Below are 55,407 nucleotides of genomic sequence, written 5' to 3'. Positions count from 1 at the left end.
ATTGGCCTTGAAGGTTCCCATCAGGGTCAGGAACTCGCCCACGAAGCCCGAGGTGCCGGGAAGGCCCACATTCGCCATCGTGAAGAACAGGAAGACCAGGGCATAGACCGGCATCCGGTTGACCAGGCCGCCATAGGCGTCGATTTCCCGCGTGTGCATCCGGTCGTAGATCACGCCCACCAGCAGGAACAGCGCGCCCGAGATGAAGCCGTGCGACACCATCTGGAAGATCGCCCCGTCCAGGCCCTGCTGGTTCGCGGCGAACACCCCCATCGTGACGAAGCCCATGTGGGCAACCGACGAATAGGCGATCAGCTTCTTCATGTCGGATTGCACCAGAGCCACCAGCGAGGTGTAGACGATGGCGATGGCCGACATCCAGAAGACCAGCGGCTGCAGCATGTCGCTGGCCACCGGGAACATCGGCAGGCTGAAGCGCAGGAAGCCGTATCCGCCCATCTTCAGCAGCACCGCCGCCAGCACGACCGACCCCGCGGTCGGGGCCTGGACGTGCGCGTCCGGCAGCCAGGTATGAACCGGCCACATCGGCATCTTGACCGCGAAGCTGGCGAAGAAGGCCAGGAACAGCAGCGTCTGCATTCCGCCGACCACCGTGAAGCCCAGGACGCGCATCGTCTCGGACGGGAAGTCGAAGGCCAGAAGTTGCGCGATGTCGGTCGTTCCGGCGGTGCGCGCCATGGCGATCATCGCCACCAGCATCAGGACGGATCCGAGGAAGGTGTAAAGGAAGAACTTGAAGGTCGCGTAGATGCGGTTCGCGCCCCCCCAGATGCCGATGATCAGGAACATCGGGATCAGGCCGGCCTCGAAGAACAGATAGAACAGGATCAGGTCAAGCGCCGTGAAGACGCCGATCATCAGGCCTTCCAGGACCAGGAAGGCGATCATGTATTCCTTGACGCGGGTCTTCACGTCCCAGGTGGACAGGATCGTCAGCGGCATCAGGAAGGTCGTCAGCATCACGAACAGGACCGAGATGCCGTCCACGCCCATCTTGTAGCGCAGGCCCATGATCCAGGGATGATCCTCGACGAACTGGAAGCCGGTATTGGTCGGGTCGAAGCCCGCCAGCACGAACAGCGAGATCAGGAAGGTGGCCGTGGTGGCGATCAGCGCCAGCCACTTGGCATTGCGCTGCGCGGCCTCGTCCTCGCCCCGCAGGAACAGGGCCAGGATCCCCGCTGCCACGATCGGCAGGAAGGTGATGATCGAAAGAAGGTTCGTCATGTCAGTGCGCGCCCCGCATCATCACCCAGATCAGCAAGCCCACGATGCCTACGACCATCGCAAAGGCATAATGGAACACATAGCCCGACTGCACGCGACCGGCGAAGCGCGTCAGGCGCGGGATGATTCCCATGGCCACCCCGTTGATGGCGCCGTCGATAACCGCTCCGTCGCCGCCCGTCCACAGCTTGCGGCCGATCCACAAGGCGGGCCGGACGAAGACGAAGTGATAGATCTCGTCGAAATACCACTTGTTCAGCAGAAACTGGTACAAGGCGGGCTGCTGCGCGGCCAGTTTCGCCGGCGCATTCGGATAGCGGATATACATCAGCCAGGACAGGCCCAGCCCGATCAGCATCGCCACAAAGGGCGACAGCTTCACCCAAGTCGGGACATAGTGCGCGTCATGCATGACGTGGTTGTCGGACCGCATGAAGATCGCGCCCTGCTCGTATCCTGCAAGGGCCTCGTGGCCGTCCGCTGCAGTCTCCTCGGCCGGGTCGCTGGCGGCACCGGCGGCGGCATGGGTCGCGGCACCGGCGGGTTCCCCATGCGGCGCCTCGGCCACGGCGCCGTCAAGCGCCTCGCCATGGCCGCCCTCGGCCTGCTCATGCGCCGCTTCGGGTAGGCCAAAGAAGCGCTGCACGTCGTCGCCGAAGAAGCTGCCGTACCAGATCATGCCCGCGAAGATCGAACCCAAAGCCAGGACAGCCAGAGGCGCAGTCATCACCGGGGGGCTTTCATGGGCATGGTGATGCGCGTGCATCGGGTCGTGATGACCGTGGTCATCGTGGCCGTGCAGGCCATGTCCATGGGCGGCGGGAACGGGCTGGACTTCTTCCTCGGCCTTGATCTCGGCATCCCAGACCTTTTGCGGGCGCGGCGCACCCCAGAAGGTCAGGAACATCAGCCGCCAGGAATAGAAGCTGGTCATCAGCGCCGCGATCACCAGCAGCCAGAAGGCATAGCCCACGCCGGATGCATAGGCGCTTTCGATCACGGCGTCCTTGGACAGGAAACCCGCAAAGCCGATATGGGTCAACGGGATGCCCACGCCGGTGATGGCCAGCGTGCCGATCAGCATGGCCGCGAAGGTATAGGGCACCTTCTTGCGCAGCCCGCCATAGTTCCGCATGTCCTGTTCATGGTGCATCGCGTGGATCACGGAACCCGCGCCCAGGAACAGCATCGCCTTGAAGAAGGCATGCGTGAACAGGTGGAACATCGCCACCGAATAGACGCCCACGCCCGCCGCCACGAACATATAGCCCAGCTGCGAACAGGTCGAATAGGCGATCACGCGCTTGATGTCGTTCTGCACCAGACCCACCGTCGCCGCGAAGAACGCGGTCGAGGCGCCGATGATCGTGATGAACATCTTGGTTTCGGGCGCGAACTCGAACAGCGGCGACATGCGGCAGACCAGGAACACGCCGGCCGTCACCATGGTCGCGGCGTGGATCAGCGCGGACACCGGGGTCGGGCCTTCCATGGCATCGGGCAGCCAGGTGTGCAGGAACAGCTGCGCCGACTTGCCCATCGCGCCCACGAACAGCAGGAAGGCCAGCAGGTTCGCCGCGTTCCATTCAGTCCACAGGAAGCGCATCTGCACATTCGCCAGTTCCGCCACCTGGGCGAAGATCGCGTCGAACTGGATGGAACCCGTCATCCACCACAGGCCGAAGATGCCCAGCAGGAAGCCGAAGTCGCCCACGCGGTTGACGATGAAGGCCTTGATGGCGGCGGCGTTGGCTGACGGCTTGCGGTAATAGAAGCCGATCAGCAGGTAGGATGCGACGCCCACGCCTTCCCAGCCGAAGAACATCTGCAGCAGGTTGTCCGCCGTCACCAGCATCAGCATGGCGAAGGTGAAGAAGGACAGATAGGCGAAGAAGCGCGCCTTGTAGTGTTCGTGATGCGTCCAGTTGTCGTCATGGGCCATGTAGCCCATCGAATACAGGTGAACGAGCGCCGAGACCGTCGTCACCACGATCAGCATGATGGCCGTCAGGCGGTCCAGGCGGATCGCCCATTCGGCGCTGAAATCGCCCGAGACGATCCAGTCCATGACCGGAATGTGCTGGGTCTCGCCGTTGAAGCCCAGAAAGACGATCCAGGAAAACAGGGCGCAGACGAACAGCACGCCCGTGGTCAGCAACTGCGCGGCCTTTTCGCCGATGATGCGCCAGCCGAAACCGCCGATCAGGGCGGCAACCAGGGGCGCGAACAGGATGAATTGCACCATGACCGCTTACCCCTTCATCACGTTGACATCGTCCACCGCGATCGAGCCGCGGTTGCGGAAGAAGACCACCAGGATCGCCAGGCCGATGGCGGCCTCGGCGGCGGCGACGGTCAGGATGAACATGGTGAAGACCTGCCCCGCAAGATCGCCCAGATGGGCCGAGAAGGCCACGAAGTTGATGTTGACCGACAGCAGGATCAGTTCGATCGACATCAGGATGACGATGACGTTCTTGCGGTTCACGAAGATGCCGAAGATCCCGGCGACGAACAGGATCGCCCCCACGACAAGGTAATGTGTCAAGCCTATCATCGTCTTTCGTCCCTTCGGGTCGTTACCCGTTCAATGTCTGTCGGCCAGGCAAGGGGGGCTTATAGCCCCTGCCCCGGCTTCACGTCGCGCAGTTCCATGGCCTTGGCCGGATCGCGATACATCTGTTCCAGCACGTCCTGGCGCTTGATGTCGCGCCGATGACGCATGGTCAGGGTGATCGCGCCGATCATCGCGACCAGCAGGATCAGCCCCGAAATCTGGAACGGCAGCAGATAGCGGTCATAAAGAATGCTGCCGATAGCATTGGTGTTCATCGCCTGGTCCAGGACGGGCGCGGCACGCAGGTCCGTGGCCTGGCTGGCAATTTCCCAACCTCCGAAGGCAATGACCAGCAGTGCCAGCAGGACAAGACCGATCAGCCCGGCCAGCGGCAGATAGCCCGCCAGTTCCCCGCGAAGCTGCGCGAAATCGACATCAAGCATCATCACGACGAACAGGAACAGCACCGCGACCGCGCCGACATAGACGATCACCAGAAGCATCGCCACGAATTCGGCGCCCTGCAGAACGAACAGACCGGCCGAGGCGATGAAGGCTAGGATCAGCCACAGCACCGAATGCACCGGGTTCCTAGACAGGACCACCATGAAGCCCGCCGTGCAGACCGAGATTGCGAACAGATAAAAGGCGAAGGTGATCATTCGGCCTGTTTCCCTTCATGTTCGGTGAATACGCCCTGGGCGATTTCCAGCGCCTTCTGCATGGCCGGGATGCCGCCGAACATGCCCATCTGATAGATGACCTCGGCCACCTCGCGCGCGGTCGCACCCGCCTCGATGGCGTGGCGGATGGTCAGGCGCAACTGCGGCTCGGCATGGGCGCCCTGGACGGTCAGCGCGGCAAGGGTCACCAGCAGCCGGGTCTTGGCGTCCAGCCCGTCGCGGTTGAAGGTGCGCCCGAACCACATTTCCAGCATGTCCGCCGGCATGGTCGGGATCATCTTCTCGAACGCGCGGGGATCGAAGGTTTCCAGGGCAGGATTGAATGCGCGGGCCATTTCCTGGCCCGACTGCATCATCTGCTGGAACAGCTTGGTGAAAGCGTCGCTCATCTGTAGGGCGCGTCGATGGACAGGTTGCGGGCGATCTCGGCCTCCCAGCGGGCGCCGTTGTCCAGAAGCTTCTGCTTGTCGTAGAACAGCTCCTCGCGCGTCTCGGTCGCGAATTCGAAGTTCGGGCCTTCCACGATGGCATCGACCGGGCAGGCTTCCTGGCAGAAGCCGCAATAGATGCACTTCGTCATGTCGATGTCATAGCGCGTGGTCCGGCGCGAGCCATCCTCGCGCGGTTCGGCGTCGATGGTGATCGCCTGGGCGGGGCAGATCGCCTCGCACAGCTTGCAGGCGATGCAGCGTTCCTCGCCGTTGGGGTAGCGGCGCAGCGCGTGTTCGCCCCGGAAGCGCGGCGACAGCGGCCCCTTCTCGTGCGGATAGTTGATGGTCGCCTTGGGCGCGAAGAAGTACTTCACGCCAAGGCCGAACCCTTTCAGGAAATCGACCAGCAGGAAATACTTGGTCGCGCGGGCGATGTCGAAAGCCATCAGAATTCTTCCCCTTGCTTGGGCGCGGCGAAGCGGTCGAATGCCGCCACATAGGCGCGGACCCTGGCGCCGTCACGGGACTGTTCGGCACTGTCCAGATTGTTGGCCAGGAAATGCGCGAACTCGACCTTGTCGGTTTCGGACGCATTGGCCAGTATTTCGGCGATCTTGTTGGAATAAGCCATGTCTTATGCCCCTGCCCAGCGTGCCCAGAACGATCCGAAGACCTCGAAGCGCGCAAGGAAGGCGACCAGGACGACCCAGCCCAGCGACAGGGGCAGGAACACCTTCCAGCCGATCCGCATCAACTGGTCATAGCGGTACCGCGGCACGATGGCCTTCACCATGGCGAACATCCAGAACCAGAAGACCATCTTCAGGAACATCCACAGCGCGCCGTCCGAGATGCCTGGAATGGGCGACAGCCAGCCCCCGAAGAACAGCAGGCTGATCAGCGCGCACATCAGCCAGATCGCGATGTATTCGCCCGCCATGAACAGCAGATAGGGCGTGGACGAGTATTCGACCATGAAGCCCGCGACCAGTTCGGATTCCGCCTCGGCCAGGTCGAAGGGCGGGCGGTTCGTTTCGGCCAGGGCCGACACGAAGAACAGCACCAGCATCGGCAGATGCGGCAGCCAGTACCACGACAGCAGCCCTGCACCGGCCTGCGCCTCGACGATGGCGGTGATGTTCATCGACCCGGTCGAGATGATGACCCCGATGATGATCAGGCCCAGGCTGACCTCATACGAGATCATCTGCGCCGCTGCCCGCAGCGAGGACAGGAACGGATATTTCGAGTTCGAGGCCCAGCCGCCCATGATCACGCCGTAAACCTCGAGCGAGGAGACGGCGAAGATGAACAGGATGCCCACGTTGATGTCGGCCATCACCCAGCCGGGCGCGAAGGGGATCGCCACGAAGGCCAGCAGGGCCAGGGTCATCGACAGGAAGGGCGCCAGGAAGAAGACGAACTTGTCCGCGCCCGCAGGAATGACGATTTCCTTCAGCACGTATTTCAGCGCGTCGGCGAAGGTTTGCAGCAGCCCCCAGGGGCCGACCACGTTCGGTCCGCGCCGCATCTGCACGGCGGCCCAGATCTTGCGGTCACCATAGACCATGAAGATCAGCGACAGCATGACAAAGGCGATCACCGCCAGACCCTGCGCCAGCATCAGGATCGTCATGCCCAGAGAGGATGCCCAGAATTCAGCCATGCCCGTCCCTATCCCGTTACGCGGCGGGAATGCCGCGTTCCTTGCATTCGCGCAAGGTGTCTTCCGTTTCCATCACACGCAAACCCATCGGCCTTTGATCCGACAGCGTGAACGCGGCCCCGATCGTCAGCTTGCCATCCCGCGTGTCCTGCAGCGTGCGCACATGGCGGCCATATGCCTCGCCATTCCGCTTGGCCCAACCGGCCAGTGCGCAGGTGGCATACGAGAAGGCGATATCGGCGTCCACCCCCTTGCGCAGATTTGCCGTCACCTCGACAAGATCGCCGGACCCCTTCGGATCCAGGGACGCCACACGGACGCCCAGGAAATCCTCGGGGTCAAGTTCGGTGCCCTCGACCCAGCTTGGCAGTGCGGGCTGGGTCCGGGCCGCGAATTCCTCGAGCGCCTTTTCCTGCGCGGTCTGCCGCGGCGGCAGGTCTGCGGCAACCATCCCGCCCAGGTCCAGATCCAGGTTCGCGTTCAGCGCCATCAGATCGGCCTCGGTCACGGCGAAGGCGTCCTGCCCTTCCGGGCTGTCGAGCGCCATGGTCGTGACCTTGCCATCGGGTTCCAGGATCAGGATCTCGCCCGACTTGGTCGAGATGCGGGCCAGCGTCAGCGGTGCCTTGCCCGGCGCGGCGCCAGGGGTCGCGACCCTTGCCGTCATCGTGGCGGGCTTGGCCGGAGGGCGTTCGCCGCCGGCATCGCCTGCGCAGCCGGACAGGATCGCAGCCCCGGCAAGGGCTGCGACCGCGAACCGTGGCTGGCAGGACGCTGGCCGCATGGTGGTCACTCGGCCGCCATGGCGGGCGATTGCCTGCGGGCCGCCGCCATCCGCGACAACTCTCCCATCAGGGGCGAGGACCGGGCGATCGGATTCGTCAGATAGAAATCCGTGATCGCATAGCGGAACGTGGCCTTGCCCAGATCCAGCCGATCAAGCGGGCGCCATTCGTTTTCCGGCACCTGGTCGATCATCGCCAGATGCGGCACGGCCTGCACCAACGCGCGACGCAGTTGCGTCAGGCTGTCCCAAGGCAGCGCCTGTCCCAATTCGGCGGACAGTGCGCGCAGGATCGCCCAGTTCTCCTTGGCCTCGCCAGGCGCAAAGTTCGCGCGAAGGGCCAGTTGCGGACGCCCCTCGGTGTTCACGAACAGGCCGTTTTCTTCCGTATAGCAGGCGGCGGGCAGGATGATATCGGCCCGATGCGCGCCGCGATCCCCGTGGCTGCCCTGATAGATCACGAAGGCACCCGGCGCGACATCCACCTCGTCCGCGCCGAGGTTGTAGATCACCTCGGCCCCGTCGATGGCCGCAGCCAGCCCGCCCTCGGTTACGGCGCTCACATCCATGGCGCCAACACGCGAAGCCGCGCTGTGCAGGATCATCAGCTTGCAGTCGTCCAGTTCGCAGATGCGCATGGCATTGGCCAGCACGGCTTCCCCATCCGCCTCGCGCAGGGCACCCTGGCCCACGATCACGATGCCCGGCGTGCCTGCGGTGGACTTGAGGTCGTCCTTGACCAGATGGGTCAGCGCGGCACGATCATTGCCGTGGTGGTGATAGTCATAGGTCAGATCGACCGGATCGCCGATCAGCGCGACCTGCGCGCCATGCGCCCAGGCCTTGCGGATGCGGGCGTTCAGGACGGGCGCTTCGTCACGCGGGTTGGTGCCGATCAGCAGGATGCGCTTCGCGCTGTCGATGTCGGCGATCGTCGCGTTGCCGACATAGGCGCCCCGGTTGCCCGCAGGCAGCCGCGCGCCATCGGTGCGGCATTCGACATTGCCGCCCAGACCCTGGACCAGTTGCTTCAGGCTGAACGCGGCCTCGACCGGGGCCAGATCGCCCACCAGACCGGCGACCTTGCGGCCCTTCATCGCAGCGGCCGCCGCCGACAGAGCCTCGGCCCAGGTGGCCGGGCGCAGCTTGCCGTTCTCGCGGATATAGGGCTTGTCCAGCCGCTGGCGGCGCAGCCCGTCCCAGACATAGCGGGTCTTGTCGCTGATCCACTCCTCGTTCACGTCGTCATGGTTGCGCGGCAGGATGCGCATGACCTCGCGCCCCTTCACGTCGATGCGGATGTTGCTGCCAAGCGCATCCATCACGTCGACGCTTTCGGTCTTGCGCAACTCCCAGGGCCGCGCACGGAAAGCATAGGGACGGCTGACCAAAGCGCCCACCGGGCACAGATCGACGATGTTGCCCTGCAGGTTGGAGGCCAGCGTCTCGTTCAGATAGCTGGTGATCTCGCTGTCCTCGCCGCGGCCCGTCTGGCCCATCTGGCTGATGCCCGCGACCTCGGTCGTGAAGCGCACGCAGCGGGTGCAGCTGATGCAGCGGGTCATGTGGGTTTCGACCAGCGGACCCAGGTTCAGTTCCTCGGCCGCGCGCTTGGGTTCGCGATAGCGGCTGAAGTCCACGCCGTAAGCCATTGCCTGGTCTTGCAGATCGCATTCGCCGCCCTGGTCGCAGATCGGGCAGTCCAGCGGATGGTTGATCAGCAGGAACTCCATCACGCCCTCGCGGGCCTTCTTGACCATGGGGCTGTTGGTGCGGATTTCCGACGGCGCGCCATCGGGGCCGGGGCGCAGATCCTTGACCTGCATGGCGCACGACGCGGCAGGCTTGGGCGGACCGCCCACCACCTCGACCAGGCACATCCGACAGTTGCCGGCAATCGACAGCCGTTCGTGATAGCAAAAGCGCGGGATCTCAATCCCCGCCATCTCGCAGGCCTGGATCAGGGTCAGGTTGGGATCGACCGCGATCTCAACATCGTCAATCTTGATTGTCCGCAAGTCGGCCATCGGTTTCTTCCTTACCTGGCAACCAGAAGCGATCCGGCGATCGTCTTCCGTTCTATCTCTTGCTGCCCCAGACGGCAGAACGTGTCGGGCTGGCCGTTCACCACCCCATTGGCGACCATATAGCGGTCGGCCTCGGCATAGATGCGACGACGCTCGTCCCTGCTGTCAAGGAAGGCGTCGATCTGCGATTCGCTGTAGCCCTGGTCCAGCGCATAACGCTTGAGCTTGCGGGCCTCGGAAAAGGCCCGGACCAGGCGCGCGTCAAGGGTCGGGCAGCCCTTGCGCAGAACGTCGGCCACACGCGCCTGAACCAGGCTGTCGTTGATATGGCGTTCCTGCGACAAGGGCGGCAGGGCGGCGGCAGGGCCCGTCAGGGCGGCAAGCGTGGCGATTGAAGCGAAGGCGGTGCGGATCATGGCAGGCGTCCTTGGTTGGTTGCGTCTTCCGACATAACCACCGGCGTGGACTTTCGCCCGACACGACCCCGCGACAGGGGCGTGATATGCCGCCCCTGCCCTCATTCCGCGGCCATCGCCCCCATGCGTCCGGTGCGCTTGGCCTTGATGCGGTCCTCGATCTCCTCGCGGAAATTGCGGATCAGGCCCTGGATCGGCCAAGCGGCGGCGTCGCCCAGGGCGCAGATGGTGTGGCCTTCGACCTGCTTGGTCACGTCGAACAGCATGTCGATTTCCTCGACCTCGGCATCGCCGCGCACCAGACGCTCCATCACGCGCATCATCCAGCCGGTGCCCTCGCGGCAGGGTGTGCACTGGCCGCAGCTTTCATGCTTGAAGAACTTGGACAGCCGCCAGATCGCCTTGATGATGTCGGTCTGCTGGTCCATCACGATCATGCAGGCGGTGCCGAAGGACGACCGCAGTTCCCGCATTCCGTCGTAATCCATGATGGCGTTTTCACACTGTTCCGCCGTCAGCACCGGACAAGAGGCGCCGCCGGGGATCACCGCCTTGAGGTTCTTCCAGCCGCCGCGGATGCCGCCGCCATGCTTCTCGATCAGCTCCTTCATGGGGATCGACATGGCTTCCTCGACCACGCAGGGCGTGTTGACATGCCCGGTCAGGCCGAACAGCTTGACGCCTGCGTTGTTCGGGCGGCCAAAGCCCGCAAACCATTCCGGGCCGCGCCGCAGCACCGTCGGGACCACCGCGATGGATTCCACGTTGTTCACGGTCGTCGGGCAGCCGTACAGACCCGCGCCCGCCGGGAAAGGCGGCTTCATGCGGGGCATGCCCTTCTTGCCTTCCAGGCTTTCCAGCAAGGCCGTTTCCTCGCCGCAGATATAGGCCCCGCCGCCGTGATGGAGGTAGATGTCGAAGTCCCAGCCGGATCCGGCGGCATTCGCGCCCAGCAGCCCTGCGTCATAGCATTCGTCGATCGCGGCCTGCAGGGCTTCCTTTTCGCGGATGAACTCGCCCCGGATATAGATATAGGCCGCATGCGCGCCCATGGCGAAGCTGGCGATCAGCGCGCCTTCGATCAGCGTATGCGGATCGTGGCGCATGATCTCGCGGTCCTTGCAGGTCGCGGGTTCGGATTCGTCGGCGTTGATGACCAGATAGGACGGGCGGCCGTCCGATTCCTTGGGCATGAAGGACCACTTGAGGCCGGTCGGAAAGCCCGCGCCCCCCCGGCCGCGCAGCCCGGATGCCTTCACCTGTTCCACGATCTTGTCGCGGCCACGGGCAAGGATCTCGGCCGTGCCGTCCCAGTGGCCGCGCTTGCGTGCGCCCGCCAGGCTACGGTCGCCCATCCCGTAGAGGTTGGTAAAAATGCGATCCTGATCTTTCAGCATCCTGTTCTCAATCCTCTCATCCGGGCGTCAGGACTTCCTGCGCCGCCAGATACGCCAGGTCACGATCAGCGACCAGACAAAAGCTCCGATGGCGGCCAGATCCGCCAGATAGGCCCATTTCCCGGCCCAGTCGTAATAACTGCCAAGCGCCTGGACCAGCAGCCACAGGCCCATGGCGCCGGCGATCACAAGGGCCGCCAGCCGCATCTCGCCCGCATCACGATCCTGCCCTGTTCCGCGCATCGCCTTCCCCGTGGCCTATCGGTCCGTCGTCTCGTCCTTCTGTTCCGCTTCCTCGATCCCCCGGATACCGGCGGGATTGCGGTCCGAAACGGGACGCGCGGCAGATGCAGCCTGCGCCTCCTGCTCGGTTATGCCGGTCGCATCCGCAGGCACGCCTTCCGAAGGGCGCGGTTCGGCTTCCGGCGCGCTATCCACGCCGGTCCGGTCGTCCACGGCGGCTTTGGGGTTGCGCAGCCATTTGGTCAGGATCGGCACCTCGGTCCCGTCGATCCGCTTGACCGTCTCGCCGATGTCGCGCGCCAGGGCGGCGCTTGCGTTCAGCGGGTCGCCCTGCCCCTTCAGGTCGGCAAGCGCGATCGGACCACCCAGAGGCTCGGACGAATAGCGGCCGTTCTGCGGGCCGGGCAGCGGCACCTGACCGGCCGAGAAGGCGTCGATCAGTTCTTCCAGCTTCGCGGGCGTCAGATCCTCGTAATAATCCTTGCCGATCTGGGCCATGGGCGCATTGGTGCAGGCACCCAGGCACTCGACCTCTTCCCAGCTGAACCGGCCATCGGCGGACAAGGTATGCGGTGTCGGCGCGATCTTGCGCTTGCAGACCTCGATCAGATCCTCGGCCCCGCAGATCATGCAGGTCGTGGTGCCGCAAATCTGGATATTCGCAATGCTGCCAACAGGCTGCAGCTGGAACATGAAGTAGAATGTAGCCACTTCAAGCGCCCTGATATAGGGCATCCCCAGCAGTTCGGCGCAGTATTCGATGGCAGGCCGCGACAGCCAGCCTTCCTGTTCCTGCGCGCGCCACAAAACCGGGATGATCGCCGATTGCTGGCGGCCTTCCGGGTATTTGGTCATCTGGGCATAGGCCCATTCCAGGTTGGCGGGCGTGAATGCGAAGCTGTCCGGCTGAACCGGCGAAAGACGGCGGAGCATCAGCGGTCAACCTCTCCGAACACGATATCAAGGGTGGCGATCAGGGCGGGCACGTCGGCCAGAAGATGGCCCTTGGCCAGGAAGTCCATGGCCTGAAGATGCCCAAAGCCCGGCGCGCGCAGCTTGGCGCGATAGGGTTTGTTGGTCCCGTCGCTGACCAGATAAACGCCGAATTCGCCCTTGGGGGCCTCGACCGCGGCATAAGCCTCGCCTGCGGGAACGCGGAAGCCTTCGGTGTAAAGCTTGAAATGGTGGATCAGGCTTTCCATGTCGCGCTTCATCTCTCCGCGCCGAGGCGGGGTCAGCTTGCCGCGCGCCAGCACGTCGCCCACGGGTTCTGCCCGCAGCTTCTGAATGGCCTGCTTCATGATGCTGGTCGATTCCCGCATTTCCTGCATGCGGATCAGATAGCGGTCATAGCTGTCGCCATTCCGGCCGACCGGGATCTTGAAGTCGAATTCGTCATAGCATTCATAGGGCTGAGAGCGACGCAGGTCCCATGCCAAGCCCGAACCGCGCGCCATGACCCCGGAAAAGCCCCAGTCCAGCGCGTCCTGTTCGGTGGCAATGCCGATGCCGACCAGACGCTGCTTGAAGATCCGGTTCTCGGTCAGAAGCGTATCCAGGTCGTCCAGAAGCTTGGGGAAACGGTCGCACCAAGCGTCGAGGTCGTCGATCAGATCCGGCGGCAGGTCCTGGTGAACGCCGCCCGGACGGAAATAGTTGGCGTGCAGGCGCGACCCGCTGGCGCGTTCATAGAAGATCATCAGATCCTCGCGCGCCTCGAAGCCCCACAAGGGCGGCGTCAGGGCGCCCACGTCCATCGCCCCCGTGGTCACGCCCAGAAGGTGGTTCAGGATCCGCCCGATTTCGGCATACAGGACCCGGATCAGGCTGGCGCGGCGCGGCACGACCGTGCCGGTCAGACGCTCGATCACCAGGCACCAGGCATGTTCCTGGTTCATGGGCGAGACATAGTCCAGCCGGTCGAAATAGGGCAGGTTCTGCAGGTAAGTCCTGCTTTCCATCAGCTTTTCGGTGCCGCGATGCAGCAGGCCGATATGCGGGTCGGCGCGTTCGACGACCTCGCCATCCAGTTCCAGCACCATGCGCAGCACGCCATGCGCCGCCGGGTGCTGGGGACCGAAGTTGATGTTGAAGTTGCGGATCTTCTGTTCGCCGACCAGGGTGTCGGCGGAACCATCGTCGTACTGGTTGGTGCGGATATCGCCGTCCATGGCCTTACCCCTTGGTCTTTTCGTCGCCGGGCAGCACGTATTTTGCGCCCTCCCACGGCGAAAGGAAGTCGAACTGGCGGTATTCCTGCGTCAGGCGCACGGGCTCATAGATCACCCGCTTCTCGGACTCGTCATAGCGAACCTCGACATAGCCGGTGGTCGGGAAGTCCTTGCGCAGGGGGAAGCCGCTGAAGCCGTAATCGGTCAGGATGCGGCGCAGGTCCGGGTGGCCCGAGAACAGGATCCCGAACATGTCGAAGGTTTCGCGTTCCAGCCAGTTGGCGCAGGGGTGGATGCGCGTGATCGACGGCACGACTTCATCCTCGCGGATGGCGACCTTCACGCGGATCCGCTGGTTCTGGTACATGGACAGCAGGTGCCACACCATGTCGAACCGCTGCACCCGTTCGGGATGATCAACGGCGGTGATGTCGATCAGGGTCGAGAAACGGCAGCTGCTGTCGCTGCGCAGAAACTCGATCAGGTCCACGATGCTGGACAGCGTCGAGGTCACGGTCAGCTCGCCGAAGGCGACGGTCGCATCCAGAACCTGGTCCCCGCAGCGCAGGCGAAGATGGTCGGCAAGCTGTTCCAGCGCGTCGATGTCGGGATAGACGGCCATGACTTACCTCACCAGCGTGCCGGTGCGCCGGATCCGGCGCTGGAGTTGCAGGATGCCATAAAGCAGCGCCTCGGCCGTCGGCGGGCAGCCGGGGACATAGATGTCCACGGGCACGATCCGGTCCACGCCGCGCACCACCGAATAGCTGTAATGGTAATAGCCGCCGCCGTTGGCGCAGCTTCCCATGCTGATGACATAGCGCGGCTCGGGCATCTGGTCATAGACCTTGCGGACCGCCGGGGCCATCTTGTTGGTCACGGTGCCCGCGACGATCATCAGGTCCGACTGGCGCGGGGACGCGCGCGGCGCCGTGCCGAAGCGTTCCACGTCATAGCGCGGCATCGAGGTATGCATCATCTCGACCGCGCAGCAGGCCAGACCGAAGGTCATCCAGTGCAGCGAGCCGTTGCGCGCCCAGTTGATGACGTCTTCGGTCTTGGTCAGCAGGAAACCCTTGTCCTGCAATTCCTGGTTCAGCGCGGCGGTCGCGACCTCACGGTCGGGACCGGCGGTATTCATTCCGGTCATCACGCCCATTCAAGCGCACCTTTCTTCCATTCATAGGCAAAGCCCACGGTCAACACGGCCAGGAACACCATCATCGACCAGAAGGCCACGTCCGACAGGCCCGCGAAGCTGACCGCCCAGGGGAACAGGAAGGCCACTTCGAGGTCGAAGATGATGAACAGGATCGACACCAGATAGAAGCGCACGTCGAACTTCATCCGCGCGTCGTCGAAGGCGTTGAAGCCGCATTCATAGGCGCTGACCTTTTCCGGGTCCGGGTTGCGCACGGCGACGACAACGGCCGCAAGGATCAGGATCAGTGCCAGCGCCGAGGCCATTCCCGCGAAAACGAGGATCGGCAGATAGTCCTGGAGCAAGGTTTCCACGGGCAAGTTTCCCTTGTCGGCCGCGGAAAAGCTGTGGCTGCCCGCGACGGGTTAGCTAGGCGTCCGTTTAGACCTGTGGGCCAGCGGGGTCAACGGGCGGCAAACCCTGCCTCAGGTGCAATTCGCGGCGCTTCAACATTGGCTGCAAGGCGATACGGAAAGTCGCTTCCCGGTCGCCTGTCGCTCAGATGGTTCCCGGCGGCCCCGGTTTCAAGACGTCCAATGACAGCCACGGGGACGTGATCCATCAAAAAAGGCAGCCCCGAAAGGCTGCCTTCTGTCGCAGGATGAGACCGAAGGATTACATCCCCGCAGCCTGGCAATCGGCCAGCGTGATGACCTCCATGTTGATCGTGCCCGAGAACTGGTCGGCGTCCTGGTTGCCTTCCAGCCCGGTCGTCGCGGTGGCCGTGTTGTCGGAAGCCGTCGCAGCCATGGCCGGGTCGGGCGAGTCGTTGTCCTGGTTGCCTTCGTTGCCCGTGGTCGGCTGTGCGCCGTCCATGGTGCCGGCATCCGTGTCGGGGGTGGCTCCAGCCACCGAATCGTTGTCCGCATTGCCGGAATTGCCGGCGTCGCCGCCCGGCTCGGTCGCGCTGGTGGCCTGATCGTCCGAACCCATGGCCAGGGTCCGGCAATGTTCGGCAACGGCAGCCATGTCGGCTTCGCTGATTTCCTGCGTCCCCACCATCGTCTGCGCAAAGGCGGTGGAGCCAAAGCCAAGGGCGGCCGCGATCGCCAGCGGCGCGGTAAGCGATTTGATAGACATACCTTCCTCCGTTACGTTCAAAAAGGGTGCATTGGCGAACCAACCTCTTGACGAACAACTTGTTCCGTTCGCGCCCCTACACGACATCGTTGACGACCTGGCCAGAACCCGGATGACGCACCGGGCATTTCGGTTCTTCGGGCGCGTCTCGGACCAAGCGCCCATGGCTTGCCGGCCGGACTTGCCAAACCTTCTCCAACAAACAGCCTCGGGGACGTAGCCCGTGGATGCGCCGGAGCAGATGATGGAAGATCCCAGCCTTGCGGAAAACGCCCTGGACGATCTTGGCGGGCAGCTGGATCGCCGCAGGGCGGAATTCGACGAGCTGAATGCGCGCCACGGCACCTTGATGGAACGCCACGAGACCGCCGAACGGCAGTTGAAGACATTCGCCAACCAGCAGGAACAGGAACAGGCGGAAAGACAGGAACTGTCGATCGCCCTGAACGATCCCACTGTGGCGTCGCTGCGCATGGTGGACCTGATCGGCAGGGTTCAGGAAGCCTCTGCCCTCTCGCAGGAAGAAAAGGCAAGGGCGGACAGGCTTTCCGCCGCACTGGCCAAGGCCGTAGAGACATGCGACAGCCTGGAGGCCCAGTCGAGCAGACTTTCGGCGGAACGCGCGCGTCTTGCGGCCGACTTGACGGCGGCACGGCAGGCTGAACAGAAGCTGCGTTCCGAACGTGACGGCCTTGCAGCGGATTGCCAGCGGCTGACGGCCGAGCGCGACCAGGCCCGCGCCGAGGCAAGCCAGTGCGAGGCTGCGTTCCTGGCAAGCACGTCGTGGCGGGTGACGGCGCCGCTTCGGTTCGTATCGCGGCTGGTCCGGCGCGGCAGGCAGGCATCCTGATCTTCGACCCGCGCATGGCGACCATGCGTTGCACTGGACCGGCGAAGCGGTTATTTCTGGCCGAACCGCGACCGAAAGGACATGCCTTGCGCGATCTTCGGATTCCCGACCAGCGACACCCGGAAAAGGCCCATCGGCCCGATCAGGAACAGCCCAAGAAGCCTGCCTGGATCCGCGTGAAGGCGCCGACCTCGGAAGGCTACAAGCGCACGCGCGACATCATGAAGGACAACCGCCTGTCCACCGTCTGCGAGGAAGCGGGCTGCCCGAACGTGGGGGAATGCTGGTCGCAGGGCCACGCCACCATGATGATCATGGGCGAAATCTGCACGCGCGGCTGCACCTTCTGCAACGTCGCCACCGGCAAGCCGAACGCGCTTGACGTGTTCGAACCGGGCCGGGTGGCCCATGCCGTGCAGAAGCTGGGGCTGAAGCATGTGGTCATCACCAGCGTGGATCGCGACGATCTGGACGACGGCGGGGCGGACCACTTCGCCCAGACGATCCGCGCCATCCGCCACCGCAGCCCCGATTCCACGATCGAGGTGCTGGTGCCCGACTTCCTGAAGTCGAAACCGGGATCAGTGGAAATCGTGGTCGAGGCGCGTCCGGACGTCTTCAACCACAACCTGGAAACCGTTCCCGCGCTTTACCCCACCGTCCGCCCCGGCGCGCGCTATTTCCATTCGCTGCGGCTGTTGCAGAAGGTCAAGGAACTGGACCCGGCGATGTTCACCAAGTCGGGCATCATGGTCGGCCTGGGCGAGGATCGCGGCAGCGTGCTGCAGGTCATGGACGACATGCGCGCGGCCGACATCGACTTCATGACCATCGGCCAGTACCTGCAACCCACGCCCAAGCACCACCGCGTTGACCGCTTCGTCACCCCCGAGGAATTCGCGGGCTATGAAAAGGCGGCCTATGGCAAGGGCTTCCTGATGGTCTCGGCCACGCCGCTGACGCGGTCGTCCTATCACGCGGGCGACGATTTTGCGCGGCTGCGCGACGCCCGCCTGCGGAAACTGGGCCGCGCGTGACCCCCCTTGCAAAGACGCCTGCCCCGCGCTAGGGCAGGCACAGAAGGCCCGAGTGACGGAATGGTAGACGTAGCGGATTCAAAATCCGCCGCCGCAAGGCATGTCGGTTCGAGTCCGACCTCGGGTACCAGCCTTTCCTGAAAATCAAGGTGGGAAGGGCCGCAAGATGCGGCCCCTGGTGCTTCAATGCGCCTTTCTGCGCAGTCGCGCATTCCGCGCCCACATGTTCAATCCCTCGACAATGGCCGAGAAGGCCATCGCGGCATAGATATAGCCTTTCGGGACATGGACGCCGAAGCCTTCGGCGATCAGCGTCGTGCCGATCAGCAGCAGGAAGGACAGCGCCAGCATCACGATGGTCGGGTTCTTGCCGATGAAGGTCGCCAGCGGATTGGCGGCCAGCAGCATCACGGTCACGGCGGTGACGACGGCCACGACCATGATCTCGACATGGGGGGTCATGCCGACGGCGGTGATGATGCTGTCGATGGAAAACACCAGATCCAGGATCAGGATCTGCACGATGGCGCTGCCGAAACCGATGGCTGCCGTGCCGACGATGGTGTCCTCGTGATCGACGGGATCGACGTGGTGGTGGATTTCCTTTGTGGCCTTCCAGACCAGGAACAGGCCGCCCAGGATCAGGATGATGTCCTTCCAGGAAAGCTCGTTGCCCAGGATGGTGACCACCGGCTGCGTCAGTTGCACGATCCAGGCAATCGTCGCCAGAAGGCCAAGCCGCATGATCAGCGCCAGCCCGATCCCGATCTTGCGGGCACGTTCGCGCTGATGTTCCGGCAACTTGTTCGACAGGATCGAGATGAACAGCAGGTTGTCGATCCCCAGCACCACCTCCATCACCACAAGGGTTCCCAGCGCCACCCAGGCTTCGGGTTGCTGTGTAAGGGCGATGATGTCCTGCATGGGGATTTCCTGATGTGAAGACGATGGATGGCAAAGCCGAAATGGAAGGTTCGGTTCCATCCCCTGCCCTGCGGCGACGCCTTTGCGGCCTTGCAGCCATCGCTGTCAAGCCATGCGGACAAGGGCTTGGAAGCGGCCTGTCCTATCCCGCCATCACCCGTTCCGCCGCCTGGACGAGGATCCCGGCCAGATCGTCGAACCAGCCGCCTGCCGGGGTCGTGGCACGGCGAAGCAGCAACACTTCTCGGCAGGGCTGGGGATCGGGAAAGGCCACTGTCACAAGGCCGGGGGCAGCGGCGCATTCCTGATGGGCGGCCAGCCGGGGTAGGAATGTCAGCCCCATTCCCTGCGCGGCAAGACGGCAGAGGGTGGGCAGCGATGCAGCCCCCAGATCCAGCCGCGCGCTGCGGCGGCCCAGACCGCACACCTCCAGCGCCTGGTCACCAAGGCAATGGCCTTCGTCCAGAAGCAGCAACTGGCCGGGATCCAGATCGCGCGGCTCGGGACAGAGCGTGCCCAGACGGGCGATGCGGTCCTGGCTGCCCGCCAGCAGGAACGGGTCGGTGAACAGCGGAACGGCAGCGAGTTCGTCGGAATCCGGTGGCGTCGCCACGACCGCCGCATCCAGTCGCCCCTGGGACAATTCCTCGATCAGCCGGTCTGTCTGGGCTTCCCGCAGATGCAGGTCGCGGCCGATGTCGCGGGCGCGCAGGATCGGCAGCGCCTCGGGCAGCAGATACGGCGCCACGGTCGGGATCATGCCCAGCATCAGCCGCCCGCCCCGCCCCGGCTGGCGCATCGCCTGGTCCAGCCCGGCCATTGCCGCCATGACGCGCCGTGCATGAAGCTCCAGCGCCCGGCCCTGGGGGGTCAGCACCACCCCCGAAGGCGTCCGTTCCACGACGGGGTTGCCGACCTCATCCTCCAGCGCGCGGATCTGCATGGATAATGCGGGCTGGGTGACATGCATCATTTCGGCCGCGCGGGTGAAATGCCCCTGTTCGGCCAAAGCCAGGAAGTACCGCAACTGGCGCAAGGTAAGGTTCATCAGCGGTCCTTATGGATGTGATCGCCAGATCCGATTTCCCTTTATTTCAAGGTGATGCCAAAAGCAACCAAATCCACTTCAAGGAGCCGCAGCATGAGCCAGGATACCCTTCGCCCCAGGATGACCACCACCGCAGGCGCGCCGATCGCCTCGAACCAGCATACCGAAACTGCGGGCGATCGTGGTCCGGTGCTGATGCAGGACTATCAGCTTCTGGAAAAGCTGGCCCACCAGAACCGCGAGCGGATCCCGGAACGCGTCGTCCATGCCAAGGGCTGGGGGGCCTTTGGCACCTTCACCGTGACCCATGACATCACGCAATACAGCTGCGCCTCGATCTTCGGGGCGGTCGGCAAGACCACCCCGATGCTGGCGCGCTTTTCCACCGTGGCGGGCGAAATGGGCGCGGCCGACCACGAACGCGACGTGCGCGGCTTTGCGCTGAAATTCTATACCGACGAAGGCAACTGGGATCTGGTGGGCAACAACACGCCCGTCTTCTTCGTGCGCGACCCGCTGAAGTTCCCGGACTTCATCCACACCCAGAAGCGCCATCCCCGCACCAACCTGCGCAGCGCCACGGCGATGTGGGATTTCTGGGGCCAGGTGCCCGAATCGCTGCACCAGGTCACCATCCTGATGTCCGACCGCGGGTTGCCGCAGGATCCGACCTTCATGGATGGCTTTGGCAGCCACACCTATTCCTTCTGGAACAAGGACGGCGAACGCTTCTGGGTCAAGTTCCATTTCAAGACCCAGCAGGGCCACCGCCACTACACCAACGGCGAGGCCGCCGAGATCATCGGCCACACCCGCGAAGGCTATCAGGAGGCGCTGTTCGGCAAGATCGAGCGGGGCGAGTTCCCCCGCTGGACGATGTATGTCCAGATCATGCCCGAGTTGGACGCCGAAAAGACGCCCTATGATCCCTTCGACCTGACCAAGGTCTGGCCGCATGGGGATTATCCGCTGATCGAGGTCGGCCAGTTCGAACTGAACCGCAACGCCGACAACTATTTCGCGCAGATCGAGCAGGCGGCCTTCAGCCCGTCCAACAAGGTGCGCGGCATTGGCTACAGCCCCGACAAGATGCTGCAGGCCCGCGTCTTCAGCTATGCCGACGCGCATCGCTATCGCCTTGGCACGCATTACGAACATCTGCCGGTGAACGCGCCGAAATGCCCGGTGCATCATTACCACAAGGACGGGCAGATGAACTTCTTCGGCCAGGTGACGGGCAACACGGATGCCTATTACGAGCCGAACAGCCGGGGCGGCGCCGTCGAGGATCCGTCCTTCGCCGAACCGCCGCTGCGCTTGTCCGGCGTGGCCGCGCGCCAGCCGCATCGCCAGTTGATCGACGATTACGAACAGCCCCGCGCGCTGCATGACCGGGTGCTGAACGACGAGGAACGGGCGCGGCTTTACAAGAACATCGCCGCTGCCATGGAAGGCGCGGACGAGGATGTTCTGGAACGGGTGCTTGTGCACTTCGAGCGGATCAGCCCGGCTTACGCGGCAGGGATCCGTGCCGCGCGCGCGGAAAAGGCGGCGCATCGCCATGCTGCCGAATGATCCTTCGGACGCGTTTTGTTAACCAGTGACCTGTTATGAAAGGGGCGCCCGAGTGGCGCCCCTCTTTTCTTTATCCGATCAGACGCGATCCGCTGCCATAGGTTTCCTGATAATGCCGTTCCAGCCGCATCAGCGCCAAACGCAGCACGATCTTTCCCGACCTGGCCGACCACCCCAGGCGGCGTTCGGTCAATTCGATGCCTTCCAGAAAGCAGCAGACGCGCAGGACGATGTCGCCCATGCCGGGACCAAGATCGCGCAGGGCCATCGCCACCCTGTCGCGCGCCGATTCCGATCCGCCGCGATATCCCCCGCCGCTGCGGCTGACATCGATGCCCGAAGTCATGAAGCCGGTCCAGTTCTGCGTGACGCGCGGACCCATCTGCGCCAGTTCGAAATCCTCGCGCAGGCGTTCGCCGGCGGCGACCATGCCGGGCGACAGGAAGGGTTTCCCCGCCCCATCGCGGCGGCGCGCCAGCAGCAGAAGCGGGCTTTCCGCGATGTTGACGCGGGTGCGGCGACGGCGGCCATCCTCGGGGTCTTCGATGACCCGCTTTTCCCAGACGCGATGACGGTCGGCATGATCGAAGGCCGCAGGCGCCTCGGCCATGCCGGGGGCATTGTCGTTGGCGACGGGACTTGCGTCGGTGAAATCGGCGGGACCGGGCACCGCCTTGCGCTGCCGGGGCGAACGCAGCATCGCGCGCAGGGCATCCCGCCCTGCAGGGGCGATCGCGTAACGCTGAACCCGTCCCGGCGCGGCCGAGGGCGTCACCCAGCCCTTCAGGGCCATGGTTTCGGCGATCCAGCGTTCAAGAACCGCCGTTCGGATGTCGTCGCGGCTGATGATGGCCTTGTCCATCCCATCGGCCGTCACCAGGACTGCCCCCGGCTCGGCCAGCCGCCGCAACAGGCGCAGCGCCTGGCGTTCGTCCAGCTTGCGCGGGCTTTCGGCGATCTCGGTCAGGGCGCCGTCGATCAGGGGGTCGTCGCGCCGCGCCTCGAACCGGCGGATGCACCGCAGGATGGTCGACGCGTGGCAGCCTTCCAACCGGGCCAGGGCGCGGATCGACTGGCCTCCCTCGACATGGCGAAGGTAAAGCCTTGCATCATCCGGCAGGTCGCTGGCGGGGGTGTCTATGGCCTCGGTCGGCGAACGGTGCTCCGCGGCTAGGCTGTCGATGGCGAAATCACCGGTCAAAAGCGTCATGTCTTGTCCCTTGTCATCCTTAGGCAGCTTAAGGAACTTAACTACCTTGGGTTGCGTTAAGCGTGGTTAATGGAACGGCTGATATTCAGCAGATAGCCGCAACATTCCCTAACAAACCCTAAAGATGCGTTGCCTCAGCGCACGCTGCGTCAACGCGGCAGGCAACACCCGTCCAAGTTGTGTGAAGCTGGTCGCACCAACTTGAATGGGACAGTTCTGAAATGAGCTACATGTCGAACGTGATCGCCTTCCGCCCCCGCCCCGTGGCCGAACCGCTGCGCCGCCCGCGTTGCCTGATCCGCGCGGCGCGCGAAGGCCAGGCCGGATGGAAGCGCGATCGTGACCTGAAACGGCTGCTTCGCACCGACCGCTGCCCCGCGCCGGGCGCCGCCCTGCCGCGCCTGCGGGCGGAAGAGGCCCTGCTGAACGATGCCCGTCTGCAACGCGCGGCGGAATACGACATGCACCGGCACGTTCTGCTGATGATCGCCATCCTGGCCGAAATGCGCGCCGCAGTCGCGGATGCCCCCGTGGCGGTCAGGTCGGCCGCGCAGATGGGGGCGGCGATGCTGGCGCAGGTGGGCGCGGCGATCAGCGGCCCCGGAACAGCGATCCCAGCACGCCCCTGACGATGGCTTGGCCCGATTTCGTGCCAAGCTGCCGCGCCAGGCTCTTGCCGAATGTTTCCACGATCGAATCGCTGCGGGACGACCGGGTGCGCCCTTCGTCCCGTGGCTTGTAACGGCGCGCGTTGCGGTATTCATCCCGCGTCATGTCGAACAGCGCATCGTTTTCCCGGGCCTCGGCCTCGGCGCGCGCCACGGCCCTTGCAGCCTCCTCTGCCTTCCGGGCCAGCATCTCGTGGGCCGAATCGCGGTCCACGGCCTGACCATATTTCAGGCCCATGGGGGATGCGTTCATGATTTGGGCCCGTTCGGCATCGCTGATGGGGCCAAGGCTGCTGAAGGGCGGACGAATCAGCGTCCGCTGCACCACGCCTGGCACGCCCTTGGCTTCCAGGAGCGAGGTGACGGCCTCGCCGGTGCCGACGTTCTGGATGGCATCCGCCGTGTCGAAATCGGGATTGGCGCGATAGTTCTGGGCCGCCATGCGCAGGGCCTTCTGGTCCTTGGCGGTAAAGGCGCGCAGCGCGTGCTGGATGCGGTTGCCAAGCTGCCCCAGGATCGCATCGGGAATGTCCGTCGGGTTCTGGCTGACGAACCAGACGCTGACCCCCTTTGACCGGATCAGCCGCGCAACCTGTTCGACTTTCTCGATCAGTGCCTTGGGCGCGTCGTCGAACAGCAGATGCGCCTCGTCGAAGAAGAAGGCGATGCGCGGGCGGTCGGGGTCGCCGACTTCGGGCAGTTGCTCGAACAGTTCGGACAACAGCCACAACAGGAAGGTCGCATAAAGCCGGGGCGACTGCATCAGCTTGTCGGCCGCCAGGATGTTGATCATCCCTTTCCCCGAGGCATCCTGACGGATGAGGTCTGCCAGTTCCAGCGCAGGTTCCCCGAACAGGCTGTCGCCGCCCTGGTTTTCCAGAACCAGCAAGGCCCGCTGGATCGCGCCCACGCTGGCCGTGCTGACATTGCCATAGCGCAGCGACAGGTCGGCGGCGTTCTGGCCGACCCAGACCAGCATCGCCTGCAAGTCCTTCAGATCCAGCAGCGCCAGCCCCTGTTCATCGGCCACACGGAAGGCAATGTTCATCACCCCTTCCTGCACATCCGTCAGGTCCATCAGGCGCGACAGCAGCAGCGGCCCCATCTCGGCCGGAGTGGTGCGGACAGGGTGGCCCGACTTGCCCCAGACATCCCAGAAGGTCACGGGGAAAGCCTGATACGCCAAGGAAATGCCGATCTGCGAGGCCCGTTCCGAAAAGGCCTGGTGCAGCTTACCATCCGCACTGCCTGCGCGCGACAATCCGGCCAGATCGCCCTTCACATCGGCCAGAAACACCGGAACGCCCGCAAGCGACAGCGACTCGGCCAGGGTTTGCAGGGTCACGGTCTTGCCGGTGCCGGTCGCGCCCGCGATCAGCCCGTGACGGTTGGCATATTTCAGCAGCAGGGTTTGCGGGCTGGCATGGCCCGCGCCGCCGCCACCCACGAAGACCGTGTTCGCCTGGCCGTCCACCACATCCGCCATCGCCGCCCCCGCCTGCTGTTGCGCCGCAGAGCGATGCGGCGTCCGCCGTGACAATACAATGTTAACCCCTTCATGCCAGTATCAGAATCGTTCTGCATCAGGGTCGTCGATGCGTGAACCTTCCTCCCTGTTGGACTGCCGCGCCTTCGGGCGCGGCTTTTTTTGTGATGGGGCCCATGTCACGGAACTGTTGACTGATCACGGCGGCGCGACTAGCGTGCGGATCAATGATGACCGGCCAGTCCGGCAGGGAGAGGGGCGCCATCAGGCGCTGGGGTCGTGGTTCATGCCGCGACCCTTTTTATTCCCACGGTCTGCCGATGCAGCCAAGGCATGACATTCAGCGCCGAAGATCGCCGGAACGCGGGTCAAGCCATGGTGAACGGGCCATTCCCGTTGCCGCCTGACAAACCCCGCGGGACATGCTAGGCCCCGCCAACGCATTGAGCAAAGGGACGAAACAACCATGCCAATCAAACCTTCGCAGGCGGCCCTGGCGGCACTTGCCCTGATCGCGGCCCCAGCCTTCGCGCAGGACGGCACCGCGCCAGCCACGCCCGAAACCGCGCCCGCCGAGACGCCCGCCGAGGCGCCCGCGTCCCCGGCACCCGCCACGGACGCCCCTGCAGCAGCCACCGACGCCCCTGCGGCGGATGCGCCCGCGACGGCCACGGATTCGCCCGCGGCCGAAACCGCCCCGGCGGCCAATGCCGAGCCCCAGGCCGGGCAGTATTACGTCAAGGAAACCCACCAGGACTGGACGACCCGCTGCCTGAAGGCCGAACAGGGCAAGGATCCCTGCGAGCTGTACCAGTTGCTGAAGGACGGCGACGGAAACTCGGTCGCCGAGATGACCATGATCCCGCTGCGCAACAGCGAGGTTGCGGCCGGGGCGACGCTGGTGGCACCGCTTGAAACCGATCTGGTGCAGGGCCTTGGCTTCGCGGTCGGCACGGCCGAGCCGCGCGGCTATCCCTTCAACTTCTGCGCCCCGGTCGGCTGCGTGTCCCGCATGGGTTTCACCCAGGCTGAACTGGACGGGATGAAGCGGGGCGCGAATGCCACGGTGACCTTGCTGCCCTTCGGCGCCGACCGCGAGAACCCGGTGCGCCTGACGCTGTCCTTGTCGGGCTTCACCGCAGCCTTCGACGCCCTGAGCGCCTATGCCGAGGCCGCTGCCGCCGAGGCTCCGGCGGAAGAAGCGCCGGCCAACTGACCTTCCAAAACCCTTCGAACCGCGCCCTTCATCCAAGGGCGCGGTTTTCCCTTGCCTAGACCCGGCGCAGCGCGATCACGGCGTTCAGCCCGCCGAAGGCGAAGGCATTGGACAGGACCGCATCGACCCTTGCCTCGCGCGCCTCGTTCGGGACCACGTCCAAGCCGCATTCGGGATCGGCTTCCTGATAGCCGATGGTGGGCGCGATCACGCCGTCGCGCAGGGCCATGATGCAGGCCAGCAATTCCACCGCCCCCGTGCCGCCGATGATATGTCCGTGCATGGCCTTGGTTGACGAAATCATCAGCCGGTCGGCGTGGTGGCCAAAGGCATGGGCCACGGCGGCGCATTCCGTCTTGTCGTTCGCCGCCGTCCCGGTGCCATGCGCGTTGATATAGCCCACGTCCTCCGGGTTCAGGCCGGCATCGTGCAGCGCAGCGGTGATCGCGCGTTCCGCCCCCTGGGCCGAAGGCATGACGATGTCCTGCGCGTCGGACGACATGGCAAAGCCCACCACCTCGGCCAGGATGTCGGCCCCCCGCGTGCAGGCGTGTTCGTAATCCTCGAAGACGAAGACGCCCGCGCCCTCGCCCTGAACCATGCCGTTGCGGTTGGCGCTGAAGGGGCGACAGGCGTCCTTGGACATCACGCGCAGCCCTTCCCAGGCCTTGACGCCGCCGAAGCACAGCATCGCCTCGGATCCGCCGGTCAGCATGACCTGCGCGCCGCCAGACCGCACCATCTGGAACGCAAGGCCCATCGCATGATTGGAACTGGCGCAAGCCGTGGCGACCGTGAAGGCCGGGCCGCGCAGCCCGAATTCCATGCTGACATGGCTGGCGGCGGCGTTGTTCATCAGCTTCGGCACCACGAAGGGATGGACGCGGTTCTTCCCTTCCTCATAGACGGTGCGATAGTTTTCGTCCCAAGTGTTCAGCCCGCCGCCGGCCGTGCCCAGCACCACCCCGGACCGCAGCCCGATGGCGCCTTGGAAATCCAGCCCTGACTGGGCGACCGCCTGCTTGGCCGCCAGCAGCGCGAACTGGGTGAACTTGTCGTAAAGCAGGATTTGCTGGCGGTTGAAGTAATCCTCGGCCCGCCAGTCATGGATCTGGGCGCCGATCTGGATCGACAGCCGGTCCACGTCGCGGAAATCAAGCTGGCTGATGCCGCAGCGCCCTTCCCTGAACGCCTCCATCGTGGTCGGCACGTCATGGCCAAGGGCGTTGATCGTGCCCGCGCCGGTGATGACGACGCGCCGCACTCCATTCGGCCCTTCCACGCCCGCCTGGGCCGCTGCGGCCTTCGCCCCTGGTTTCCGCGAATTCATGCGGCCTTCTGCGCCACCAGCCGTTCGACCGCCGCCATGATCGTCCCCATGTTCGAGATGTCGAATTCCGACCTTTCGGGTTCGTTGGCGTTGAACGGGATCGAGATGTCGAACTCCTCCTCGATCGCGAAGATCGATTCCACCAGGCCCAGGCTGTCGATGCCCAGGTCCTGCGGGGTGGAATTCTCGGTGATCTGGTCGGGTTCCAGCATAGCCTGTTCGGCGATGATGGCCCGGATGCGGTCTCTGATCTGGTCGGTCATGAAGCCTCCTGCTCAGCCCTTTTCCAACAATCGTGTAACAGTTTCCTGAAGGCGCGCCAGTTGCTCGGCGAAGCGCGGCAGGCGGCGGATGGCCTTCTGGATCTCCATCTGGGTCTCCATCTTGACCGCCGGATTGCCCAGGATCACACGGCCCGCCGGAACGCGGGTGAAGATCTTGCTGGCCCCGCCCGCGATCACGTCGTCGCCCACGTCGATGTTGTCGTTGACGCCGACCTTGCCGGCCAACACGACCCGGTTGCCGATGCGTGCCGATCCCGCGACGCCCACCTGCGAACACAAGAGGCAGTCGTCCCCCACGGTGACATTGTGGCCCAGCATGACAAGGTTGTCGATCTTGGTGCCGTTGCCCACACGCGTCGCGCGGATGGTGCCGCGATCGATGGTGGAATTGGCGCCGATCTCGACGTCGTCGCCGATCTCGACCCCGCCCAGCGAATGAATCCGCGTCCAGTGCTGCTGCTTGATCGCATCGCGGCTGCCCAGGGTGCGGCGGATTTCCTCGATGCCGGATTCCTCCGGGGTGACGAAGGAAAAGCCGTCGCCGCCGATGACGGCGTTCGACTGGACGATCAGCCGGTGGCCCGCCGTGACGCCATGGGCGATGCGCACGCCCGCGTTCAGCAGGACATCGTCACCCAGCCGCGATCCGCGCCCGATGCTGACATGCGGCCCGATCCGTGCGCCCCGCCCGATCGTCACATCCGCGCCGATCACAACAAAGGGACCGACTGCCGCACCCTCGCCCAGACGGGCCGAGGGGTCGATGACCGCCGTCGGATGAATGCCGGGGGCGATGTCGGGGCCGGGATCGAAGGCGCGGGTCAGCCCCGCCATCAGCAGACGGGGACGCGGCGCGAAGATCGCCGCCTTCAAGCCATAGGCCTGGGGATCCATCCCTTCGGCCAGGATCGCCATGCTGCCGGGTTGCAGGGCGGTCGCGTATTTGGGCGACATGGCCAGGGCGATCACACCCCCTTCCGGCCCCACGGGACCGGTCGCCTGCGGCTCGGCCGCGCCGGTTACCTTCAGATCCAGATCGCCCCAGCCCTGCGCATCCAGGGCTTGCGCCAGTTCGCGGATGGTGATTGCCATGATCCCCCCTTGTCGGGACGCGGCATAGACCCTTCGGCCTTACGAATCCAGCCCGGCCTTCTGGATGGCGTCATAGAGCGCCGCGTCACGGCCATAGACATCCTCGAACCGGCGGATGGTGCCGTCGGCGTCTGGGAAGGCGGTGAAATAGACCAGATGAACCGGAACGAAGGGCGTCAGCTTCAGCCAGGCCTCGTTGCCGCGATCCAGCGCCCGATGGAACATGGCCTTCGGATCGTCGGTCTGCCTGGACAACAGGGCATAGGCCAGATCGAAAGGATCGCCGATGCGGATGCAGCCATGGGAATGGGCGCGCATCGCATTGCCGAACAGATGCTTGGTCGGCGTATCGTGCAGATAGATGTTCCAAGGGTTCGGGAAGATGAACTTGACCAACCCCAAGGCATTGTCGTCGCTGGGCTTCTGCCGCATCCGGTAAGGGAAGTTCGCCGCCGTATAGCGGCCGAAGTCGATGCGGTCACGCGCGATCACGTTGCCCTTCCCGTCCACCACGTCCAGATGTGACACCGCATGACGGTTGGCCTGCAACTTGGGCAGGTATTCCTTGACCGTGATCGACCGGGGCACGTTCCAGCGGGGATTGGCCACCACATATTCGATTTCATCGGAAAATTCCGGCGTCTGGCGGTCGTGGTCGGGATGACCCACGACCACGCGGGTGCGGAAGACCTCGGTCCCGTTTTCCATGATCCGGGCGGTGTATTCGGGAATGTTCACCCAGACGTGACGCGCATCCAGATCCTCGGACCCCATCCAGCGCATCCGTTCCAGGGCCACGACAATGGCGCGGCTGCCGGCATCGTCGGGCACGTCGCCATTCAGGTGGCGGATGGTTTTGGGTCCGGCAACCCCGTCCGAAGGCAGCCCGACCGCCGCCTGATAGCGCGCCACCGCCTCCGCCAGGGCTGCGTCATAGGCCAGGGGATCCGAGGCGGTCGCGTCAAAGCCGATGCTGCCCAGCCGGGCGCGAAGGGGGACGATGCCGTCGCCGCGCATCCCGGTCCGCCACAACCCCTCGGGCACGCGCGGCAGATCGGCGGGAACCGCGAGTGTCTTCGGCACGGTCAGGGCACGTTGAAGCGCCAGATAGGCAGGGTGGCGCGGCTGAAGATCCAGAAGGAACTGCCGAGGATCCGGCGCCTGCGTGAAGTCGCGGATCAGGCGGTCGATGGGCGGGCGCCCGACCTCTCGTTTGATCAGCGGATCGACCGAGGCCGGGCGCACCATCCCCCCGGTCATGTCGCGCATATAGCGCACCAGGATCCGCGCCTGCCCCACCTCGGTCGCGGCATCGTGGGCATCGGCGGCCAAAGCAGCCATGGCATAACGGCCAGCCGGGATGCCATGCTGGGGCGCGGTCGCGATCGCATCACGCAGCGCCTCGCGCAGTTCGCCCGCGCGTTCGCCCATGAAGATCGGTCGCAACCCATGCGAGCCGTAATAAGCGGCCAGGTCCGGAACGGCTGCCGCCTTTTCAGCCAGAGCCATGTCCTGCGCGCTGAATTCAAGGCGTGGTGCGGCGGCAACAGCGACTGCCGGGGCCAGTCCGGCCTGTGTCTGCGCAACCTCAGATTGTCCCGTCCAGATCAATAGAATAGCTGCAAAAAATGTCTGACCGCGCATTGCCGTCCCTTCAATCCTAGTCCTGGATTTTGCCATTGCGCCCCCTTTTTCTCCAGCGAATGCGGGGCGGCTCGGCGCAGGGCGGGATCATGGTGGCATTGGCGCCACAGTCTCGCGGCGACCGTGCCACAACAGCGAAGCATCGGCAGGTTCTTGCCTAGCTTCTGTGGATTTACACCCTGGAAGGAAGGAATCTATTTCTGAGCGCACGGTCTTTTGACATATTGTTAAGCAGCCGGGGATAACCTCGGCCGCGCTGCAGAAACTGCGGCGGAAAAAAGACGAAGTGGGACAGGCGATCTGACATGACATTCGACCTTCTTTCGCGCCGCGGCATTCTGGGTGTGTTCGCGGCTACAACCGTGGCGGCAGCACCAGTGATGGGCAACGCCTTCGGGTTGCTGCGGGGCGCGGGCGACATGCGCCGCATCCGCATGTATTCGGGCAGGACCGGCGAAAGCCTTGACACGGTTTACTGGGTGGATGGCAAGTACATCCGCGAGGCCCTGAACGAAATCAACATCTTCATGCGCGACTGGCGCACGGGCGAAGCCATCGGGATCGACCCGCGCGCGGTCGATGTTGCCGCCGCCTCGCACCGGCTGCTGCAGACCAACGAACCCTACATGATGCTGTCGGGCTATCGCTCGCCCCGGACGAATGCGATGCTGCGCCGCAGTTCGGGCGGGGTCGCCCGCAACTCGCTGCACATGGTGGGCAAGGCTGCCGACCTGCGGTTGAAATCGCGTTCCGTCAGCCAGATGTACAATGCCGCGATGTCCTGCCGGGCCGGCGGCGTGGGCAAGTATTCCCGTTCCAACTTCGTCCACATGGATTGCGGACCCGTCCGCAGCTGGGGCGCCTGAAACATCGCATCTGCACCACCACCTGCAACGCCGCACGCCTTTCGCGCGCGGCGTCTTTTGTTGGCATATGGCTGCCGAAACAGGGGGATCCTGCAAGTGGCTTGACGGCACAGCCTGGAACCTGACACCTTTTCATCATCATGAACGTCAATTGAAAGCTGCCAGATGCCGCATATGACGCGTCGTTACCGAACAGCCAAGAAGATCCAGGCAACGGCGATCCAACTGGCGGTGCGCGACGGACTGGCGAATGTCACGACCGAGGCGATCGCCAAGGAAGCCGGCATCAGCACCCGGACCTTCTTCAACTATTATCCCTACAAGGAAGCGGCGATGATGGGGCCGCCGCCCGATTACCCGGCCGATGCGTCCGAGCAGTTCGTGAAGGGGCGCGGCACCCTGCTGGAGGATCTGGATCGCCTGATCACCCTTCACCTGGCACGCTTCATCGAGGAACGGGAGCTTCTGGCCCATATCCTGGTCCTGGCCAATTCGGATGCCAAGCTGGACGCCTTGCGCAATTCCACGATCCTGTCGCGCCGCGCGCAGATGCGCGACCTGCTGCGCCGCCGCTGTCCCGACGCCAAGCCCGCCCAGATCGAGATCCTGGCCGCCGCCATCGTCGCCGCCACCAATGCCGCGACAAAGGATTGGGCCAGCGGAGAGGTTGACGATTTCATTGGCGCCGCGCGCGAGAACCTGACCCTGATCCAGTCCGCAGCGGCCATGCTGTCGCAAAGCCCCGGCTAAACGCCGAGGATCTTGCGGTACAGATTGTCCAGGAAGGGACCGGCCTCGACGAAAGGGTCATGACCGGGACCAAGCACCGCGCGCACCTGCACCTCGAAATCGGCATAATGCTGGGTCAGCGCCCAGATCGAGAAGATGAGGTGGCGCGGCTCGACAGGGGCAAGGCGTCCGTCGTCCATCCAGCCCTGCAGGATCGCCGCCGCACGATCCACGATCTGCCGCAACCCGCCGCCCAGGATTTCCGTCAGATGCGGCGCTCCCTGCAGGATCTCATAGGCGAACAGGCGGCTTTCGCGGGGATAGCGGCGCGACATCTCCAGCTTGGCGCGGACATAGGTCATCACCTCCTCCAGCGGGTCGCCGTCGGGGTCGATTCGGACCATGGGGGCCAGCCACATGTCCAGCAGCGTGGTCAGAAGGGTCTTGTGGATGTCGTCCTTGGACGCGAAGTAATAAAGGACATTCGGCTTCGACAGGCCGGCCGCCTCGGCGATCTGGTCGATGGTGGCGCCCCGAAATCCGTTGACCGAAAAGACCGATAGCGCGCCTTCCAGGATCAGGTCGCGGTTCTTCTGCTGGATGCGCGTCAGGGGCGGCTGCGACTGGTCGGCCATTCCTGGTCCCTTTCCCTGATGCGTTTTTGGGCAACAGGCAAGGCGGCCCCCTTCGGGACGCTTGACTGAACCCTGCCCCGTGCTAGCGTGATCCTGACCAATTGGTCAATAAAGGAAGGGTGTTACAGGGCGCATCGCAGCCCGGCCCCATTAAGCCTGCCCTGCGCCAGAACGGGGCGGCCAGACAGGAAGGACGACAGATGACCGATGCCAGCGGGCTGGTTCCGGCTGCCAACATGCGGGTTGACGGCGAACGGCTGTGGGACAGCCTGATGCAGATGGCCCAGATCGGCCCCGGCGTGGCGGGCGGCAACAACCGCCAGACCCTGACCGACGCCGATGCCGAGGGACGCGCCCTGTTCCGCCAATGGTGCGAGGATGCGGGCATGACCATGGGCCTTGACCGGATGGGCAACATGTTCATGCGCCACGAGGGTGCAGAGCCCGATCTCGACCCGATCTATATCGGCAGCCACCTGGACACCCAGCCCACCGGAGGCCGGTTCGACGGCGTTCTGGGCGTCTTGGCAGGGTTGGAGGTGATCCGGTCGGTCCGCGACATGGGCATCACCACGCGCCGTCCCATTGTCGTGACCAACTGGACGAACGAGGAAGGCGCACGCTTTGCGCCGGCGATGCTGGCATCGGGCGTCTTTGCGGGTGTTCTGACCGAGGATTACGCCAACAGCCGCACGGATGCGGAAGGCAAGCGCTTCGGGTACGAACTTGAGCGCATCGGCTGGCGCGGCGACGAGGCTCCGGGCGATCGCCGCATCCATGCGATGTTCGAATACCATATCGAGCAAGGCCCGATCCTGGAAGCCGAGGGCAAGCAGATCGGCGTGGTGACGCATGGCCAGGGGTTGTGGTGGCTGCAAGTCACGCTGACCGGCAAGGACGCGCACACGGGATCCACGCCCATGAACATGCGCGTGAATGCGGGCCTGGGCATGGCCCGCATCATCGAGGCCGTGCATCGCATCGCCATGGACCATCAGCCCGATGCCGTGGGTGCGGTGGGCCAGGCGAATGTCTGGCCGAACAGCCGCAACGTCATCCCCGGCCGCGCCGTCTTCACCGTCGATTTCCGCAGCCCCGATCTGGCCAAGCTGAACGCCATGCGCGCCCGGCTTGAGGACGAGGCGCCCCGCATCGCCGCCGACCTTGGCCTGGGGATCGAGATCGAGCCGGTCGGCCATTTCGACCCCGTGACCTTCGATCCCGGCCTTGTGGAGAAGGTCCGCAATGCCGCCGAAAGGCTGGGCTACAGCCATATGAACATCGTCTCGGGTGCGGGGCATGACGCCTGCTGGATCAACCGCGTAGCGCCCACGGTGATGATCATGTGTCCCTGCGTGGACGGGCTGTCCCATAACGAGGCCGAGGAGATCACCCCGGAATGGGCAAGCGCCGGGGCGGATGTGCTGCTGCACGCGGTGCTGGATGCGGCCGAGATTGTCCGCTGACGCGGACGAAAGCCGGGGGCGCTGCCCCCGGACCCCCGGGATATTTGAACACAGAAGATGAGGGCATCCATGAGCACGGTCATCCGCAACGGCACCATCGTCACCGCCGATCTGTCCTACAAGGCCGATGTGCTGGTTGAAAATGGGCGCATCGCGGCCATCGGCCAGGGCCTGACCGGCGACAAGGAGCTGGACGCCACCGGCTGCTATGTGATGCCGGGCGGGATCGACCCGCATACGCATCTTGAGATGCCCTTCATGGGCACCTATTCGGCCGACGATTTCGACAGCGGCACGCGGGCGGCGCTGGCGGGCGGGACGACGATGGTGGTGGATTTCGCCCTGCCCTCGCCCGGCCAGGGGCTTCTGGACGCGCTGCAGATGTGGGACAACAAGTCGGGCCGCGCGCATTGCGATTACAGTTTCCACATGGCGGTGACCTGGTGGGACCAGCAGGTCTTCGACGAGATGGCGGCGGTGGTGGATCGCGGCATCACCAGCTTCAAGCATTTCATGGCCTACAAGGGCGCGCTGATGGTGAATGACGACGAGTTGTTTGCCAGCTTCCGCCGGGTGGGCGACCTGGGCGGCGTGGCGATGGTCCATGCCGAGAACGGCGACGTGGTGGCCGAACTGTCTGCCCGGCTGCTGGCCGAAGGCAATACCGGTCCCGAGGCCCACGCCTATTCCCGCCCCCCGCAGGTCGAGGGCGAGGCCACCAACCGCGCCATCATGGTGGCCGACATGGCGGGCGTGCCGCTGTATGTGGTCCATGTATCCTGCGAGGACAGCCACGAGGCGATCCGCCGCGCCCGCGCGGCAGGCAAGCGCGTCTGGGGCGAGCCTCTGATCCAGCACCTGACGCTGGACGAAAGCGAATATTTCAACCCTGACTGGGATCATGCCGCTCGCCGCGTCATGTCGCCCCCTTTCCGCAACAAGCTGCACCAGGACAGCCTCTGGGCGGGGCTGCAATCGGGGTCGCTGTCGGTCGTCGCGACCGATCACTGCGCCTTCACGACCCAGCAGAAGCGGACCGGCATCGGCGACTTCACGAAGATCCCCAATGGAACTGGGGGTTTGGAGGACCGGATGCCGATGCTGTGGACGCATGGGGTCGCGACCGGGCGGCTGACGCCCAATGAATTCGTGGCCGTCACCTCGACCAATATCGCCAAGATCCTGGGGATGTATCCCCGCAAGGGCGCGGTGCTGGTGGGCAGCGACGCCGATCTGGTCGTCTGGGACCCCGAGGCCGAAAAGACCATCGCGGCGGACAGCCAGCAGTCGGCCATCGACTATAACGTCTTCGAAGGGCAGCGCGTAAAGGGACTGCCGCGTTATGTCCTGACGCGCGGGCATGTGGCGGTGGACGGCGGCAGGCTGGATAGCCGCGAAGGCCATGGCGAATTCGTCGCCCGAGAGCCGCGCGGCACCGTGAACCGCGCGTTGTCTGCCTGGAAGGAACTGACCGCACCGCGCCCGGTGGAACGGTCGGGCATCCCGGCAAGCGGGGTGTGACTTGACCGTCATCCAGGCCCGCGACGTTTCCCTGACCTTCCAGACCGCCGACGGGCCGGTCCATGCGCTGAAGGACGTCAGCCTGACCATCGAGCGGGGCGATTTCGTCAGCTTCATCGGTCCGTCGGGCTGCGGCAAGACGACCTTCCTGCGCGCCATCGCCGCGCTTGAGACGCCGACCGCCGGCACGCTGGAGGTGGCGGGCATGGCGCCGGACCAGGCGCGGCGGCAGCGGGCCTATGGCTATGTCTTCCAAGCGCCGGGGCTTTATCCCTGGCGCACCATCGCCGGAAACATCAGCCTGCCGCTAGAGATCATGGGCTTTTCCCGCGCCGACCGCGCGCAGCGGACCCAGCGCGTGCTGGATCTGGTGGACCTTGCCGGCTTCGGGGCCAAGTATCCCTGGCAATTGTCGGGCGGGATGCAGCAGCGCGCCAGTATCGCCCGCGCCCTGGCCTTCGACGCCGACATCCTGCTGATGGACGAACCTTTCGGCGCCCTGGATGAGATCGTGCGCGACCGCCTGAACGAGGCGCTGCTGGACCTGTGGAAGAAGACCGGCAAGACCATCGGTTTCGTCACGCACTCGATCCCCGAGGCGGTCTATCTCTCCACCAAAATCGTCGTCATGTCGCCGCGTCCGGGGCGGATCACGCGCATCATCGACAGCCCCCTGCCCCGCGACCGCCCGCTGGAGATCCGCGACACGCCGGAATTCATCGCCTTGGCCCAGCAGGTGCGCGAAGGGTTGCGCGAAGGGCACGGGTATGACTGAGTCCGCGATCCCCCTTGGACCGGGCGTCCTGGGGCGTGGGTTCGGGCGCGCCCTGCCCATCCTGACCGTGCTGCTGGCCATCGTTGTCATCTGGTATCTGGCGGCGGTCTGGATGAACGCCCCCTGGGTGCGGGACCAGGCGGCCCGCGCCGATGCGGTGCTGACCGCAAGCGACCTGATCCGCCAGACGCTGACGCTGGAACGCCCTGTCCTGCCCGCACCGCATCAGGTGGCGGCCGGGCTGTGGGACGGGATTGCGGGGCAAAGCATCACCTCGAAGCGCAGCCTGGTCTGGCATGGCTGGGTCACGCTGTCGGCAACGCTGGCGGGCTTTGCCATCGGCACGGTGGCGGGGATCGGGCTGGCGGTGGGCATCGTCCACAACCGCGCCATGGACCAGTCGGTGATGCCCTGGGCGGTGGCCAGCCAGACGGTGCCGATCCTGGCCATCGCGCCGATGGTGATCGTGGTCTTTGCCAGCATGGGCGTGACCGGGCTGCTGCCCAAGGCGATCATCGCGGCCTGGCTGTCCTTCTTTCCGGTACTGGTCGGCATGGTCAAGGGGTTCCGCACGCCCGACGCGATGCAGCTTGACCTGATGCACAGCTGGAACGCGTCCCGCGCGCAACAGTTCTGGCGGCTGCGGCTGCCCAGTTCCCTGCCCTATCTGTTCGCCAGCCTCAAGGTCGCCATTGCCGCGGCCCTTGTCGGCACCATCGTGGGCGAGCTTCCGGCAGGCGCCACGGCGGGGCTTGGGGCGCGGCTTCTGTCGGGCAGCTATTACGGGCAGACGGTGCAGATCTGGTCGGCGCTGTTCGCGGCCGCGATCCTGGCCGCCGTGCTGGTCATGCTGATCGGCGCGCTGGAACGGCTGACCCTGCGGCGCATGGGGCTTGCACGATGAGCGCGCTGCCCGTCATCGCCGTCTGGCTGGGCGCCCTAGCGCTGAATACCTGGCTGTCGCGCTTCGACACCCGCGCGACCCGGCTTGCGGTGGCGCTGATCTTCGGCGCCACGATCTTGATCCTGTGGGAGATGATCGTCCGCATCTATGCCATCCCACCCGTGATCCTGCCCGCGCCCAGCCAGATCGGCGCCAGCTTCGCCGCCAATACCGCGATCCTGTGGACCGATTTCGTGCAGACCATCGTCAAGGGGGCGCTGACCGCTTGGCTGATCGGCGCCCTTGCTGCCGTGCTGACCGCCATCGCCATCGACCGCAGCCCCTTCCTGCAACGCGGGCTGCTGCCCATCGGCAACTTCGTCGCCGCCCTGCCCATCGTCGGCATCGCGCCGATCCTGGTGATGTGGTTCGGCTTCGACTGGCAGTCCAAGGCGGCGGTGGTCGTGGTGATGGTGTTCTTCCCGATCCTGGTGAACATGGTGGCGGGCCTTGCCGCGACCGATCCCATGCAGCGCGACCTGATGGCGACCTGGGCCGCGCCTTATTGGGCAAGCCTGTGGAAGCTGCGCCTGCCAGCCGCCATGCCCTTTCTGTTCAACGGGCTGAAGATCACCACCACCCTGGCCCTGATCGGCGCCATTGTCGCGGAATTCTTCGGCAGCCCGACCAAGGGCATGGGCTTCCGCATCTCGACCGCGGTGGGGCGGCTGGATCTGCCGCTGGTCTGGGCGGAAATCCTTGTGGCGGCAATCGCGGGATCGCTGTTCTATGGCATCGTGGCGCTGATCGAAAAGAAGGTGACGTTCTGGCACCCGTCGCAGCGTCCTCAACGGGGCTGATGCCCCACATGACAGGAGAGGGAAGATGAAGACTTTGATGCTGGGTGCCGCATTCGCCCTGGCGGCGGGCGGCGCGGGCGCGCAGGAACTGACCCTGCAATTGAAATGGGTCACCCAGGCGCAGTTCGCGGGTTATTACGTCGCCAAGGACAAGGGCTTCTACGAGGAAGAAGGCCTCGACGTCACCATCCTTCCGGGCGGCCCCGACATCGCGCCCACGCAGGTGCTGGCAGGCGGCGGCGCGGATGTGATCGTCGAATGGATGCCAGCCGCCCTTGCCGCCCGCGAAAAGGGCCTGCCGCTGGTCAATATCGCGCAGCCCTTCAAGGCGTCGGGCATGATGCTGACCTGCCTCAAGGAAAGCGGCATCACCGATCCCAAGACCGACTTCAAGGGCAAGACCCTGGGCGTCTGGTTCTCCGGCAACGAATATCCCTTCCTGTCCTGGATGAGCCAGCTTGGCCTGTCCACCGAAGGCGGCCCGGATGGCGTGACGGTCCTGAAGCAGGGCTTCAACGTCGATCCGCTGCTGCAAAAGCAGGCCGCCTGCATCAGCACCATGACCTATAACGAATACGGCCAGGTCCTGGACGCCGGCATCGCGCCCGAGGATCTGGTGACCTTCAAATACGAGGACCAGGGCGTCGCCACGCTGGAAGACGGCCTCTATGTCCTGGAAAGCACGCTGCAGGACGATGCCAAGGTCACCGACCTGGTGAAATTCGTGCGCGCCAGCATGAAGGGCTGGAAATATGCCGAGGAAAACCCCGAGGAAGCCGCCCAGATCGTGCTCGACAATGACGAGACCGGCGCCCAGACCCTGGACCATCAGGTCCGCATGGTCACCGAGATCGGCAAGCTGACGGCAGGCAGCGACGGCACCCTGGACGAGGCCGATTATCAGCGCACCGTGGACACGCTGATGGCCGGCGGCTCCGACCCGGTGATCTCGAAAGCGCCGGAAGGGGCCTTCACCCATCTGATCACCGACCGCGCCTTCGACTGATCCATCTTCTGTGCCGAAATATCCTCGGGGGGAATCCCGGAACGGGATGGGGGGCAGACAGCCCCCCTTCTTCTTTGCCCCCTGCGACCCCAAGGGCCCCACGCGATCGCATCCCGCATGAGCCTGCCCTTCATTGGCTGGGCCGAAAGCGGGTCGGGCCGACCTGCGTTGCCAAGGCTTCATGGCCTTGGCCGGGATTGGCTATGACACGGGCAGGGATCGCCATATCGCCCGAAGGGGTTGGGACGGCTTCCCGCCCCTGCCCGTCCCTGCGTTCAGCGGGCCATTTCGCGAACCACTTCGCCTTTGGGATCCAGTTCCAGCGTCACCGCCTCGCCCTGCGGGTTCGTGGCATCCAGCAGCAGGCGCGGACCATGGGCGTGCAAAAGACCCAAGGCGGTATAACCGGCGCCGGTCAGCCGCTGATTGACGGCGACGCTGTCAAAATTCGCCGGAAGGGCGGCAGGACGACCGCCATCGCGACCCGTCGGGCGCATTCCATGGGGCCGGTCCCCGTGCATGGCATGACCGCCCGGACGCATCCCACGCTCGCCATGGCCGGGACCGCGGTCACTGCGGCGTTCCTCGCGCCGGTCACCGCGTGGCCCATCCTCGCGGCCAAAGCGCAGCACGCGACCGTCTGCGTCGAATTCGGCGCGCATATCCTCGCCAGTCGCATCCTCGCCCTTGACCATCACGCGGCCGTTGCGGTTGCCGATCTCGTCGATGCGGTCGAACTGCGCGATTACTTCATTGTCGCGCACGGCCTGGGGAATCAGCGAGTCGATCAGGTCGGCGGGGATCGCGGCATCATCCACCTCGACCCCGATCAGCGCGTTCTGGCGGTCGAACTTCACCTCGATCTCGGCTCCGCTGGGCTGGCGGCCCTTGATCTCGATGTGATCGGGACGTTGCTTCACCTCGGTGATGGAACCGAACAAGCCCATCACCTGCTGGCCGCGCAACTCGGCAGGCACAAGGGCGTCGGTCAGCGATTGCGGCAAGGCGCCGCCATCCGCCTCGACCTCGACCAGGTTGCCGGCCATGTCCACCCTGGCCTCGATGTCGATCCCATCGGCGGTGCGCCCTTCGATCTCGCGCATCCCGTCGCGCTTCGTCTCGACTTCAAGATTGCCGAGGTTCAGACCGGCCAGGGGCGCAGGCAGGTCGCCCGGCGCAGGCGCTGCGGTCTGCGCCATCGCGCCCGTGCCGATCCCGGCGATCAGCGCCAGCATCGCGGCCGAGGTGGTAAATCTGCGAATGGCCATGTCGGTATCCTTTCAATTCTTCGGGCGGCAAGGCCCTGACGAATCAAGTCCTAGCCCCTTGTCGCTGAACGAATCGCCAATGGCTCGTTTGGTTTCCATTTGGGTTCCGGCCGCTATGCTGGCGGCATGAACCCGATGCGCGCCCTTGCCCTGATCCTTGCGACCTGCGCCCCGGCGACGGCCCAGGATGTCGCGCCGCAGGTGATCGAACAGTTCCAGCCCCTGCCCTTTCACGAGATCGCCGCCTCGGTCGCCGATCGTTACGAGGGCAGGCTGCTGGCTGCCGATACCCGCGCGCCGATGCCGCATGAACGCGACCTGGGCGCGGAACTGGTCTATCAGTTCCGGCTTCTGACCCCGCAGGGCAACCTGCTGGACATCCGCATCGACGCCCGCAGCGGTCGCTTCCTGTCGGTGTCCGGCCGCGGCCAGTTGGAAGCCCGCAAGCCTGTGCAATGAAGGAACCCCCATGCGTGCCTTGATCGTCGAGGATGATCCCCTGTTGTCCGGGCAACTGGCGGCTGCCCTGCGCGACGCGGGCTTTGTCACGGACTGCGCGGCGGATGGCGTGCAAGGCGAATATCTGGGGGCCACGGAATCCTATGACGTCGCCGTCCTGGATCTGGGCCTGCCCGGCATGCCGGGGATCGAGGTTCTGACCCGTTGGCGCGATGCGGGGCTGGCGATGCCGGTCCTGATCCTGACCGCGCGGGGCGACTGGACCGACAAGGTGGCCGGTTTCCGCGCCGGGGCCGACGATTACGCCGTCAAGCCCTTCCGCCTGGACGAGGTCGTCTTGCGCTGCCAGACCCTGATCCGCCGCGCGGCAGGCCATGCCCGCCCGGTGATCCGCGCTGGCGCCCTGGTGCTGGACAGCCAATTGGGCGTCATCACCCGCGACGGGGTCGCGCTGAAGCTGACTGGGTTCGAGTCGCGGATCCTGTCCTATCTGCTGCTGCACCAGAACCGGGTCGTCAGCCGCACCGAACTGTCCGACCACCTGTACGAGGCCGAATCCGACCGCGACTTCAAATCCATCGAGGTCGTGATCGGCCGGTTGCGCCGCAAGGTCGGCGACGGCGTGATCGAAACCCGCCGCGGCGAAGGCTATCTGCTGCGGGCGCCTGCGTGACGGGGTCGATCCGGGGGCGGTTGCTGCTTCTGGCGGCGGTCTGGCTGGCGGCGGCCTTGCTGGCGGCGTTCCTGTTCATCTCCTCGCTGCTGAGGGATTTCATCACCGACCGCTTCGACGCCGAAATGGCGGCCGTCGCGGATGGATTGATCGCGTCTCTTGACATGGACGACGAAGGCCGGATCGAACTGGACGACCCGCCGACGGATCCCCGCTTCGGGCTGCCGTTCAGCGGCTGGTACTGGCAGGTCGCATCCGATGCGGGGGTCATTGCCCGTTCCGATTCGCTGCTGGACGGGTTGCTGCGGGGACCGGCCGGCGCATTCACGGGTGGCCTGGGGGTCGGCGCGGATGGCGCGGCCCTGCGCGTGCTGCGCCGCCAGGTGACGCTGCCGGATGAAGGGGTGCGGATTGCCGTGACCGTCACCGCGCCTCGCGCGCAGATCGACGACAGCCTGCGCCAGATCAGCCGCCCGCTGGGTATCGCGCTTGTCGTCCTGGGGATCGTGCTGGCCCTGGCCAGCGTGGTGCAGGTGACGGCGGGGCTGACCAGCCTGGATCGTCTGCGCCGCGACCTGGCCCGGGTCCGCGCAGGAACCCGCGACCGGCTGGCCCTGCCCGATGTCAGCGAGTTGCGACCCCTGACGGCAGAGATCAACGCGGCCCTCGATCAGAACGCCGATCTTTTGGCCCGGTCGCGGCAGCATCTGGGGAACCTGGCCCATTCATTGAAGACGCCCCTGGCGGCGCTGGCGAACGAACTGCCCCCCGATCATCGCGGTCAGGCGCTGATCACCCGCATGGACCGGCTGATCGGCTGGCATCTGCGCCGCGCCCGATCCGCCGGACCGCGCGTCCTGGGACAGCGCACCCCCGTGCGGCCGGTCATCGACGACATCCTGATGGTCCTGCGCTGGCCCATGCAGGACAAGGGCATGACCGCCCGGATCGACTGCCCTGCCGGTGCCGCCTTCGCAGGCGAACGGCAGGATCTGGAGGAGATGATCGGCAACCTTTGCGAGAACGCCGTGAAATGGGGGCGCTCTCATCTGGCGATCACCGTTTCCCATTCCCCCGGCCTGACCATCCGCATCGAGGATGACGGTCCGGGAATGACGGAGACCGACGCCCCCCGCGCGCTGATCCGCGGGGGACGGCTGGATGAACACGGTGCCTCGGGGTCGGGGCTGGGGCTGGCCATCGTGGCGGATCTGGCGGCGCTGCATGGCGGCGGCCTGCGGCTGGAACGGTCGGCAATGGGGGGGCTGGCGGCCATCCTGGACCTGCCTGCCTGAAATTTCCGCAAACCGCGTTCCGCGAAGTTTTACCATTTGATAAAAAATTTGGCCTGTGTCAGCCTGATTCTTGCCAACAGGTGAGCCAGGAGACGTAAATGTCCCAAGCAAGATTGGCGCCGGGCGTCGTTCCCGGCCGCCTTACCCCTCATGAACTCGCGGTGAACTTTGCCGATGTCGCACCGCCCCTGACCCGGCACGAGGCGCGCGTCGCGGCCGACCGTTGTTATTTCTGCCATGATGCGCCCTGCATCACCGCCTGCCCGACCAGCATCGACATCCCGCTGTTCATCCGCCAGATCGCGACGGGCACGCCCGATGCGGCGGCGATGACGATCTTTCACGCCAACATCCTGGGCGGCATGTGCGCCCGGGTCTGCCCGACCGAGAACCTCTGCGAAGGCGCCTGCGTGCGCATGGATGCCGAAGGCGACCCGGTCGAGATCGGCGCGCTGCAGCGATACGCGACCGACGGGCTGATGGCGCAGGACGGCCACCCGTTCCGCCGTGCAGCCCCCACGGGCAAGCGCATCGCGGTCGTGGGCGCGGGCCCCGCCGGCCTTGCCTGCGCGCACAGGCTGGCCGCCAAGGGCCACGATGTCACGATCTTCGAGGCGCGGCCCAAGCCGGGCGGGCTGAACGAATACGGCATCGCCAGCTACAAGGCCGTGGACGGCTTTGCCCAGGCCGAAGTGGACTGGATCCTGGGCATCGGCGGGATCGAGTTGCGCCACGACCAGCGGCTGGGCCGCGACATCACCCTGGATACGCTGCGGGCCGACTACGACGCGGTGTTCCTGGGCATGGGCCTGGGGGGCGTCAACGCCCTGCGTGCCGAAGGCGAGGAACGCGGGAACGTGCTGGACGCGGTCAGCTTCATCCGCGACCTGCGCCAGGCCAGCGACCTGACCACCCTGCCCATCGGCCGCGACGTGGTGGTGATCGGCGGCGGCATGACGGCCGTGGATGCGGCCGTGCAGGCACGCCTGCTGGGGGCGGAAAACGTCACCATCGTCTATCGGCGCGACCAATCGCAGATGGGCGCCAGCCGCCATGAACAGGACCACGCCACCGCCAGTGGCGTCCGCATCATCTGCAACGCCGCGCCGGTCAAGGTCCATGGCAACGGCACCGTGGTCGAGGTCGAATTCGCCTATACCGCAGTCGATCCCGATGGCGGGCTGCACCTGACCGACGACCGCTTCCGCCTGAAGGCCGACCAGTTGTTCCGCGCCATCGGCCAGCGGCTGGATGGCGTGCCGCAGGACCTGGCACTGGACGGCGCCAAGATCGGCGTCGCAGGCCCCGGCCGCACCAGCATCCCCGGCGTCTGGGCCGGCGGCGACTGCGCGGCAGGCGGCGACGACCTGACCGTCACCGCCGTGGCCCAGGGCCGCGACGCTGCCGAAGACATCGACGCCCACCTGACCGGACGTCCGGTCGAGATTCCCGGCTGAGGAGATCCATCATGGCCGACCTGCGCAGCAATTTCATCGGAATCAAGTCGCCCAACCCGTTCTGGCTGGCATCCGCCCCGCCCACCGACAAGGAATACAACGTCCGCCGCGCCTTCCAGGCCGGCTGGGGCGGCGTGGTGTGGAAGACCCTGGGCGCCGAAGGCCCGCCCGTCGTCAACGTGAACGGTCCCCGATATGGCGTGATCCACGGTCCCGACCGCCGCGTCCTGGGGATCAACAACATCGAACTGATCACCGACCGCCCGCTGGAGGTGAACCTGCGAGAGATCAAGTCAGTCAAGCGCGACTATCCCGACCGCGCCCTGGTGATTTCGCTGATGGTGCCCTGCGACGAAGATAGCTGGCGCGACATCCTGGCCCGGATCGAGGATACCGGCGCCGACGGCGTGGAACTGAACTTCGGCTGCCCGCACGGCATGTCCGAACGCGGCATGGGCAGCGCCGTGGGCCAGGTGCCCGAATACATCGAGATGGTGACACGCTGGGTCAAGCAATACTCGCGCATGCCCTGCATCGTGAAGCTGACGCCCAACATCACCGATGTCCGCAAACCGGCCGAGGCCGCGATGCGCGGCGGCGCCGACGCGGTCAGCCTGATCAACACCATCAACAGCATCACCAGCGTCGATCTGGACCTGTTCGCCCCCGAACCCACCATCGACGGCAAGGGCGCGCATGGCGGTTACTGCGGGCCCGCCGTCAAGCCCATCGCGCTGAACATGGTGGCCGAGATCGCGCGCAATCCCGCCACTTACGGCCTGCCCATCAGCGGCATCGGCGGGGTGACCACCTGGCGCGACGCGGCCGAGTTCATGGCCCTTGGCGCGGGCACGGTGCAGGTCTGCACGGCCGCGATGACCTATGGCTTCAAGGTGGTGCAGGAGATGATCTCGGGCCTGCGCGACTATCTGGACAGCCACGACATGGCGATGTCGGACCTGATCGGGCGGGCGGTGCCCAACGTGACCGATTGGAACCAGTTGAACCTGAACTATGTCACCAAGGCCCGGATCGACCAGGACCTGTGCATCAAGTGCGGCCGCTGCTATGCCGCCTGCGAGGATACAAGCCACCAGGCCATCGCCATGAAGCCCGGCCGCGTCTTCGAGGTGATCGAGGAGGAATGCGTCGCCTGCAACCTGTGCCTGGACGTCTGCCCGGTGGAAAACTGCATCGACATGCGCGAATTGGCCGTGGGCGAGATGGACCTGCGCACCGGCATCCGCCGCGGCACCTATGCCAACTGGACCACGCATCCGAACAACCCGATGGCGGTGAAGGCGGCGGAATGAAGGCGGTGGTCGGGGCGAGAAGATTCGAACTTCCGGCCTACGGTACCCAAAACCGTCGCGCTACCAGGCTGCGCTACGCCCCGACGCGTTCCGTTTAGCGGATCGCGTCGGCGGGGGAAAGCCCTAGCCGCAGGGAAGTGCTGCCAAATCCTGATGCAGCCGGGGATGGGCCATGGGCTGGCCCACGGCCAGGCCCAGACGCTCGGCCTCGCCGCCGCCGATCTCCAGAATCATCTGGCGATCGGGGTCGGGATCGCCGGGGCCCGCACCGGGAATGGGCGTTTCGTCCAGGGGAACGGCACGAGGATGGATATGCCGGATCACGCCCGCTTGGTCCAGAAAGATCAGATCCAGGGGAATATAGGTGTTTCGCATCCAGAAGCTGACGGCGCGGGGCGTGTCATAGACGAACAACATGCCGCTGCCCCGTTCCAGGGACTTGCGGAACATCAGCCCCTGGGCGCGTTCGGCTTCGTCATCGGCCAGTTCGACCTGAAATGCGACAGGTCCATCGGATGTCTGGAAGATCACCCGGTCGGGCGCGCAGGCCACATCGGCAGCAGAAGGGCCGGACCATCCCAGCGAAAGGAATAAGGCCGCAATCGCGGCCTTATTCAGCGACATGCGCCATGAAATCCTTGATGTCCTGCACTTGATCGCCAAGGCTTGCGGCATTCAGGGAACTGGCGCCCTTCTCGGCGCCACGATCCCAGCTTGTCACCTGGGCCGCCATCAGGCCGCGCGGACCTTCGACCACGCGGATGCCGATCGCCTCGCCGATGGCAAGGTCGGCAAAGCCGGAATGGCGCAGCACCTCGACATGCAGGAAAACATCATCGGGATGGCCGAAGATATTGGCAAAGCCGAAGCCCTTGGCCTTGTCGAACCACTTGACGCGGGCGGGCCGCAAGGGCAGCGCCTCCAGATGCTCGATCACGCCATTGTCCAGGTCCGCGATCGGCGGACCCTCCGACAACGGAGGCTCGATCGAAACAACCTCGGTGGCCTGAAGGCCCCGCTGCGTCGGCTGCATCCAGACGGTCACGCGGGACTGATCGGCGACCGAACTGCGTCCGAAATTCCTGAGAACGTTGGCGTGCAGCAAAATGTCCGCACCGCCTTCTTCGTTCAGGATGAAGCCATAGCCCTTGGTCGGGTCAAACCACTTGACCAGCCCAGAAACCAGCTTCAGTCCTCTCTCATCCGTCATCTTCCCACCACATGCGCTCAGCGCGTCTTGTCCTGCCCCGAAATCAACCAATCCAACCGTTCAATTCCTGTGCCTGCAAAGCGGCGGTCGCTTACGGAAGACAAAGGCACCTTGCTGATCAGCGCCCATCACCCATGGTCAGCCACCGGGGCCCTTTCGTCAAGCCCTAGGGTGAAAGCCGCTCTACAATCCATACACCGGTCGCCTCTTTGTCCCAGCGGAAGCGGTCATGCAACCGGAAAGCGCCATCTGCCCAAAACTCGATCTGCGTCGGGGCGATCCTGAACCCGCCCCAGAACGGCGGCCGGGGGGGATTTGCGCCGTGGCGCAGGCCCTGGCGCGCAGCCTCGGCCAGCAGTGCGCCGCGGCTTTCCAGCGGCTGCGACTGCCGAGAGGCCCAGGCCCCGATCCGGCTTTGCAGGGCGCGGCTGTTGTAATAGGCGTCGGCCTGCGGGCCTTCGACACGGGTGACATGGCCGCGCACGCGGACCTGGCGGCGCAGGGTTTTCCAATGCATGACAAAGGCCGCCTTGCCGGTGGATGCGATCTGCCGGCCCTTCGCGCTGTCGTAATTCGTGTAGAAGACAAAGCCCCCTTCGGTGCCCTGCCCCTCGATTTCCTTCAGAAGAACCATGCGTGCATCGGGCATGCCGTCCGCGTCCACCGTGGCAAGGGCGATGGCATTGGGATCGTTCGGCTCGGTCTTTTCGGCCTCGGCCAGCCAGCGGCGCGCGATGTCGAAGGGGTCGTCGCCCGCAAACAAACCGTCTCGATCAGCCATGGTGCTTTCCTTGCGCTTGATGCTTGCAACCCTTTGGCCTAAGCACCTTTCACAAAGGGTTGAAAGCGCGAGAGGCGGCACATGTCAAGCGAGCAGAAGCGGGGATTGATGGCTGGCAAGCGCGGCCTTGTCATGGGTTTGGCGAACGACAAGTCGATCGCCTGGGGCATCGCCCGCGCCGTCGCGGGCGAAGGCGCCGAACTTGCCTTCTCGTACCAGGGCGAGGCGCTGAAGAAGCGGGTCGATCCCCTGGCCGCGCAATTGGGGTCGTCGCTGGTCCTGCCCTGCGATGTCAGCGACGAGGCATCCATCGAGAAGCTGTTTCAAACGCTTGAACAGGAATGGGGCAGCCTGGATTTCGTGGTCCATGCCATCGGCTTTTCCGACAAGGACCAGCTGCGCGGCCGCTATGCCGACACGACGCGCGACAATTTCATGATGACGATGGACATCTCGGTCTATTCGTTCACGGCCGTTGCGCGTCACGCATCGGCGATGATGCCCAATGGCGGCAGCCTGCTGACGCTGACCTATTACGGCGCCGAACGGGTGATGCCGCATTACAACGTGATGGGCGTGGCCAAGGCGGCCTTGGAAGCCAGCGTGCGCTATCTGGCCGAGGATCTGGGCAAGGACGGGATCCGCGTCAACGCGATCAGCGCAGGCCCGATCAAGACCCTGGCGGCCAGCGGCATCGGCGATTTCCGCTATATCATGAAATGGAACGAACTGAACTCGCCCCTGCGCCGCAACGTCACGACCGAGGATGTGGGCAATTCGGCCATCTACCTGCTGTCGCATCTGGGCGCGGGCGTGACGGGCGAGACGCATCACGTCGATGCCGGTTATCATGTCGTCGGCATGAAGGCCGTTGACGCGCCCGACATCGCGACCGTCAAGAAGGACTGACCGGTCCAGATGTCCATCACCGCCGATCAGCTTGCCTTGTTCATCGGCACGCTGTCCGTGGCCATCCTGTCGCCGGGTCCGGGCGTCATCGCCGTCAGCCAAAGCGCCTTTGCCCTGGGCCGCAGGCGCGCCCTGCCCTATGGCTGGGGCCTGGCGGTCGGTGCGTCGGTCTGGTGCATCTTTGCGCTGCTGGGCCTGACGGTGATCTTTCGCGCGCTGCCCTGGACCTATGTGGCGCTGAAGATCCTGGGCGGGGCTTATCTGGTTTGGATCGCCTTCAAGATGTGGCGCCATGCGGCCGACCCCTTGCCGGACCCGGCGGAAAGCAGCCGGGGGATGGGCTTTTTCGGCGGGATGATGCTGAACCTGTCGAATCCCAAGCCCGCGCTGTTCTATTCCGCCGTGCTGCTGTCGATCTTTCCCGTGTTGCTGTCCGCCGGGGACAAGCTGGCGATTTACGCCACGGCAATATCCGTCGAACTGGCATTTTATACCGCGCTGGCGTCGCTGATGGCTTTGCCTTGGCTTCGGCGCAGGTATTATGCCGCGAAATTCTGGATCGACCGCGCGGCTGGTCTGGCGATCGGGCTGCTGGGCCTGTCGCTGATCCTGCGCCACTGAAAGAGGGACTGCCATGATCGACCGCCTGCCCCACGAGAAGGGTTTCCACGTCAGCTGGGACCAGTTGCACCGCGACGCCCGCGCGCTTGCCTGGCGCCTGGACGGGACCGACTGGCGCGCGGTCGTCGCCGTGACGCGCGGCGGGTTGGTGCCTGCGATGATCGTGGCGCGCGAATTGGACATCCGCACCATCGATTCGATCTCAATCCGGTCCTATAAGGGCGTCGGCGCCGAGGCGGGCCAAGGCCAGCTTGAGGTCCTGAACCACCCCGATCCGGCCCTGATGGGCGATGGCGAAGGCATCCTGGTGATCGACGACCTGGTGGATTCTGGCCGCACCCTGGAACTGATCCGAGAGATGTATCCCAAGGCGCATTTCGGGACCGTCTATGCCAAGCCCAAGGGCAAGCCGATGGTCCAGACCTATGTGACCGAGGTCAGCCAGGACACCTGGATCTTCTTCCCCTGGGACATGGCGCTGCAATACGTCCAGCCCTATCGCGGCGAGGACTGAGGCCGGGCGCAGCCTATTTTTGGACCCCTCGGCCGGAACCTGCCGGCCGATTGGGCATTGTCTCCTCAATCGCGCATCGCACGAATGCGCGGAAATATAGGAGGAAAGACATGCGCAAGTTGATGCTCGGCACGGCCATGATCCTGCCACTGATGATGGGTCCGGCGTTCGCCCAGGACACCGCGACGACGCCTGCCCCTGCCGATCCCGCGACGGATGCGACCACCGCCCCGATGGGGACCGATGCCGCCCCCGCGGCCGAAATGCCCGCGGGCGAGAACACCGAAGCCGCAGCCGACGCTGCTGCCGAAGCCGACGTCGCGGCAAGCGGCAAGGTCGAACAGGAACAGGCTGCGAATGAACTGCGGATCGACTGGATCACCGACGCGACCGTGAATTCCCCCGAGGGTGAAGCCATCGGCGAGATCAATGACGTGATCATCGATGGCGAGGCGGGCACGGTCAAGGCGGCCGTGATCGGCGTGGGCGGCTTCCTGGGGATCGGCGAAAAGCAGATCGCCGTTCCGTGGGATCAGTTGACCATCAACTATGACGCCCAGGAAATCAGCAGCGACCTGACCAAGGAAGAAGCCGAGGCTGCCCCGGAATACGTCTTCCGCGAACAGGAAGCGGCACCGGATGCCATGGGCACCGAAGGCGCGGCCGGCGGCGGCATGGCCACCGATGGCACCATGGCGACAACCCCGGATTCGGCTGCAGCCACGACCGATCCCGCAATGACCGGCACCGCCCCGGCGACCACGACCGATCCGGCGATGACCGGCACCGACGCCGCGACCACCACGACGACCGAGCCGATGGAGGCACCGGCCGACACCGCCGAAACGCCCGCAACCCCGCCCACGGATGCGGCCATGGAACCCGAGGACGATGCCGCCGCCGAACCGGCGGAAGGCACCACTCCGGCGACCAACTGATCGGTTTGACGATCACGGCACCGACGGCCCCCTGTCCAGGGGGCCGTTTCCGTTTCAGTTGCCGCGCACGAAGCGCGCCGCGCCTTCGGCCGCACGCTGCAGGGCGCGACTTTTATTCACGGTTTCCATGAATTCGGATTCCGGGTCGCTGTCATAGACGACCCCGCCCCCGGCCTGGATATACAGCGCGCCGTCCTTCAGCACGCCCGTGCGCAGCGCGATGCACATGTCCATCTCGCCATTGGCGGCGAAATAGCCGACGGCACCGCCATAAACGCCGCGCTTCTCGGGCTCCAACTCGTCGATAATCTCCATCGCGCGGACCTTGGGCGCGCCCGATACGGTGCCCGCGGGCAGGCCCGCCAGCAGGGCGGACAAGGCATCCTCGCCTTCGCGCAACTCGCCCACCACGTTGCTGACGATGTGCATGACATGGCTGTATCGTTCGATGACGAACTGCTCGGTCGGCTTCACCGTCCCGGGCTTGGCCACGCGCCCCACATCGTTGCGGCCCAGATCCAGCAGCATCAGGTGTTCGGCCAGTTCCTTCTGGTCGCCCAGCAGATCGGCTTCCAGCGCGCGATCCTCGGCCTCGTCGGCGCCACGGGGGCGGGTGCCGGCGATGGGGCGGATCGTCACCTCTCCGTCGCGCAGGCGCACCAGGATCTCGGGCGATGCGCCGACGATCTGGAAGCCGCCCAGGTTCAGGAAGAACATGAAGGGCGAGGGATTGGTGCGGCGCAGGCTGCGATAGAGCGCAAGCGGCGGCAGCGGGAAATCCATCCGCCAGCGTTGGCTTGGCACGACCTGGAAGATGTCGCCCGCCCGGATATAGTCCTTGGCCCTTTCCACCGCCGCCAGATAGTCGGCCTTGGAGAAGTTCGACACCGGTTCCCCAATCCGGGCATCCTGCCCCAGGGCGCGGGGTTCCGAGGGCTGACGGTCCAGCGACCGCAGCGCATCCATGACGCGTTCCGCCGCCTGGGCATAGGCGGCGCGGGCATTGTCGGTCCCGTCATGCCAAGCGGGCGCGCAGAGCGTCACCTCGCCCTTCACGCCGTCCAGAACCGCCACCACGGAGGGGCGCATCAGCATGGCGTCGGGCAGGTCCAGTGGGTCGGGGTTCACGTCCGGCAGATGTTCGACCAGCCGGATCATGTCATAGCCCAGATATCCAAACAGGCCCGCCGCGACCGGCGGCACGCCGTCGGGCATCGTCTCGATCCGGCTTTCCGCGATCAGCGCCCGCAGGCTGTCCAGCGCAGGGCGGTCATCAGGCTGGAAATCGTCGGAAAAGCGCGCCTGGCGGTTGATCCGCGCATGGCCGTTCCGGCAATCCCAGATCAGGTCAGGCTTCATGCCGATGATGGAATAGCGGCCGCGGATTTCCCCGCCCGTGACCGACTCCAGCATAAAGGACATGGGCGCGGCTTCCGCCAGCTTCAGCATCAGGCTGACGGGCGTGTCCAGGTCTGCGGCCAGACGGATGGTGACAAGCTGGTTCTGCCCGGCTTTCCACGCCGCCTCGAAGGCGGCGAAATCGGGGGTCAGTTCCATCACTGGACCTGCGCATTGATGGCGTTGATGGCCTGCTGATCCAGCGTGATCCCCGCCTCGCGCTGCACCGCGCGGGCATAGTAATCGAAGATGTCCGACTGCAACGACTGGCCCAGCCGGTCGCCAACGGCACCGGCGATACGCTGCGCATCCTCGGTGGTCAGGTCGGCCTCGTCGATGGCGTCCAGACGCAGCAGGATCACACGACCCTCCGCATCCACGATCTCGATATCGCCGACTGCCGACATCGCAAAGGCGCGGGACACGGCCTCGGCGGGAACACCCTCGATCCAGCCGTCGCGGGTGACGTCCTCGACCTCGGTCCATTCGGGGGCGGGCTGGCCCTGGGGCGCCGGGGGGGACAGGCGCTGTTCCTCGGCCAGGGCCAGAAGCTGACGCTGCGTCTCGGCACGCCGCCAGTCCGCCTCGACCTCGGCCCGGACCTCCTCGAAGGGGCGCAGCGTCGGCGGCACCACCTCATCCAGGCGCAGGGCGAAGACGCCGCCGTCGTCGAGGCTGGCCAGTTCCGGGAAATCCGCTTCCGAGATTTCCTGCACACGATCGCGGAACGCCTGATAGCCTGCGATGCTGCCTTCTTCCGGCGTGGCCCCGGCAGACCAGTCGATGCTGCCCAGTTCCAGTTCGGTTTCCTCGGCCACCTGTTCCAGGGTGGCGCCGCCCGCCAGCAGATCCTCGTATTCGGCGGTGCGATCCTCGATGATGCGGGCGGCGCGATCAATGGCTGCCTCGGCCCGCAGATCCTTCTGGGCCTCCTCGAAGGGGATGTTCACCGGCTCCAGGATCGCGTGGACGGAAAACAGCGCGGGGCCAAGGTCGGTCTGGACGGGGCCGACGACGCCGGGCTCTGCGGCGGCAAAGACGGCCTCTCCGGCGGTGCCCAGATCGACCTGCGACACCTCGCCCAACTCGGCATCCTCGGGCTGGAGGCCGCGCTGCAGCACGAAGGCCTCGAAGGGGGCCGTGCCCGCGTCGATCTGTGCCTTGGCGGCCTCCGCCTCCTCGGCCGAAGGGAAGACAAGGCGGCTAACCAACCGGCGTTCGGGCCGCTGGTATTCGTCGATATTGGCGTCATAGGCGGCACGCAGCGCGTCCTGGTCCAGTTCGACGGTGGGGGCCAGCATCTCGGGCGTCAGCCAGACATAGGTGATCTTGCGCAACTCAGGCGCGGTGAAGCGATCCGCATTGGCGCTGTGCCAAGCCGTCAGCGTCGTGTCGTCGGGTTCGGCCACCGGGGCGGGCAGCATGTCCGCAGTCAGTTCGCGCCAGGCGACATCGCGGCGTTCCAGGATCCATTTCGCCGTCGTCTCGACAGCGGGTTCGGGGGCGGAGACGCCGCCCGCCACCGCCTGCTGGATCAGCAGGCGCGCCTCGTCATTGCGGATTTCGCGCTCGAACTCGGCCTCGGACAGGTTTTCGCGGCGCAGCACCTCGGCATAGGCGGCACGGTCGAAGCTGCCGGTCGGGCCACGGAAGGCAGGGGCTTCCAGGATCGTCTGGCGGACCTTTTCGTCCCCCACGGCCACGCCGATCCGGCGGGCCTGTTCCTCCAGCGCGGCGGCGGTGATCAACTGGGACTGGACCGCCTGCGGTAGGCCGATGGCCTGCGCCTGCGCCATGCTGATCGGCTGGCCCGTCTGCTGCTGATAGGCGTTCATCTGGTTGCGCAACGCGCGGGCATAGTCGTCGGCGGTGATCGTCGTGTCGCCGACCGATCCGATGGTCGTCGATCCGCCCGAGAAGCTGGTCACGCCAAAACCGCCAAGACCCAGGACCATCAGGCCCATCAGCACCCAGACGATCGTCGATTTCCCATGTGTCCGCAGGTTCTTCATGCCCGGCGCCTTCCCCTTGTCGTGTCGGACCTGTCTTTAGGGCGCGCGCGGCCCTGCCACAAGCCTGTCAGCCCCCCAGGCCACGCAGTCTCTCGGCCAGTTGAGCGATGCCCGCGGCGTCGACATTGGCGAAGGCGATGCGCAGGTGGCGCGCGCCGTCAGGGTCGTCGGGCGGCATGAACATGGTGCCGGGCAGCGCCAGGACCCCGATATCGCGCACCATTCGCGGCGCCAAGAGGGCCGAGGATTCGGCCAGCGGATGCTGCACCCAGGCGAAATAGGCGCCCGCGCTCTTCACCCGCCACCCGGGCAACGACGACAGCGCGGCCACCGTCGCATCGCGCCGCGACAGGATCCCGGCCCGTTCCCCTGCAAGCCAGTCGCCCAGGTTCTCCATCCCCCACAAGGCGCCGATCTGGCCCAGTTGCGAGGTGGAGATGGCGACGGTGTCCAGGAACTTCTCGACCTGGGCCATGCGGCTTTCGGACGCGATCAAGGCCCCCACCCGATGTCCCGTCAGCCGATAGGCCTTGGAAAAGCTGTAAAGCTGGATCACCGTCCGGTCCCAGTCGGGCCGGGCCAGAAGGTCGTGCGGCGCGCCGCTGCGGCTGTCGAAGTCGCGATAGGTTTCGTCCAGGATCAGCGCGATGCCCCGGTCCTGCGCCAGATCGAAGAACCGCCGCACCAGGTCCGCCGGATATTCCGCCCCCGATGGATTGTTGGGCGTCACCAGCACGATGGCGCGGCAGCGTGGGCCGATCAGCCCGGCGGCCCTGTCGGGGTCGGGCAGAAGGTCGTCGCCGCAGGGCAAGGGCACCGCGCGGATCCCCTGCATGTCCAGCCACATCTTGTGATTGAAATACCAGGGCGTCGGCAGGATGACCTCGTCCCCCGCCTGCGCCAGCGTGGTGATCGCGGCGCAGAAGGCCTGGTTGCAGCCCTGCGTGATCGCCACCTGCCCCGGTTCGACGGTTCCGCCATAGCTGCGCGAAAATTCCCCGGCTACGGCCGCGCGCAGGTCCGGGTTGCCCAGCACCGGGCCATAAAGATGCGCGTCCGGCCGGTTCAGCGCCGCATCCGCCATCGCCTGCCGCAGGGGCAGCGGCGGCGGATCGACGGGGGCCGCTTGGCTGACATTGATCAGCGGGCGGCCGGGCGGAAAGGACAGGCCCGCCAGCCAGCGCCGCGCCTCCATCACCGGGGGCGGGAAGGCGGCGGCCAGGACGGGATTCAGGGGTGCGCCATCAATCACGGGACAAGCCTTGCAGATCGGTCAGGTCGGGGGGAAGGGACAAGTCCAGCGTGGGCGCGGGCAGATCCGGCGCCGCGCCGCCGGGCAGGTCCAGCGGCATCGCGGGCGCTTCGTCGGGGGCATCGGCCACGGCACGGCCCGGCGCGGCAGGCAGGCTGGGCTGGGCCAGCACGGCGGGACGGTCCAGTTGCGGCGCATCCTCGCCTGCGTCGGGCGCCGTCTGCACGGGTCCGTCCTGTTCGCCCGCAGGCTGAGGGCGCGGCTCGGCCGCCGTCACGGCCACGGGCGCGGGTTCGGA

General features: G+C 65.4%; 58 protein-coding genes and 2 tRNA genes (2 of these 60 cut by a window edge). 23 read left to right on the top strand and 37 right to left on the bottom strand.

Annotated elements, in window-relative coordinates:
* The 19 genes from IEX25_RS04490 to IEX25_RS04400 all read right to left on the bottom strand — a co-directional run.
* On the bottom strand, positions 1-1,248 hold the 5' portion of the coding sequence (locus tag IEX25_RS04490) for an NADH-quinone oxidoreductase subunit M (protein ID WP_188714193.1). It extends 321 nt beyond the left edge of the window; the window shows 1,248 of its 1,569 coding nt (coding positions 1-1,248); its start codon is at positions 1,246-1,248; its stop codon lies off the left edge, out of view.
* A 1-nt stretch (position 1,249) separates the two neighbouring features.
* Positions 1,250-3,493: an NADH-quinone oxidoreductase subunit L gene (nuoL, locus tag IEX25_RS04485; RefSeq protein ID WP_103173176.1), complete on the bottom strand. Its 2,244-nt coding sequence runs from the start codon at positions 3,491-3,493 to the stop codon at positions 1,250-1,252.
* A 6-nt stretch (positions 3,494-3,499) separates the two neighbouring features.
* Positions 3,500-3,805 carry an NADH-quinone oxidoreductase subunit NuoK gene (nuoK, locus tag IEX25_RS04480; RefSeq protein WP_103173177.1) on the bottom strand — a complete coding sequence of 102 codons (306 nt, stop codon included), beginning with the start codon at positions 3,803-3,805 and terminating at the stop codon, positions 3,500-3,502.
* Positions 3,806-3,864: 59 nt separating this feature from the next.
* Positions 3,865-4,467: an NADH-quinone oxidoreductase subunit J gene (locus IEX25_RS04475; RefSeq protein ID WP_188714192.1), complete on the bottom strand. Its 603-nt coding sequence runs from the start codon at positions 4,465-4,467 to the stop codon at positions 3,865-3,867.
* Complete coding sequence (locus tag IEX25_RS04470; protein WP_103173179.1) at positions 4,464-4,877, bottom strand: carboxymuconolactone decarboxylase family protein; 414 nt, start codon at positions 4,875-4,877, stop codon at positions 4,464-4,466. Before IEX25_RS04470 ends, IEX25_RS04475 begins: the two co-directional genes overlap by 4 nt.
* A complete protein-coding gene (nuoI, locus tag IEX25_RS04465) occupies positions 4,874-5,365 on the bottom strand; it encodes an NADH-quinone oxidoreductase subunit NuoI (protein ID WP_103173180.1) in 492 nt (163 codons plus the stop codon). Before nuoI ends, IEX25_RS04470 begins: the two co-directional genes overlap by 4 nt.
* Positions 5,365-5,550, bottom strand: coding sequence for a hypothetical protein (locus tag IEX25_RS04460; protein ID WP_188714191.1), 186 nt, complete (start codon positions 5,548-5,550; stop codon positions 5,365-5,367). The genes nuoI and IEX25_RS04460 overlap by 1 nt, the downstream gene beginning before the upstream one ends.
* A 3-nt stretch (positions 5,551-5,553) precedes the next feature.
* Positions 5,554-6,585 carry an NADH-quinone oxidoreductase subunit NuoH gene (nuoH, locus tag IEX25_RS04455; protein ID WP_188714190.1) on the bottom strand — a complete coding sequence of 344 codons (1,032 nt, stop codon included), beginning with the start codon at positions 6,583-6,585 and terminating at the stop codon, positions 5,554-5,556.
* A 16-nt stretch (positions 6,586-6,601) separates the two neighbouring features.
* Complete coding sequence (locus IEX25_RS04450; protein ID WP_188714189.1) at positions 6,602-7,369, bottom strand: YNQ4 family lipoprotein; 768 nt, start codon at positions 7,367-7,369, stop codon at positions 6,602-6,604.
* Positions 7,370-7,374: 5 nt separating this feature from the next.
* Positions 7,375-9,396, bottom strand: coding sequence for an NADH-quinone oxidoreductase subunit NuoG (gene nuoG, locus IEX25_RS04445; RefSeq protein ID WP_188714188.1), 2,022 nt, complete (start codon positions 9,394-9,396; stop codon positions 7,375-7,377).
* Positions 9,397-9,407: 11 nt separating this feature from the next.
* Positions 9,408-9,812, bottom strand: a complete 405-nt coding sequence (locus IEX25_RS04440; protein WP_188714187.1) for a DUF5333 domain-containing protein — start codon at positions 9,810-9,812, stop codon at positions 9,408-9,410.
* A 101-nt stretch (positions 9,813-9,913) separates the two neighbouring features.
* Positions 9,914-11,209: an NADH-quinone oxidoreductase subunit NuoF gene (nuoF, locus tag IEX25_RS04435; protein WP_188714186.1), complete on the bottom strand. Its 1,296-nt coding sequence runs from the start codon at positions 11,207-11,209 to the stop codon at positions 9,914-9,916.
* Positions 11,210-11,236: 27 nt separating this feature from the next.
* The gene (locus IEX25_RS04430; RefSeq protein WP_188714185.1) at positions 11,237-11,452 is read right to left on the bottom strand and encodes a DUF5337 domain-containing protein; all 216 of its coding nucleotides are present in this window, start codon (positions 11,450-11,452) and stop codon (positions 11,237-11,239) included.
* A 15-nt stretch (positions 11,453-11,467) separates the two neighbouring features.
* Positions 11,468-12,385 carry an NADH-quinone oxidoreductase subunit NuoE gene (gene nuoE, locus IEX25_RS04425; RefSeq protein ID WP_188714184.1) on the bottom strand — a complete coding sequence of 306 codons (918 nt, stop codon included), beginning with the start codon at positions 12,383-12,385 and terminating at the stop codon, positions 11,468-11,470.
* A complete protein-coding gene (locus IEX25_RS04420) occupies positions 12,385-13,623 on the bottom strand; it encodes an NADH-quinone oxidoreductase subunit D (RefSeq protein ID WP_188714183.1) in 1,239 nt (412 codons plus the stop codon). The genes nuoE and IEX25_RS04420 overlap by 1 nt, the downstream gene beginning before the upstream one ends.
* Before the next feature lie 4 nt (positions 13,624-13,627).
* Positions 13,628-14,245 carry an NADH-quinone oxidoreductase subunit C gene (locus IEX25_RS04415; protein ID WP_103173189.1) on the bottom strand — a complete coding sequence of 206 codons (618 nt, stop codon included), beginning with the start codon at positions 14,243-14,245 and terminating at the stop codon, positions 13,628-13,630.
* A 3-nt stretch (positions 14,246-14,248) separates the two neighbouring features.
* A complete protein-coding gene (locus tag IEX25_RS04410) occupies positions 14,249-14,782 on the bottom strand; it encodes a NuoB/complex I 20 kDa subunit family protein (RefSeq protein WP_103173190.1) in 534 nt (177 codons plus the stop codon).
* Positions 14,773-15,138 (bottom strand): NADH-quinone oxidoreductase subunit A, encoded by a 366-nt coding sequence (locus IEX25_RS04405; RefSeq protein ID WP_103173238.1) that lies wholly within the window; start codon positions 15,136-15,138, stop codon positions 14,773-14,775. Before IEX25_RS04405 ends, IEX25_RS04410 begins: the two co-directional genes overlap by 10 nt.
* Positions 15,139-15,439: 301 nt before the next feature.
* A complete protein-coding gene (locus tag IEX25_RS04400; protein ID WP_188714182.1) occupies positions 15,440-15,904 on the bottom strand; it encodes a hypothetical protein in 465 nt (154 codons plus the stop codon).
* A gap of 244 nt (positions 15,905-16,148) precedes the next feature.
* Between IEX25_RS04400 and IEX25_RS04395 the strand changes: the two genes are divergently transcribed.
* The 3 genes from IEX25_RS04395 to IEX25_RS04385 all read left to right on the top strand — a co-directional run bounded on the left by IEX25_RS04395 (position 16,149) and on the right by IEX25_RS04385 (position 17,921).
* A complete protein-coding gene (locus IEX25_RS04395; protein WP_188714181.1) occupies positions 16,149-16,754 on the top strand; it encodes a hypothetical protein in 606 nt (201 codons plus the stop codon).
* Positions 16,755-16,777: 23 nt separating this feature from the next.
* On the top strand, positions 16,778-17,791 hold the full coding sequence (lipA, locus tag IEX25_RS04390) for a lipoyl synthase (protein ID WP_370463833.1): 1,014 nt from the start codon (positions 16,778-16,780) through the stop codon (positions 17,789-17,791).
* Positions 17,792-17,837: 46 nt separating this feature from the next.
* A tRNA-Leu gene (locus IEX25_RS04385) sits at positions 17,838-17,921 on the top strand.
* 53 nt (positions 17,922-17,974) lie between these two features.
* Here the strand turns inward: IEX25_RS04385 and IEX25_RS04380 are convergent.
* Complete coding sequence (locus IEX25_RS04380; protein WP_103173194.1) at positions 17,975-18,715, bottom strand: TerC family protein; 741 nt, start codon at positions 18,713-18,715, stop codon at positions 17,975-17,977.
* A gap of 142 nt (positions 18,716-18,857) precedes the next feature.
* Entirely contained in the window at positions 18,858-19,763 is a 906-nt protein-coding gene (locus IEX25_RS04375) for a hydrogen peroxide-inducible genes activator (protein ID WP_103173195.1), read from the bottom strand.
* Positions 19,764-19,856: 93 nt separating this feature from the next.
* Between IEX25_RS04375 and IEX25_RS04370 the strand changes: the two genes are divergently transcribed.
* On the top strand, positions 19,857-21,338 hold the full coding sequence (locus IEX25_RS04370; RefSeq protein ID WP_188714180.1) for a catalase: 1,482 nt from the start codon (positions 19,857-19,859) through the stop codon (positions 21,336-21,338).
* 70 nt (positions 21,339-21,408) lie between these two features.
* On the opposite strand, the gene IEX25_RS04365 is transcribed toward IEX25_RS04370, so the two are convergent.
* Positions 21,409-22,548 carry a DUF6456 domain-containing protein gene (locus IEX25_RS04365; protein WP_229665037.1) on the bottom strand — a complete coding sequence of 380 codons (1,140 nt, stop codon included), beginning with the start codon at positions 22,546-22,548 and terminating at the stop codon, positions 21,409-21,411.
* 221 nt (positions 22,549-22,769) lie between these two features.
* Here IEX25_RS04365 and IEX25_RS04360 point away from each other — a divergent pair, with 221 nt between their 5' ends.
* Positions 22,770-23,177, top strand: a complete 408-nt coding sequence (locus tag IEX25_RS04360) for a DUF6477 family protein (RefSeq protein ID WP_188714179.1) — start codon at positions 22,770-22,772, stop codon at positions 23,175-23,177.
* Here IEX25_RS04360 and IEX25_RS04355 read toward each other — a convergent pair.
* Positions 23,140-24,702, bottom strand: a complete 1,563-nt coding sequence (locus IEX25_RS04355) for a helicase HerA-like domain-containing protein (RefSeq protein ID WP_188714329.1) — start codon at positions 24,700-24,702, stop codon at positions 23,140-23,142. The genes IEX25_RS04360 and IEX25_RS04355 overlap by 38 nt on opposite strands.
* Positions 24,703-25,168: 466 nt before the next feature.
* Here IEX25_RS04355 and IEX25_RS04350 point away from each other — a divergent pair, with 466 nt between their 5' ends.
* Positions 25,169-25,918 (top strand): invasion associated locus B family protein, encoded by a 750-nt coding sequence (locus tag IEX25_RS04350; protein ID WP_188714178.1) that lies wholly within the window; start codon positions 25,169-25,171, stop codon positions 25,916-25,918.
* A 55-nt stretch (positions 25,919-25,973) separates the two neighbouring features.
* Here IEX25_RS04350 and IEX25_RS04345 read toward each other — a convergent pair whose 3' ends face one another.
* From IEX25_RS04345 to IEX25_RS04330, 4 genes are all read right to left on the bottom strand, one after another.
* The gene (locus IEX25_RS04345) at positions 25,974-27,182 is read right to left on the bottom strand and encodes a beta-ketoacyl-[acyl-carrier-protein] synthase family protein (protein WP_188714328.1); all 1,209 of its coding nucleotides are present in this window, start codon (positions 27,180-27,182) and stop codon (positions 25,974-25,976) included.
* Between the two features lie 62 nt (positions 27,183-27,244).
* A complete protein-coding gene (locus tag IEX25_RS04340; RefSeq protein WP_103173200.1) occupies positions 27,245-27,511 on the bottom strand; it encodes an acyl carrier protein in 267 nt (88 codons plus the stop codon).
* Positions 27,512-27,523: 12 nt separating this feature from the next.
* Entirely contained in the window at positions 27,524-28,624 is a 1,101-nt protein-coding gene (locus IEX25_RS04335) for a UDP-3-O-(3-hydroxymyristoyl)glucosamine N-acyltransferase (RefSeq protein ID WP_188714177.1), read from the bottom strand.
* Between the two features lie 39 nt (positions 28,625-28,663).
* Positions 28,664-30,133, bottom strand: coding sequence for a L,D-transpeptidase family protein (locus tag IEX25_RS04330; protein ID WP_188714176.1), 1,470 nt, complete (start codon positions 30,131-30,133; stop codon positions 28,664-28,666).
* Between the two features lie 440 nt (positions 30,134-30,573).
* Here IEX25_RS04330 and mepK point away from each other — a divergent pair, with 440 nt between their 5' ends.
* A complete protein-coding gene (gene mepK / locus IEX25_RS04325; RefSeq protein ID WP_103173203.1) occupies positions 30,574-31,134 on the top strand; it encodes a peptidoglycan L,D-endopeptidase MepK in 561 nt (186 codons plus the stop codon).
* Between the two features lie 174 nt (positions 31,135-31,308).
* Positions 31,309-31,884 carry a TetR/AcrR family transcriptional regulator gene (locus tag IEX25_RS04320; RefSeq protein ID WP_158247992.1) on the top strand — a complete coding sequence of 192 codons (576 nt, stop codon included), beginning with the start codon at positions 31,309-31,311 and terminating at the stop codon, positions 31,882-31,884.
* On the opposite strand, the gene IEX25_RS04315 is transcribed toward IEX25_RS04320, so the two are convergent.
* Positions 31,881-32,498 (bottom strand): TetR family transcriptional regulator C-terminal domain-containing protein, encoded by a 618-nt coding sequence (locus IEX25_RS04315; protein WP_188714175.1) that lies wholly within the window; start codon positions 32,496-32,498, stop codon positions 31,881-31,883. The genes IEX25_RS04320 and IEX25_RS04315 overlap by 4 nt on opposite strands.
* 200 nt (positions 32,499-32,698) lie before the next feature.
* On the opposite strand from IEX25_RS04315, the gene IEX25_RS04310 reads away from it, so the two are divergent.
* From IEX25_RS04310 to IEX25_RS04285, 6 genes are all read left to right on the top strand, one after another.
* Positions 32,699-33,964, top strand: a complete 1,266-nt coding sequence (locus tag IEX25_RS04310; protein ID WP_188714174.1) for a Zn-dependent hydrolase — start codon at positions 32,699-32,701, stop codon at positions 33,962-33,964.
* A 69-nt stretch (positions 33,965-34,033) separates the two neighbouring features.
* Positions 34,034-35,485: a dihydropyrimidinase gene (gene hydA, locus IEX25_RS04305; RefSeq protein WP_188714173.1), complete on the top strand. Its 1,452-nt coding sequence runs from the start codon at positions 34,034-34,036 to the stop codon at positions 35,483-35,485.
* Between the two features lies 1 nt (position 35,486).
* A complete protein-coding gene (locus IEX25_RS04300) occupies positions 35,487-36,260 on the top strand; it encodes an ABC transporter ATP-binding protein (RefSeq protein ID WP_188714172.1) in 774 nt (257 codons plus the stop codon).
* Complete coding sequence (locus tag IEX25_RS04295) at positions 36,253-37,164, top strand: ABC transporter permease (RefSeq protein WP_188714171.1); 912 nt, start codon at positions 36,253-36,255, stop codon at positions 37,162-37,164. The genes IEX25_RS04300 and IEX25_RS04295 overlap by 8 nt, the downstream gene beginning before the upstream one ends.
* Entirely contained in the window at positions 37,161-38,003 is an 843-nt protein-coding gene (locus IEX25_RS04290; protein ID WP_188714170.1) for an ABC transporter permease, read from the top strand. Before IEX25_RS04295 ends, IEX25_RS04290 begins: the two co-directional genes overlap by 4 nt.
* Positions 38,004-38,028: 25 nt before the next feature.
* Positions 38,029-39,009, top strand: a complete 981-nt coding sequence (locus IEX25_RS04285) for an ABC transporter substrate-binding protein (RefSeq protein ID WP_103173211.1) — start codon at positions 38,029-38,031, stop codon at positions 39,007-39,009.
* 275 nt (positions 39,010-39,284) lie between these two features.
* On the opposite strand, the gene IEX25_RS04280 is transcribed toward IEX25_RS04285, so the two are convergent.
* Complete coding sequence (locus IEX25_RS04280) at positions 39,285-40,277, bottom strand: hypothetical protein (protein ID WP_188714169.1); 993 nt, start codon at positions 40,275-40,277, stop codon at positions 39,285-39,287.
* 135 nt (positions 40,278-40,412) lie between these two features.
* Here IEX25_RS04280 and IEX25_RS04275 point away from each other — a divergent pair, with 135 nt between their 5' ends.
* From IEX25_RS04275 to preA, 5 genes are all read left to right on the top strand, one after another.
* A complete protein-coding gene (locus IEX25_RS04275) occupies positions 40,413-40,736 on the top strand; it encodes a PepSY domain-containing protein (protein ID WP_188714168.1) in 324 nt (107 codons plus the stop codon).
* A 10-nt stretch (positions 40,737-40,746) separates the two neighbouring features.
* Positions 40,747-41,409 carry a response regulator transcription factor gene (locus IEX25_RS04270; protein ID WP_103173214.1) on the top strand — a complete coding sequence of 221 codons (663 nt, stop codon included), beginning with the start codon at positions 40,747-40,749 and terminating at the stop codon, positions 41,407-41,409.
* Entirely contained in the window at positions 41,406-42,704 is a 1,299-nt protein-coding gene (locus IEX25_RS04265; RefSeq protein ID WP_188714167.1) for a sensor histidine kinase, read from the top strand. The genes IEX25_RS04270 and IEX25_RS04265 overlap by 4 nt, the downstream gene beginning before the upstream one ends.
* Before the next feature lie 98 nt (positions 42,705-42,802).
* Positions 42,803-44,161 carry an NAD(P)-dependent oxidoreductase gene (locus tag IEX25_RS04260; protein WP_188714166.1) on the top strand — a complete coding sequence of 453 codons (1,359 nt, stop codon included), beginning with the start codon at positions 42,803-42,805 and terminating at the stop codon, positions 44,159-44,161.
* Between the two features lie 11 nt (positions 44,162-44,172).
* Entirely contained in the window at positions 44,173-45,474 is a 1,302-nt protein-coding gene (preA, locus tag IEX25_RS04255; RefSeq protein ID WP_188714165.1) for an NAD-dependent dihydropyrimidine dehydrogenase subunit PreA, read from the top strand.
* Positions 45,475-45,480: 6 nt separating this feature from the next.
* Here preA and IEX25_RS04250 read toward each other — a convergent pair.
* The 4 genes from IEX25_RS04250 to pdxH form a co-directional block, all read right to left on the bottom strand.
* Positions 45,481-45,557 (bottom strand) — tRNA-Pro (locus tag IEX25_RS04250).
* Positions 45,558-45,597: 40 nt separating this feature from the next.
* The gene (locus IEX25_RS04245; RefSeq protein WP_188714164.1) at positions 45,598-46,098 is read right to left on the bottom strand and encodes a DUF192 domain-containing protein; all 501 of its coding nucleotides are present in this window, start codon (positions 46,096-46,098) and stop codon (positions 45,598-45,600) included.
* Entirely contained in the window at positions 46,085-46,684 is a 600-nt protein-coding gene (locus IEX25_RS04240; protein ID WP_103173219.1) for a cold-shock protein, read from the bottom strand. The genes IEX25_RS04245 and IEX25_RS04240 overlap by 14 nt, the downstream gene beginning before the upstream one ends.
* A gap of 166 nt (positions 46,685-46,850) precedes the next feature.
* Positions 46,851-47,486 (bottom strand): pyridoxamine 5'-phosphate oxidase, encoded by a 636-nt coding sequence (gene pdxH / locus IEX25_RS04235; RefSeq protein WP_268236129.1) that lies wholly within the window; start codon positions 47,484-47,486, stop codon positions 46,851-46,853.
* 60 nt (positions 47,487-47,546) lie between these two features.
* On the opposite strand from pdxH, the gene fabI reads away from it, so the two are divergent.
* The 4 genes from fabI (at position 47,547) to IEX25_RS04215 (ending at position 50,447) form a co-directional block, all read left to right on the top strand.
* On the top strand, positions 47,547-48,374 hold the full coding sequence (fabI, locus tag IEX25_RS04230) for an enoyl-ACP reductase FabI (protein WP_188714162.1): 828 nt from the start codon (positions 47,547-47,549) through the stop codon (positions 48,372-48,374).
* Between the two features lie 9 nt (positions 48,375-48,383).
* Complete coding sequence (locus tag IEX25_RS04225) at positions 48,384-48,995, top strand: LysE family translocator (protein WP_229665036.1); 612 nt, start codon at positions 48,384-48,386, stop codon at positions 48,993-48,995.
* Positions 48,996-49,008: 13 nt separating this feature from the next.
* The gene (gpt, locus tag IEX25_RS04220; protein WP_103173222.1) at positions 49,009-49,509 is read left to right on the top strand and encodes a xanthine phosphoribosyltransferase; all 501 of its coding nucleotides are present in this window, start codon (positions 49,009-49,011) and stop codon (positions 49,507-49,509) included.
* 110 nt (positions 49,510-49,619) lie between these two features.
* Positions 49,620-50,447, top strand: a complete 828-nt coding sequence (locus IEX25_RS04215; protein ID WP_188714161.1) for a PRC-barrel domain-containing protein — start codon at positions 49,620-49,622, stop codon at positions 50,445-50,447.
* A gap of 54 nt (positions 50,448-50,501) precedes the next feature.
* On the opposite strand, the gene trpE is transcribed toward IEX25_RS04215, so the two are convergent.
* The 4 genes from trpE to IEX25_RS04195 all read right to left on the bottom strand — a co-directional run.
* A complete protein-coding gene (gene trpE / locus IEX25_RS04210; RefSeq protein ID WP_188714160.1) occupies positions 50,502-52,004 on the bottom strand; it encodes an anthranilate synthase component I in 1,503 nt (500 codons plus the stop codon).
* Positions 52,004-53,857 carry a peptidylprolyl isomerase gene (locus IEX25_RS04205; RefSeq protein ID WP_229665035.1) on the bottom strand — a complete coding sequence of 618 codons (1,854 nt, stop codon included), beginning with the start codon at positions 53,855-53,857 and terminating at the stop codon, positions 52,004-52,006. The genes trpE and IEX25_RS04205 overlap by 1 nt, the downstream gene beginning before the upstream one ends.
* Before the next feature lie 67 nt (positions 53,858-53,924).
* A complete protein-coding gene (locus IEX25_RS04200) occupies positions 53,925-55,109 on the bottom strand; it encodes an aminotransferase (protein WP_268236128.1) in 1,185 nt (394 codons plus the stop codon).
* Positions 55,102-55,407: the final stretch of a hypothetical protein gene (locus IEX25_RS04195; protein WP_229665034.1), read on the bottom strand. It continues 363 nt past the right edge of the window; the window shows 306 of its 669 coding nt (coding positions 364-669); its start codon lies off the right edge, out of view; it ends in the stop codon at positions 55,102-55,104. The genes IEX25_RS04200 and IEX25_RS04195 overlap by 8 nt, the downstream gene beginning before the upstream one ends.

The sequence above is a fragment of the Paracoccus acridae genome (genome assembly GCF_014642735.1).
Lineage (GTDB): Bacteria > Pseudomonadota > Alphaproteobacteria > Rhodobacterales > Rhodobacteraceae > Paracoccus > Paracoccus acridae.
The sequence above is the reverse complement of the archived record's forward strand: the minus strand, read 5'-3'. Positions and strand labels throughout refer to the sequence as shown.

Excerpts from the sequence above, each read along its gene's own strand:
- nuoL (WP_103173176.1), bottom strand. The coding sequence starts at position 3,493 with ATGGTGCAATTCATCCTGTTCGCGCCCCTGGTTGCCGCCCTGATCGGC.
- nuoK (WP_103173177.1), bottom strand. The coding sequence starts at position 3,805 with ATGATAGGCTTGACACATTACCTTGTCGTGGGGGCGATCCTGTTCGTC.
- IEX25_RS04475 (WP_188714192.1), bottom strand. The coding sequence starts at position 4,467 with ATGATCACCTTCGCCTTTTATCTGTTCGCAATCTCGGTCTGCACGGCG.
- IEX25_RS04470 (WP_103173179.1), bottom strand. The coding sequence starts at position 4,877 with ATGAGCGACGCTTTCACCAAGCTGTTCCAGCAGATGATGCAGTCGGGC.
- nuoI (WP_103173180.1), bottom strand. The coding sequence starts at position 5,365 with ATGGCTTTCGACATCGCCCGCGCGACCAAGTATTTCCTGCTGGTCGAT.
- IEX25_RS04460 (WP_188714191.1), bottom strand. The coding sequence starts at position 5,550 with ATGGCTTATTCCAACAAGATCGCCGAAATACTGGCCAATGCGTCCGAA.
- nuoH (WP_188714190.1), bottom strand. The coding sequence starts at position 6,585 with ATGGCTGAATTCTGGGCATCCTCTCTGGGCATGACGATCCTGATGCTG.
- IEX25_RS04450 (WP_188714189.1), bottom strand. The coding sequence starts at position 7,369 with ATGCGGCCAGCGTCCTGCCAGCCACGGTTCGCGGTCGCAGCCCTTGCC.
- nuoG (WP_188714188.1), bottom strand. The coding sequence starts at position 9,396 with ATGGCCGACTTGCGGACAATCAAGATTGACGATGTTGAGATCGCGGTC.
- IEX25_RS04440 (WP_188714187.1), bottom strand. The coding sequence starts at position 9,812 with ATGATCCGCACCGCCTTCGCTTCAATCGCCACGCTTGCCGCCCTGACG.
- nuoF (WP_188714186.1), bottom strand. The coding sequence starts at position 11,209 with ATGCTGAAAGATCAGGATCGCATTTTTACCAACCTCTACGGGATGGGC.
- IEX25_RS04430 (WP_188714185.1), bottom strand. The coding sequence starts at position 11,452 with ATGCGCGGAACAGGGCAGGATCGTGATGCGGGCGAGATGCGGCTGGCG.
- nuoE (WP_188714184.1), bottom strand. The coding sequence starts at position 12,385 with ATGCTCCGCCGTCTTTCGCCGGTTCAGCCGGACAGCTTCGCATTCACG.
- IEX25_RS04420 (WP_188714183.1), bottom strand. The coding sequence starts at position 13,623 with ATGGACGGCGATATCCGCACCAACCAGTACGACGATGGTTCCGCCGAC.
- IEX25_RS04415 (WP_103173189.1), bottom strand. The coding sequence starts at position 14,245 with ATGGCCGTCTATCCCGACATCGACGCGCTGGAACAGCTTGCCGACCAT.
- IEX25_RS04410 (WP_103173190.1), bottom strand. The coding sequence starts at position 14,782 with ATGGGCGTGATGACCGGAATGAATACCGCCGGTCCCGACCGTGAGGTC.
- IEX25_RS04400 (WP_188714182.1), bottom strand. The coding sequence starts at position 15,904 with ATGTCTATCAAATCGCTTACCGCGCCGCTGGCGATCGCGGCCGCCCTT.
- IEX25_RS04395 (WP_188714181.1), top strand. The coding sequence starts at position 16,149 with ATGGAAGATCCCAGCCTTGCGGAAAACGCCCTGGACGATCTTGGCGGG.
- lipA (WP_370463833.1), top strand. The coding sequence starts at position 16,778 with ATGCGTTGCACTGGACCGGCGAAGCGGTTATTTCTGGCCGAACCGCGA.
- IEX25_RS04380 (WP_103173194.1), bottom strand. The coding sequence starts at position 18,715 with ATGCAGGACATCATCGCCCTTACACAGCAACCCGAAGCCTGGGTGGCG.
- IEX25_RS04375 (WP_103173195.1), bottom strand. The coding sequence starts at position 19,763 with ATGAACCTTACCTTGCGCCAGTTGCGGTACTTCCTGGCTTTGGCCGAA.
- IEX25_RS04370 (WP_188714180.1), top strand. The coding sequence starts at position 19,857 with ATGAGCCAGGATACCCTTCGCCCCAGGATGACCACCACCGCAGGCGCG.
- IEX25_RS04365 (WP_229665037.1), bottom strand. The coding sequence starts at position 22,548 with ATGACGCTTTTGACCGGTGATTTCGCCATCGACAGCCTAGCCGCGGAG.
- IEX25_RS04360 (WP_188714179.1), top strand. The coding sequence starts at position 22,770 with ATGAGCTACATGTCGAACGTGATCGCCTTCCGCCCCCGCCCCGTGGCC.
- IEX25_RS04355 (WP_188714329.1), bottom strand. The coding sequence starts at position 24,702 with ATGGCGGATGTGGTGGACGGCCAGGCGAACACGGTCTTCGTGGGTGGC.
- IEX25_RS04350 (WP_188714178.1), top strand. The coding sequence starts at position 25,169 with ATGCCAATCAAACCTTCGCAGGCGGCCCTGGCGGCACTTGCCCTGATC.
- IEX25_RS04340 (WP_103173200.1), bottom strand. The coding sequence starts at position 27,511 with ATGACCGACCAGATCAGAGACCGCATCCGGGCCATCATCGCCGAACAG.
- IEX25_RS04335 (WP_188714177.1), bottom strand. The coding sequence starts at position 28,624 with ATGGCAATCACCATCCGCGAACTGGCGCAAGCCCTGGATGCGCAGGGC.
- IEX25_RS04330 (WP_188714176.1), bottom strand. The coding sequence starts at position 30,133 with ATGGCTCTGGCTGAAAAGGCGGCAGCCGTTCCGGACCTGGCCGCTTAT.
- mepK (WP_103173203.1), top strand. The coding sequence starts at position 30,574 with ATGACATTCGACCTTCTTTCGCGCCGCGGCATTCTGGGTGTGTTCGCG.
- IEX25_RS04320 (WP_158247992.1), top strand. The coding sequence starts at position 31,309 with ATGACGCGTCGTTACCGAACAGCCAAGAAGATCCAGGCAACGGCGATC.
- IEX25_RS04315 (WP_188714175.1), bottom strand. The coding sequence starts at position 32,498 with ATGGCCGACCAGTCGCAGCCGCCCCTGACGCGCATCCAGCAGAAGAAC.
- IEX25_RS04310 (WP_188714174.1), top strand. The coding sequence starts at position 32,699 with ATGACCGATGCCAGCGGGCTGGTTCCGGCTGCCAACATGCGGGTTGAC.
- hydA (WP_188714173.1), top strand. The coding sequence starts at position 34,034 with ATGAGCACGGTCATCCGCAACGGCACCATCGTCACCGCCGATCTGTCC.
- IEX25_RS04295 (WP_188714171.1), top strand. The coding sequence starts at position 36,253 with ATGACTGAGTCCGCGATCCCCCTTGGACCGGGCGTCCTGGGGCGTGGG.
- IEX25_RS04290 (WP_188714170.1), top strand. The coding sequence starts at position 37,161 with ATGAGCGCGCTGCCCGTCATCGCCGTCTGGCTGGGCGCCCTAGCGCTG.
- IEX25_RS04285 (WP_103173211.1), top strand. The coding sequence starts at position 38,029 with ATGAAGACTTTGATGCTGGGTGCCGCATTCGCCCTGGCGGCGGGCGGC.
- IEX25_RS04280 (WP_188714169.1), bottom strand. The coding sequence starts at position 40,277 with ATGGCCATTCGCAGATTTACCACCTCGGCCGCGATGCTGGCGCTGATC.
- IEX25_RS04275 (WP_188714168.1), top strand. The coding sequence starts at position 40,413 with ATGCGCGCCCTTGCCCTGATCCTTGCGACCTGCGCCCCGGCGACGGCC.
- IEX25_RS04270 (WP_103173214.1), top strand. The coding sequence starts at position 40,747 with ATGCGTGCCTTGATCGTCGAGGATGATCCCCTGTTGTCCGGGCAACTG.
- IEX25_RS04260 (WP_188714166.1), top strand. The coding sequence starts at position 42,803 with ATGTCCCAAGCAAGATTGGCGCCGGGCGTCGTTCCCGGCCGCCTTACC.
- preA (WP_188714165.1), top strand. The coding sequence starts at position 44,173 with ATGGCCGACCTGCGCAGCAATTTCATCGGAATCAAGTCGCCCAACCCG.
- IEX25_RS04245 (WP_188714164.1), bottom strand. The coding sequence starts at position 46,098 with ATGTCGCTGAATAAGGCCGCGATTGCGGCCTTATTCCTTTCGCTGGGA.
- IEX25_RS04240 (WP_103173219.1), bottom strand. The coding sequence starts at position 46,684 with ATGACGGATGAGAGAGGACTGAAGCTGGTTTCTGGGCTGGTCAAGTGG.
- fabI (WP_188714162.1), top strand. The coding sequence starts at position 47,547 with ATGTCAAGCGAGCAGAAGCGGGGATTGATGGCTGGCAAGCGCGGCCTT.
- IEX25_RS04225 (WP_229665036.1), top strand. The coding sequence starts at position 48,384 with ATGTCCATCACCGCCGATCAGCTTGCCTTGTTCATCGGCACGCTGTCC.
- gpt (WP_103173222.1), top strand. The coding sequence starts at position 49,009 with ATGATCGACCGCCTGCCCCACGAGAAGGGTTTCCACGTCAGCTGGGAC.
- IEX25_RS04215 (WP_188714161.1), top strand. The coding sequence starts at position 49,620 with ATGCGCAAGTTGATGCTCGGCACGGCCATGATCCTGCCACTGATGATG.
- trpE (WP_188714160.1), bottom strand. The coding sequence starts at position 52,004 with ATGGAACTGACCCCCGATTTCGCCGCCTTCGAGGCGGCGTGGAAAGCC.
- IEX25_RS04205 (WP_229665035.1), bottom strand. The coding sequence starts at position 53,857 with ATGAAGAACCTGCGGACACATGGGAAATCGACGATCGTCTGGGTGCTG.